This is a genomic window from Parapusillimonas sp. JC17 (assembly GCF_052180245.1).
Classification (GTDB): domain Bacteria; phylum Pseudomonadota; class Gammaproteobacteria; order Burkholderiales; family Burkholderiaceae_B; genus Parapusillimonas.
Genome location: NZ_CP197474.1, coordinates 3,729,005 through 3,785,422 on the forward strand (window position 1 = coordinate 3,729,005; position 56,418 = coordinate 3,785,422).

Consider the following 56,418-nt stretch of genomic DNA (forward strand, 5'->3'; position numbering starts at 1 on the left):
CCCGCAAGGCGCATGGTTTCGAGCAAATTCGCATAGCCGGGAAATTCGGCGAGCACCACGTCGCCCGGCCGAAACAGCGTGCGAATGACGATATCCAGCCCTTGCGTGGCGCCCTGCGTCAACAGTACCTGGTCGCTGCCCACCTGCAGACCATGGTGCTCGAGCGACTGCTGGATATGTTCGCGCAATGGGAAATACCCATAAGGATGGCCATAGCCGGCAAGCTGCTTGGGGCTGGTCCGGGACACCTGGCGCAGCGCCTGCGACAAACCGGCTTCGTTCAGCCATTCTCCGGGCAGCCAGCCGCAGCCGGATTTGATCGGAATGGAGTGATCGGCAAAGATATCCGCCAGGAGCCAGGATGCCCCGATCTTGGGCGGCGCCCACGCCGACACGGGCGATGCGCCCACCGGTTCCCTTCGCCCGGCGGCAGCCACCCGGTAGCCCGAACCCGGCCGCGCGATCAGCCAGTTTTGCGCAACCAGCCTGCTGTAGGCCGCCGACACCGTAAACGTGCTCAGATCGTGCGTCTTGGCGAACTTGCGGACCGATGGCATCGGCATGCCGGGCCTTAACAGTTGCTGCCGGATCGCCTCTGCCAGCGCCTCGACGACCTGCTCCACCAAGGACAGCCCGTATTTGCGATCACGTATCGGCTCGAAGAACCGCATTGGCCCACCTCACAGTCAGCACAGTTGCCATTTTTTAAACAATACAGTTATATCGATTTTGGTCGACTGTATATTTATTTGCAAGCCAGGGCGAACGAGAATAGGCGGACATCAAGGAAAGCTCTGAATCATTCTCGAGCCCTTCCAACGCTCCCAAGCATACCCCCCTTTGTTTTTGCCTGTCGAGGTAAACCATGACCAGTAACGCGAACCTCCCGGATATGTCGAATCTGTGGATGCCTTTCACCGCAAACCGTCAGTTTAAAGAGCATCCACGCCTGCTGACCAAGGCCAAGGGCATGTACTATACGGCCGCAGACGGCCATCCGGTGCTGGATGGCACGGCAGGGCTGTGGTGTGTCAATGCCGGCCACGGCCGGCAGGAAATCATCGACGCCGTCTCCCGGCAAACCACTGAGCTCGATTATGCGCCCAGCTTCCAGCTTGGCCACACCGATTCCTTTCGGGCCGCCTCGGCGGTGGCTCGTCTCATGCCCGAAGGCATGGACCGCATCTTCTTCACCAACTCGGGTTCCGAATCCGTCGATACATCGCTGAAAATCGCCCTGGCCTATCATCGCGCGCGGGGCGAAGGCCAGCGTACCCGTCTGATCGGCCGCGAGCGCGGCTACCACGGGGTCGGGTTCGGCGGCATTTCGGTAGGCGGGATCTCACCCAACCGTAAAACGTTCTCGGGCGCCCTGCTGCCCAATGTGGATCACCTGCCGCATACCCACGACCTGTCCAAGAATGCGCATACACGCGGGCAGCCCGCTTGGGGCGAACACTTCGCCGATCAGCTGGAAAGCATCATCGCCTTGCATGATGCGTCCACCATTGCCGCCGTCATCGTCGAGCCCCTCGCCGGTTCCACCGGCGTGCTGATCCCCCCCAAGGGCTATCTGGAAAAATTGCGCGCCATCACTGAAAAGCACGGCATCCTGCTGATTTTCGACGAAGTCATCACCGGCTTTGGCCGCCTGGGCGCCAACACGGCCAGCGAATTCTTCGGCGTGAAGCCAGACCTGATCACCATGGCGAAAGGCATCAGCAACGCCGCCGTTCCCGCCGGCGCGGTCGCGGTCCGCCGCGAAATCCACGACACCATCGTCAGCGCCGCGGCCAGCGGTATCGAATTCTTCCACGGCTACACCTATTCGGCGCATCCTCTTGCCACGGCGGCCATCCTGGCCACTCTTAGCATCTACGAGAAAGACCAGCTGTTCAAGCGCGCCGCGGGCCTGTCGCAAAAATTCGAAGACGCCGCCCACAATCTGCAGAATGCGCGCCACGTCATCGACGTCCGCAACCTGGGATTGGTCGCCGGCATCGAGCTAAAACCCCGCGACGGCGCACCCGGCGCACGCGCCGCCGAGGTGTTCTCAAAATGCTTCGACGCCGGCGTCATGGTGCGCTACACCGGCGACATCATCGCCGTTTCGCCGCCGCTCATCGTCGAAGAACAGCAAATCACCGAAATCTTCGAAACGATAGACAAGGTCTTGAAGACGGTCGCGTAAAGCGCAGGGGTCAGACCCCGCATGGGGTCTGACCCCAGACCTTCTTTACATGGGGTCGGACCCGAACAGGGTCCGACCCCGATCTTTTTTCGTGGGGTCAGCGTGGGGTCAGACCCCGTACGGGGTCTGACCCCTTACATCAAACCATGCTTTCGCTAGGCGCCTCGTTCTCGACATAGTCGCTGAGCGGGGGGCAGGAGCACATGAGGTTGCGGTCCCCGTAGGCGTTGTCCACGCGCGCGACCGGCGGCCAGTACTTGCTGTCGCGCAGGCCGGCGACCGGATAGGCCGCCTCTTCGCGGGTGTAGTCGTGATGCCACTGATTCACCAGCAGCATTTGCGCGGTGTGCGGCGCGTTCTTGAGCACGTTGTCTTCCGTATCCTTCTCGCCACGCTCGATACCGGCGATTTCCTGGCGGATGGCGATCATCGCATCGATGAAGCGATCCAGTTCGGCCAGGCCTTCGGATTCCGTCGGCTCCACCATCAGCGTACCGGCCACGGGGAAGCTCATGGTAGGCGCATGGAAGCCATAATCCATCAAGCGCTTGGCAATGTCTTCCGCCGTGATGCCGCATGCGTCCTTGATGGGGCGCACATCGAGTATGCACTCGTGCGCGACACGGCCGTTGGGACCCGCATACAGAATGGGGTAATGTTCCCGCAGGCGCGCGGCGATATAGTTGGCATTGAGTATGGCCGTCTCGGTGGCGGCGAGCAGGCCTTCGGCGCCCATCAGCGTGATGTACATATAGGAAATGGGCAGCACGCTGGCCGACCCGTAGGGCGCCGCGGACACCGGCCCGACTTCGGCGCCTTCGGGCAGGCTGCCGGATTCGTCCAGCACGGCCGGAAGATAAGGCGCCAGATGCGAGCGCACGGCAACCGGACCTACACCGGGACCGCCGCCGCCGTGGGGGATGCAGAAGGTCTTGTGCAAGTTCAGGTGCGAGACGTCCGAACCGAACTTGCCGGGCTGCGCCAAACCCACCATGGCGTTCATATTGGCGCCGTCCAGATAGACCTGGCCGCCCGCGTCATGGACGAGCGCGCAGATTTCCGTCACCGCCGTCTCGAAGACGCCATGCGTAGAAGGATAGGTAATCATCAAGGCCGCGAGCCGGTCGCCCACCTTGGCGATCTTCGCCTTCAAGTCTTCGACGTCCACATTGCCTTCATCGTCGGACGCCACGACAACGACTTCCATGCCAGCCAGTTGGGCGGACGCAGGGTTGGTGCCATGCGCGGAGGACGGAATCAGGCAGACGTCGCGCTGATGCTGGCCGTTGGCGCGATGGTAGCCGCGGATGGCCAGCAGGCCGGCATACTCGCCCTGCGCGCCGGAATTCGGCTGCAGGCTGATGGAGTCGTACCCCGTGATTTCGCACAAAGAGGCGGACAGGCGGTCGATCAATTCCTTGTAGCCCTTGGCCTGTTCGACAGGCGCGAAGGGATGCATATTGCCGAACTCGGGCCAGGTGACGGGAATCATCTCGGCCGTGGCATTCAGCTTCATGGTGCACGAGCCCAGAGGGATCATCGTGCGATCGAGCGCCAAGTCCTTGTCGGCCAGACCGCGCAAATAGCGCAGCATGTCGGTTTCCGAACGGATGCGCGAGAAGATCGGGTGCGAGAGTATCGGCGACTGGCGCAGCAGGCCCTGAGGGATGCCATGCGCCGCCGGCAGACTGCGATCGGCAGGCGGAGTCCAGTTGCCGCCCATCCCGGCGGCGAACACGTGCAGCAAGGCGTCCAAGTCGGCGACCGTCACGGTTTCGTCCAGGGATACCGCCAGTTGGGCGTCGCTCACCACGCGCAGATTGATGGACGCCGCCCTTGCCGCCTTGACGATGGCGGCGGTGTGCGCGCCGGTATTCAGCAGCAAGGTATCGAAAAACTGTTCATTGACGCTGGCAACACCCAGGCCGGCCAGCGCATCGCGCAGATAGGCGGTCAGGTAGGCGACACGCTCCGCGATGCGCTTGATGCCCGCGGGACCATGCCAGACGGCATACATGCCAGCCATGACGGCAAGCAGGACCTGGGCGGTGCAGATATTGGAGGTGGCCTTTTCACGGCGTATGTGCTGCTCGCGTGTCTGCAATGCCAAGCGCAGCGCCGGCGCGCCCTGGCTGTCTTTGGAAACGCCTACCAGGCGGCCGGGCATGTTGCGCTTGAAGGCATCCTTGCAGGCCATGAAGCCGGCGTGAGGGCCGCCATATCCGAGCGGCACGCCGAAGCGCTGTGCTGAACCGACGGCGATGTCGGCGCCCCATTCGCCGGGGGGCACCAGCAAGGCCAAGGCGAGGAGATCAGTGGCAACAGCCACGACGGCGCCCTGGTCGTGCGCGGCCTGAGCGAGGGCGCGGTAGTCTGCCACGCCGCCCAGGCTGTGCGGATACTGCAGCAACACGCCGAAGCAGTCGGGCAGCCCCTGGGATTCATCGCCGACCACGATTTCGATGTCCAGGCCGCTGGCTCGAGTCCGGACCACTTCGATCGTCTGCGGATGGCAATGCTGCGATACGAAAAACACCTTGCTCTTGGAACGCGAGCCGCGCCGCGCCAAGGTCATGGCTTCGGACGCGGCGGTGCCCTCGTCCAGCAGCGAAGCGTTGGCGATGTCCAGCCCGGTGAGGTCGGCCACCATGGTCTGGTAGTTCAGCAGGGCCTCGAGCCTGCCCTGGGAAATCTCGGGCTGGTATGGCGTATATGCCGTATACCAGGCGGGATTTTCCAGGATGTTGCGCAGGATGACGTTGGGTACGTGGTTACCGTAGTAACCCTGGCCGATGTAGTTGCGGAACATCTGATTCCGTCCCGCGATTTCCTTGAGTTCCGCCAGCGCATCCGCTTCGCTGCGCGCCGCCGGAAGCTTCAGCGCACCCCTTTTGAGGATGCTGTCCGGCACGACCTCGGCGATCAGCGAATGAAGGTCGGGCGCGCCGATGGCCTGCAGCATTCTTGCCTGATCGGCTGGAGACGGGCCCAGGTGCCTGGGGATGAAATCGGAATGGGGATCAAGTTCACGCAACATAGTCGACCTAAACAAAAACGGGTTCGCGGCGGGTAAATGCCATCAATCGTTGGAAATAGCCTGGTAGCCGGCGGCATCGAGCAAGCCGTCGATATCGGACATGTTCTCGGGCTTGAGCTTGTAGATCCAGGTATCGAAAGCCGCTTCGTTGATGAGGTTGGGCTGATCGTTCAGCGCCTCGTTGAATTCCACGATTTCGCCGTTCACCGGCGCGTAGATGTCGGAGGCGGCCTTGACCGACTCCACGACGCCGGCGGTTTCACCGGCCGTAAGCTGCGCGCCCGTGTTGACGTCGCCGACGAACACCAGGTCGCCCAGCTGATCCTGCGCGGTATCGGTGATGCCCACCAGCAGCAGGTCGCCTTCGGGCTTGACCCATTCGTGGGAGGATGTGTATTTGCGATCGGTGGGAAGAGTCATGTGTTACCCCGTTTGTATTGATATTAGTGTTTAGGAACTTGAATCAGGCAATCACTTTGCCGTTGCGTACGAAAGGCATTTTTACCACTTGGGCGGGCAGCCATTTGCCCCGGATCTCGACCTGGACCGCATCGCCGGGCTGCACGCCCACGGGGACCCGCGCCATGCCGATGGAAATCCCCATGGTCGGCGACATCGAACCGCTGGTGAGCTCGCCGTCTCCTTTGTCGCTGCGGATTTTCATGTGCCCGCGCATCACCCCGCGCTCCAGCAGCTTCACGCCGACCAGGCCGCGGTCGACTTCGGCGGCCTCGAGCGCATCGCGTCCGATGAAACCGCGGTCCGCATCCTTGAAAGATACCGTCCATGCCAGGCCCGAGACCAGCGGATTCACTTGCTCGTCCATTTCCTGGCCATACAGGTTCATGCCGGCTTCCAGGCGCAAGGTGTCGCGTGCGCCCAGACCGCAGGGGCGGACGCCGAGCGCGGCAAGGTCGCGCCACAGGGCTTCTGCCTGAGCGGCCGGAAGCACGATTTCGAAACCGTCTTCACCGGTGTAGCCCGTTCGGGCCACTAGCGCGCCGTCTGGCACCGCCACGCCGGTGAAGGGCTGGAGCTCGGCCGTTGCGGCCTTCCAGCCCGGACGAGCAGCCCATACCCGTTCGCGGGCATTGGGGCCTTGCACCGCCAGCATGGCGAGGTCGCGCCGGGGCAGCACCTGCACATCGAATCCTCCCGACCGGGCCACGTTCTGCATCCAGGCCACGTCCTTGTCGGCCGTGCCGGCGTTGACGACCACGCGCCAATCGTCAGGCCCAAAGAAATAGACGATCAGGTCGTCGATGACGCCGCCCTCGGGGTTCAGCATGCAGGAATACAGCGCCTTGCCCGGCACCGTCAGCTTTGCGACGTCGTTCGCAAGCAGGCGCTGCAGGTAGCCCTTGGCGCCTGCGCCTTTCACGTCGACATTCAGCATGTGCGAGACGTCGAACATGCCGGCATCCTGGCGCACGGCGTGGTGCTCCTCGAGCTGCGACCCATAGGACACGGGCATGTCCCAGCCACCGAAATCGACCATCTTGGCGCCGGATTCGATATGCACCGCATACAGGGGGGTTTGCTTTAGGGTAGAAGACATGGGGGCTCCGGTGACGGGAAAACGACTGATGGAAATACGACGTAAGCCAGCTAACACGCTGGCCGCATCGCCCTTCTGTCCTTTTGCCTGAGAGTTGGCCCCTGGTCAAGGGGTATTCACCTTCGGCGCCCGGCCGGCCAATATGCGGCGGCCTGAGTCTCTCCAGAATGCTGTCTTGCTTGGCCCGGGGTCAGACCCCGTACGGGGTCTGACCCCTGACGCAAAGGGGTCTGACCCCAGGCAAAGCAATACACGAGCGGTACGGGGTGCCTGAGCGATTCTGGGCGAATTGCGCCTTCGGCGGCCGGGGAAAAGCCGGCGCTCTCCCACTCGATGTGAACAGCAGCCCGTAAGAATAACTCGAAAGCGCCCTGAATTCAAAGCGGTTTCCGCTCTTCGTCAGCCGGCTGTTCGCCGTCCAGCAGCTTCATGTTATCCAGCAGCTTCAGCAGGTAATGCAGGGTATGGCTCATGTCGCTCAGGGAAAAGTCCGCCCCGGCGCTGCAGGACGTCCTGTCGGGCCAGGCGGACTTCGTCTGCGATCCGGGCATCGCCTTTCCCCATATCCGTACGAACAAGGTCAAGCTGCTGGGCATCGTCAGTGCCACGCGCTCACCCTTCTTCCCGGACGCTCCCACCGTGGGCGAATTGGGCTTCAAGGAAGCAGACCTGGATATCTGGTTCGGCATGTGGGCGCCCAAGGGCACACCGCCCGAAATCCTCGAGCGCTTGAACAAGGAATTGGCCAAGGCGCTGTCTGACAAGGATGTGGAAGAGCGCTATAACGGCCTGGGCGCGGAAACGAAAACGCTGGACTCCCGGCAGTTCCGCCAACTGCTGCTCGACGAGCGCAAGCTGCTTGCCGCCTTGATCGAAGAACAGAAAATCAACGTCGAATAGGCGATGACGCGCGGGCGTTCCGGACAGGAACCGAAGTCGCCCGCATCAACGGCACCGCCGCGGTCAGCCTGCCAGCGCCCGCCCGCAGGCCACCCCGGAGGCCCATGCCCACTGGAAGTTGTAGCCGCCCAGCCAGCCGGTGACGTCCACCGCTTCGCCGATGAAGTACAGACCCGGCACGCTGCGTGCCTCCATGGTTTTCTGGTTCAGGCCGCGCGTGTCCACGCCGCCGCGCATGACCTCGGCCTTCTTGTATCCGACCGTGCCGCTGGGCATGAGCGCCCAGTCATGGATGCGCGACGCGAGCCGGCGCAGCGTCTTGTCCGGCACATCGGCCAGTCTGCGCGTGGCCAGGTCCGGCGCGGCGGAATCCAGCGTCGCAAGCAGTTGTTCGGCCAGCCGCTTGGGCCACAGCCCGGCCAGCACCGTGCCAAGTTGCTGGCGGCTGCCGGGCTTCGCGTCCAGCAGCTCGCGCTCCAGATCCTGTGCATGAGCAAGATCGATATGTATGGTCTCGCCGGGGTTCCAGTAGCTGGAGATCTGCAGGATCGCCGGGCCGGACAGGCCGCGATGCGTAAAAAGCAGATCTTCGAGGAACACGGCCGGTGCCACGCCGCGCGCCCTGCCGGACGTTGCCTTGCCACCCTCCGGCTTGCTGCGCACGCATACTTCCAGCGCCACGCCGCTGAGCTCGGAAAACGGCGCCCATGATGCCGGATCGAAGGTCAGCGGAACCAGCGCGGGACGCGGCTCCACGACTTTCAGGCCGAACTGGCGGGCGATGCCCAGCGCGAAATCCGTGGCGCCCAGTTGCGGGATCGCCATGCCGCCCGTCGCCAGGACGAGCTGGCGAGCCTCGATGGGGCCCTGATCTGTAGCGAGGCGGAACCCGTCCGCCTCACGCTGGATTTCGCTCACTGCGCACGGCATGCGCCACGACACCTTGCCGGCCTCGCACTCGCGCCGCAGCATGTCGATGATGTCTTCGCTGGATTCATCGCAGAACAATTGGCCGCGATGCTTTTCATGCCAGGAAATGCCGTGCTTGCGGATCAGGTCGAGAAAGTCCCTGGGCGTGTAGGCAGACAATGCCGACCGGCAGAAATCGGGGTTTTGCGAAATGAAGTTGGCGGGCGTGGTGCCGATGTTGGTGAAATTGCAGCGCCCGCCACCCGAAATCCGGATTTTTTCAGCCAGCCGCCGCGCATGGTCGATCAGCACCACGCGCAGGCCGCGCTGGCCCGCGACGGCGGCGGCCATCATGCCTGCCGCCCCGGCGCCGATCACAGCGACGTCGAACATTGCGTTACGGCCCCCTAGCCTCGACAGACCCTAGTCTTCCTTGATGCAGTCGACGTAATAACGGCCCATGCCGTCCGGTCCCATATCCTGCGCCAGACCATGCACGTAGGTTTCGAAACCCGGGAACTTGGCATTGAATTCGCGGGCGAATTGCAGATAGTGGACGATGCGCTTGTTGAAACGCTCGCCCGGAATCAGCAAGGGGATGCCCGGCGGGTAAGGGGTAAGCAGCACGCCTGTTACGCGCCCTTCCAGTTCGTCGATGCTCACGCGTTCCGCTTCGCGGTGCGCCATCTTGGCGTAGGCGTCCGAAGGCTTCATGGCGGGGACCATGTCGCTCAGGTAGACCTCGGTCGTCAGCCGCGCCAGGTCGTACTTGCGATAGGCCTCGTGGATCTGCTGGCACAGGTCGCGCAGCCCCATTTTCTCGTAGCGAGGATGCTCCTTGCAGAAATCGGGCAGGATGCGCCACATGGGCTGGTTGCGATCGTAGTCGTCCTTGAACTGCTGCAAGGCCGTCAAGAGGGTGTTCCAGCGCCCCTTGGTGATGCCTATGGTGAACAGGATGAAAAACGAGTACAGGCCGGTCTTCTCAATCACGACGCCATGCTCGGCCAGATACTTGGACACCAGCGCGGCGGGTATCCCGGTTTCCGCGAAGGTTCCGGAAATATCCAGACCCGGCGTCACCACGGTGGCCTTGATCGGATCCAGCATGTTGAAGTCTTCGGCCAGGTCGCCAAAGCCGTGCCATTCGTCGCCCGACTGCAGCAACCAATCGTCGCGGTTCCCGATGCCGTCGGAGACCAGCCGGTTCGGACCCCATACCTTGAACCACCAGTCGTTCTTGCCGAACTCGGATTCCACCTTGCGCATTGCCCGGCGGAAATCCATGGCTTCGCTGATGCTTTCCTCGACCAGCGCCGTTCCGCCGGGAGGCTCCATCATTGCCGCCGCCACGTCACAGGACGCGATGATCGCGTACTGCGGCGATGTCGAGGTGTGCATGAGGTAGGCTTCATTGAACACATTGCGGTCCAGCCGGCGCGTCTCGGAATCCTGCACCGTGATCTGGGATGCCTGAGACAGCCCCGCCAGCAGCTTGTGCGTGGAGTGCGTCGCGAAGATCATGGCATCCGGGCTGCGCGGCCGGTTTTCGCCGATGGCGTGCATGTCTTTATAGAAGTCATGGAAAGCCGCGTGCGGCAGCCATGCCTCGTCGAAGTGCAGGGTGTCGATCTCCGAGCCCAGCTTTTCCTTGATCATCTCGACGTTGTAGATCACGCCGTCGTAAGTGCTTTGAGTGAGCGTCAGGATGCGGGGACGCTTGTCCTTTGCATTGCGGGCAAACGGATTGGCCTCGATCTTCTTGCGGATGTTCTCGGGATCGAATTCGTCCAGCGGGATGGGGCCGATGATGCCCAGGTGATTGCGGGTAGGCCGCAGGAACACCGGGATCGCGCCCGTCATGGTGATGGCGTGCAGAATGGATTTGTGGCAGTTGCGGTCCACCACGACGACGTCGTCCGATGCCACGTTGGCATGCCACACGATCTTGTTCGATGTGGACGTGCCGTTGGTCACAAAAAAGCAGTGGTCGGCGTGAAAAATGCGCGCGGCGTTGAGCTCGGATTCGGCGACGGGGCCGGTGTGGTCCAGCAACTGGCCCAGTTCGTCGACGGCATTGCAGACGTCGGCGCGCAGCATGTTCTCGCCGAAGAACTGGTGGAACATCTGCCCCACCGGGCTCTTCAGGAAAGCGACGCCGCCCGAATGCCCCGGGCAGTGCCAGGAATAGGAGCCATCGGACGCGTACTTCACGAGTTCACGGAAGAAGGGCGGTGCCAGGCCGTCCAGGTAGGCGCGCGCTTCGCGGATGATGTGCCGCGCCACGAACTCGGGCGTATCCTCGAACATATGGATGAAGCCGTGCAATTCCCGCAGGATATCGTTGGGAATGTGCTGCGACGTACGCGTTTCGCCGTACAGATAGATGGGAATTTCTTCGTTGCGGAAGCGCAGTTCGCCGATGAAGGAACGCAGGTTCTTGATGGCGTTGGCCACGTCTTCGGGCGAGTCGACGTCGAATTCCTCATCGTCGATGGACAGAATGAACGCACTGGCGCGGCTTTGCTGCTGCGCAAATGAGCTCAGGTCGCCATAGCTGGTAACACCCAGCACTTCGACGCCTTCGGCCTCGATCGCCGCCGCCAGTGCCCGGATGCCGAATCCGGACGCATTTTCGGAGCGATAGTCTTCATCGATGATTACGATGGGAAAACGAAATTTCATGGGGTAGTGCTCCCTGGAGCGTGATCATTCAAAACGGACGGACGGGAACCGCCAGCAAGCCCGGGGCCTGTCGGCGTCTTAGGTTCGGGGCAGGGTAACGCCCTGCTGCCCCTGGTATTTGCCGCCTCGGTCACGATACGAAGTCTCGCAGACCTCGTCGCTTTCAAAGAACAACATCTGTGCGCAGCCCTCGCCGGCATAGATCTTGGCCGGCAGCGGCGTGGTGTTGGAAAACTCCAGCGTGACGTGGCCTTCCCATTCGGGTTCGAGCGGCGTGACATTGACGATGATGCCGCAGCGCGCATACGTGCTCTTGCCCAGGCAGACGGTCAGGACGCTGCGTGGAATGCGGAAGTACTCGACCGTGCGGGCCAGTGCAAAGGAATTGGGCGGAATGATGCAGACGTCGCCCTTGAAATCCACGAACGACTTCTCGTCGAAAGCCTTCGGGTCGACGATGGTGGAATTGATGTTGGTGAATATCTTGAACTCGTCGGCGCAGCGCACATCGTAGCCATAGCTGCTTGTGCCATAGCTGACGATGCGCTTGCCATCGACCGTGCGTACCTGGCCGGGCTCGAACGGTTCTATCATGCCACTACCGGCGGTACGCCGGATCCAGCGATCACTCTTTATGCTCATAGCCTTTACCTTATAACATTGGCGCGTATTTTATCCCCACCAGGTGACAGTGCATCGGCTGTTACGCAAAAACCGCTCAATTCCTTGAAAACCATCGATACACCAGGGCGAGGCCGTTCACCGTGCCCGCCGTCAACTCGGCCGTCAAGCCCCGCGCCAGCTGGTAGCTGACCCGCCCCACCGTGCCTGTGTCGGACAAGGCCTGCTGGATGCTGACCGTGAAGCCCCGAGACAACTGCTTGCTGACCTGCACGAACTTGCGCTCGATATCGCTGGTGCCGCTGTCCAGGCCGCTGACCACGCTCTCGACTGGAAGAATGCTGCCGGCCGCGCCGAGTTCGCCTGAGCGCATGCTGACCTCGTCGATGCCGAACTTTCGATAGAACGGCTCGCCGTCGCCCAGGAAAGAGCTTCCGACCGAGAACAACAGCGCCACGTCGCCTCCGCCGCTGTCGGGTCCATGGCCGAACAGCAGCCAGGACAGCTTCTCGATCTCGCTGACGGCAGGATAGGACACGAGGTCAATGCGCGGCCGCTTCGCCGTCCCGGCCACCCGCACGCCCGCCTCGACCGCCAGGCCGGTGCGCAAGGCCTCGATGTCGAGCACCGGGCTGGTGATGTCTCCCTGGAAGGTGATCGTGCCGCGGCGCAGCTGCAAGCGCTGCCCATAGGCCTCGATGGCCCCGCCACGCGTCCGCAAGGCACCAATGCCGCTTAGCCGGCCGTCGGCCATGATGATGCGCATCTGTCCCACCAGGCCGGAGTTGACGCCATAGCCGGTAAGGTAGAAGCGCGGTCCCAGGTCCACCTCGATATCCATGGAAACATCCATGGGCGCGCTGGGTTCCTTCTGCTTCTGGCCAGGCCGGATGACCACCACGTCGCCGTCCACGGTGGGAATGCCGCCCAGCATGTCCAGGTCGAACCATCCCGCATCGGCGGTCAGCTTGCCGGTGATCGAGATCTTGGGCAGCTCCGCTTCCAGAACCAGCTTGCCGCTCATCATGGCGTAGCGGTCGGAACGCTGCAAAATGGGGTAGCGATGCAGCTCCGCATTGATCGTCCCGCGCGACTGGAGCACGTTCCAATCTCCGCTGATGACCAGGCTTCCTCCTTTGGCCTCGGGATTGGTTCCGACCCATTCGGCCGTACGCCATTCTTTGGGCGTCACGCGCAGGAGCGCCGGAAAGCTGAGCTTGTCCAGCACCACGCGCTCGCCGTCCAGGCGAGCCGCCAGGGTTCCATCCAGCAACCGGACACCGTCATCGATCCGGATCACGCGCAGTTTCTGTCCCGTGATGTCGCCTTTGCTGTTCCAACTGCCGTCTGGGCGGCTTTCCAGATCGACACGCGCCTGGACCGCCCCGCCCAGCTCCATCGCATCGCCCAGGAAGAGGCTGGTCCAGCCCAGGTCGTCCACGTCGGCATCGATGTGCACCCGCTTGATGTCCTTCGGCTCTATCCGCATGCCGCCGCCGGGCGTCGCATGCAGCAAAGTCGTCGCAGTGGCCGCGATGCGCCCCATTTTTTCGGTGCGCACCTTCAAGTCGGCGTTGATGCGGCTCACGGCCGCCCCTTCGCGCTTGGCCGTGAGGTCCAGCGTCAGGTCCTCCAAGCCCAGGGGAAACGAGGGCTCGGCCGGCACCATGATGTCGCCCGACACGCGACGGACCTGCGCGCTGCCCTGCAATGCGCCGTCGAATTTCATGTCCCATCCCAGCGCCAATACGATTTCGGAGGCTTTACGGGCCTCGTCCCGCCGCAGCGAAACCCCGCCCCTGTCGTTCTCTTCTTTTTTCTCGAGATCGAATTTTTCGGTGATCTGCGTGATGAGGGCGGGCGTCAGCGCCAGGCGGTTGATGTCGCCGCGCGTTTCCCAGTGCGCGCCACGGCCGCGCGAAGCCCCATGAGCCATCGTGAACACCGTGGATCCGGACAGCAGGAAGTCGATCCGGGTCTCGCCCACCTGCCATTGCCAATCGGGCTCGTGTGCACCGGGCGCGAAAGACACTTTTGCGGGCACCCGCGTCTGGATGCCGAAGTCTGCGTGATCCACCTGCAACGCCTGAACCGTGCCGCTCCAGCCCTTCGACTCGTCCCAAGCGCCTTCGACGGCAACATGGGCGTCCACGGGCGCCGAACCCAGCTCCCCCCGTTTGCTGTCCGCCGGCGTGTACTGGGCTCGGACATCGGCTTTGTGCGCCGCCATGGCGCCATGCACCTCGCCCTTCAACTGTGCCCCGCCTGGAAGGTCCGGCCAGAAGGCCGACAAGGCGGGCGCCTGCACGTCCAGCTCGAGGTGCGACTCGCTGAGGCCCAACGTTCCGTGGCCCGCCACGTGATTCTTCCCGAGCCGCAGATCAACATCCAGCTCGGGCAGCAGGAAGGCGCGCCAATCGAGGCCGGCGACGCTTGGAGCATCGTCGTCCGTTTGCGCCGCGTCCGCAATCGAGACCGGGGCGGCGGTGTTCTGCAACCGGGTCTTGACATGGCCGGACAAGGGCTGCCGGTTCCAGGCGGAACCTTCGCCGATATCCAGCGAAAGCGCCGCTGCGCGTAAATCACTGTGATCACGAAGTTCGACGTCGAAGCGCGCCGCCAGCGTCAGGACGGCGTCCGGAATGGCCGGCCCCACCAACTGCCCGATGTTCAATTTATCGGTGTCCAGGCTGCCCTCGACCCGGTCCTGGACGACACCGTCGACCACGCTGGTTCGCCAGTCCAGGCGCCCTTTCAATGAGGATCCGTCCGCAAGCGTGACATTTGCCAGCGCGTCCTTGAGCGGAAAGGGTCCCTTGGGCGCAAGATTCAGATCCGCATCCAGGCTCATGTCCTGGCCGGAGCCCTTCAGCACGACATGCAGCGCATCCAGGCTGCCTTTGGCCGTCGTTTCGATCTCCAGCGAACAATCCTCCGGGGACGCGGTCTCTGTTGCGTCCTTGGTTGCGTCCTTTGCTGCGGTCGGCAGCGTGGGAACGAAGCGGCGTGCGCAAAGCGGCGAGTCCGCGACCAGGCCGCGCGCCTTGGTCACCAGACGCGCTTCGAGCGGCCAGGGATCCTGCAACGCCAGCGCGCGGGCTTCGCCCTCGAAGCTGGCGTCCAGCTGCTCGTGTCCGATATGCAGGCTCTCCAAAAACAGGCGCGCATCGTCGTTTTCCACATAAACCGATGCGGCAAGATCGCCAATGCTCACCGGCAACGGATTGCCATCCTGGCGGAAGTCCAGGCTGCCCAACGCAAGCCGGTCTACCGCCACACGCACGGGCAGCGCCGGCATCTGGAAGGGCTCGGTGGATGGTTCTTCTTCACCGGTCGTCATCGCGACCCTGACCGTGTCGGCGGACAGCTCCTGTACGTGCAGCCGGCGGTCAAACAGTTCCGGCCAGCTTGCCCGCAGCGTCAGGCCGTCCAGGGAAACGCTCAGGTCCGGCAAGGACAGGGAAAAATGATCGACTTCGAGGCCGTGCCAAATGGAGCCGCGGACGCCCCGCACTTCTCCATCGAACTGCTGGGCCGCCGTGACCAGCGCCCAGCGCGTTCCCGCCGAGGACGCCAGCACCCAATACAGAAAACCGCCGATCACCATCAGCAGCACGATGATCGCGGGTCCTATCCAGATGCCCAGTGTTCGCAACCATTTCATCGTTGTGCTCAAAATGCAATGCCCAGCGAAAAGTGCAGCCGCAGGCGCTTATCGCGCTGGCCATATGCCAGATCGACAAAGAAGGGCCCCGCCGGCGTGCGCACGGCCAGGCCGGCGCCATAGCCTACGTGCATCTTCATGCTTCCGAACGATTCCGCTGCGTCGCCTGCATCGACGAAGATGTTCATGCCGAACATGTCGGTAAAGTAATGCGTGTATTCAATGCTCGCGACGGCCAGCGACGAGGCGCCGACCACGGCGTCCCCACGCTGCAAGCCAATGCTTTGATAGCGATATCCCCGGATGGAACGTCCGCCGCCGGTCCGATATCCGAAATCCTGGGGCAGCCGTTCGGTCTGGGACCAGACCTTGCCGACCTCGCCGCGCAGCGTAAGCACGTCGCGCGGGCCGATCGGCCACCACTGCTGCAGCCGCAGGCTGGAACGATAGAAGGGCTCGGCCTTGTCCAGCGTAACCCCCGCACCGAGCCCGAAATCCACGAGATTGCCTTCCCGCGGGTCGTATTTCTTATCGACGTCGCGCCGCAGCCACTGCCAGGTGCCCACGAGCGTCGGCACCTCGAAGCCGGGCGCGCCGCTGATGCGGGTACGGTCGTGGGCGGCGACGAGGCCCCATTGTGTTTCGTATTCGACGCGACTGTCGCCCGCCGCCTTGCGCTCCTGCCGCCGCTTCCAGCCCAGGCCTACGCGCCGGTTGTCCAGCCCTTCGATGTCGGAATGCTCGAACAGTACGCCGACGCTGTCCCTGTATCCTTTGTACGTGGGCGGCAAATGCAGATCGAAAAATGCGCGCTGCCGGTCTTTGTCGACGCCTGCCCCGGTCTCTATCGACACCGCGCGGCCAAACACCACGTTCTGCCGGAAGAGGCCCTCCACACGCAGCCCGTGATCACTGTCCACCCCGATGGACGTGGTGACCCGCCGCGCCGGCGCTTCGGACACCTGCACTCGCAACGGAAGCTCCACCTCTTCATCGGGCAGCTCCTTGCGGGTCTCGGCATTCGGGTCCAGGGTGACGAACGCGCCGCGAAAGAACTCGGTCGTCTGCAGGGCCTGCTGCCATTCGTCCAGCCTATCCTGGTCGTAAGGATCGCCCGGCTCATATCGGACATAGCGCTCGATGAGATCCTGCGGCACGCGCTTGAGGCCGATCACCTTCAGCGGGCCCATGCGTACCCGCGGTCCGCTTTCCACCTCCACGGACAAATCGGCCTTGGCCGCCTCGGCATCGACGGTCGCCTGGGTCTTGGCCAGGCGCGCGAAATAGAAATCCTTGCGGCTGACGTCGTCCAGCAAGCTCGTCTTGGCGCTGCTCCACGCCGAATTGATGAAGGGCTGGCCTTCTTTGAGCGGCCATTGTTCGCGCAGGTGCTCGATGCGGCCGTTGAACTCGGGGCGCGTGATCTGTCCTTTGAAGTCCAGTGCGACCCCGCTGACGTGCGTGACGGGCCCGGGCTCGATGGTGATGTCCCAGGTTTCCCCGGCGAAGTCCTCGCCGACCTCGAGCGTGACCCGCGGCGAAAAATACCCCTGGGTTTCAAGCGCCGACAAGGTGGCTTCGTGGGCGCGGCGGCGCAGGCGTGAAACCTCGCCGCCGTCCTGGTCTTCCGCCAGGCGAGTGATGGCCTCGACCGCGCCGTTGATGGCCGACAAGGCCGCCGGCGGCACGCCGCCCGGGTCGATGGTCACTTCCGGGCGGTCTGCCCGGGCCTGGAAGGCAACACCCCAAAATACCAACAGACAAGCCGCGCCTACCCTCGTCATTCAGTCACATCTTCCTGGCAACGACCGTGGGGATCTTTCCGGACATATCGCGCGGCAGCGACGCCACGTTGACCGCCATGCGCTGCGCGATCTCGTGGTAGGCGCGGGCGGCCTCGCCTTCCGGCTCGGCCACCACCGTGGGTTTTCCGGAGTCGGTCTGCGTGCGGATGCTAAGCTGCAGGGGCAGGGATCCCAGCCAGGGCAGGTTTTCCTTGGCGGCCAGGTCGCGCCCGCCGTGCTCTCCGAAAATCGGCTCGGCATGCCCACAGTTCGTGCAGATGTGGACAGACATGTTCTCGATGATGCCTAGAACGGGCACATTCACCTTCTGGAACATTTTCAAACCTTTTACCGCGTCCGCCAGCGCCAGGTCTTGCGGCGTAGTGACAATGACCGCGCCGGTGAGAGGCACTTTTTGCGCCAGGGTCAGTGCGATGTCGCCCGTGCCCGGAGGCATGTCAACGATCAGATAGTCCAGATCGGACCAAGCGGTTTGTGTCAGCAGTTGCAACAGCGCCTGGGTGGCCATCGGGCCGCGCCAGATGGCCGGGGCGTCGCCGTCGATGAGGAAGCCGATGGAATTGGCCTGCAGGCCATGGCCCGACAAAGGCTCCATGCGTTTGTCGTCCAGGATGCGGGGACGGCCCGAAAGCCCCAGCATGATGGGGACGCTGGGCCCATAGATGTCGGCGTCTACCAAGCCTACGCGCGCGCCCTGAGCCGACAGCGCCAGCGCCACGTTCACCGCCGTGGTGCTCTTGCCCACGCCGCCCTTGCCGGACGCGACCGCAATAATGTTGCGCACGCCAGGCAAAGGCCGCAGGCCCGCCTGAACCGCATGGGTTTCCACTTTGCTCGCGACTTTCAACACACCAAGCTTGGCGCCGAAGCTGGCCAGGGCCGTTTCAATACGTTTCCTCAATTCCTCTTCCCCATTGTGCAATGGATAACCGAGGGGTACAGTGATACTTGCGGTATCCCCCTCGATCTCGATTTCGGTATTCTTGCTGGTTACCGGCAACTTTTTCTTCGTACCGGGGTCAGTAACTTCAGACAGCGCAGAAAGTACCTGTTCAGGATTTAAGCTCATATCAATAGGCCTTGCGTCAAAATTGCAATCAAGCCTTAAGAATAGCGGATTGAGGGAATTATTTTCCCCAAAAGGGGTCTACGTAAACAAGATGAATACATTTAATCAGATTATCCGTGGTGTCCTGTTTTTCGTGCTGGCGATTTTCGGCATGATCATGGCATTCATTTTCATGGTTTCCACCGCCATCGCCGTGGCCATCCTGTATGTCGTCGCCCGCATCAAGGGCAGGCCGTTCGGCGTACGAGCCTACTGGGAAGAACGCCGCCACCCCACGGGCGCCAAGGCCGCGTTCAACACCAAAGACGTCACCGACGTCGAAATGCGGGAAATCCCCTGAAACCGGGCGGAACGCCCGCTTATCATACCCAGCGCGCCACGCATTAGACAGCGCGTAAACGAAACTTAACAATTGCACACCGCTGGAAGCAGCGTGGGGTCGGACCCGGTATCGGGTCCGACCCCAAACCGTTGGCCAGGGGTCAGACCCCGAATGGGGTCTGACCCCCATAGCAACCCATATCCGCCCTGTTGCCCGGGGTCAGACCCCGTACGGGGTCTGACCCCACAAGCCCCCCAGGGCCTCACCCCAAGCAAGGTCTCCGGGAAAGCCCTAAAATCGCCTTTCACCCTCCCGCTCACTTTCTTAAATACTCTTTCACATGTCGCGCACGATTTTTGTCACCACGGCACTGCCATACGCCAACGGCTCCTTTCATATTGGCCACATCATGGAATACATCCAGGCCGATATCTGGGTACGGTCGATGCGAATGTCGGGCCACACCGTGCATTTCGTGGGCGCGGACGACGCCCATGGCGCGCCCATCATGCTGAAAGCCGAAAGCGAGGGCATCACCCCCCAGGCGCTGGTTGCGCGCTATGCCAGCGAGCGCCCGCAGTACCTGAACGGTTTCCACATCAAGTTTGACCACTGGCACTCCACCGACACGCCGGAAAATGTCGAGCTCTCGCAGGACATCTATCGCCGTCTCAAGGCGGCGGGCTTCATCGAAACCCGGACCATCGAACAGTTCTACGACCCGGTCAAAGGCATGTTCCTGCCCGACCGCTACATCAAGGGCGAATGCCCGCGCTGCCATGCCAAGGACCAGTACGGCGACTCCTGCGAAGTCTGCAGCGCCGTCTACGCCCCCACGGAACTGATCAGCCCGTATTCCACTCTGACCAAGGCAACGCCCGTCCTCAAGTCGTCGGAGCACTTTTTCTTCAAGCTGTCGGACCCGCGCTGCGTTGAATTCCTGCAAAGCTGGACCACCGGCACCAACCGCAGCGGCAGCAAGCGCCTGCAGGCCGAAGTGCTGGCCAAGACCCGCGAATGGCTGGGCACAGGCGACGCCGACGGCGAAGCGAACCTGGCCGACTGGGACATCTCGCGCGACGAACCCTATTTCGGCATCCCCATCCCCGATGCGCCGGGCAAATATTTCTACGTCTGGCTGGATGCGCCGGTGGGCTACCTGGCATCGCTCAAAGCGTATTGCAATAAGGAAGGCCTGGATTTCGATGCGCTGCTGGATCCGCAAGGCGACACCGAGCAATTCCACTTCATCGGCAAGGACATCGTCTACTTTCACGCGCTGTTCTGGCCGGCAATGCTGCAGTTTTCCAACCTGAAGACGCCCGACGGCCTGCACGTCCATGGCTTCATCACCGTCAGCGGCGAAAAAATGTCCAAAAGCCGCGGTACCGGCATTTCGCCGCTGCGCTACCTGGAAATCGGCATGAATCCCGAATGGCTGCGCTACTACATCGCCGCCAAGCTCAACTCGCATGTCGAAGACCTGGACTTCAACCCCGACGATTTCATCGCGCGGGTCAATAGCGATCTCATCGGCAAGTACGTGAACATCGCCAGCCGCGCGGCCAACTTCATCAGCAAGCATTTCGACGGCAAGCTGGCCTATCTGGGCGACACGCAGGCGCTCGCCCAGGAATTGACGCAGGTCGCCGACAAAGTCCGCCAGGATTTCGAGAATCGCGAATACGGCCGCGCCATCCGCCAGATCATGGCCCATGCCGACGCCATCAACCAGGCCTTCGACGCGGCCCAGCCCTGGATCATGGCCAAAGGCATCGGGGCAGCCTCCGAAGACCAGAAAGCCGCGCTGCAGGACGTCTGTTCACGGGCCTTGGCTGGCTTCAAGGCGCTTTCCGTCATGCTGACTCCGGTGCTGCCCGTCCTGACAACCCGGGTGGCGCAAGACCTGTTCGGCGCCGACGCCGGCTTCCAATGGCCCGACGCCGCGGCCTTGCCCGAGCGCATCGCGCCGTTCAAACACCTGATGCAGCGCGTGGAACCGAAAATGCTGGACGATCTTTTCGAACCGCCCGCCGAACCCGTCCCGACACCGGGCGGCGAAGCACTGGCCGAAACCATAGACATCAAGGATTTCGCCAAGGTGGACCTGCGCATTGCGCGCATCGTCGACTGCCAGGAAGTCGACGGCTCGGACAAATTGCTGCGCCTGACGCTGGATGTCGGCGAGGGGCGCCATCGCCAGGTGTTCTCGGGCATCAAGTCCGCCTATTCGCCCGCCGACCTGAAAGACAAGCTGACCGTGCTCGTGGCCAATCTGGCGCCCAGGAAAATGCGGTTCGGCGTCTCCGAAGGCATGGTCCTGGCGGCCAGCCACAACGACGAAAAGGTCGATGCCGGCATCTACATCCTGGAACCCTGGCCCGGGGCCCGGCCCGGCATGCGGATCAACTAAGGTCCATCAACACTGAAGGTGGGGGCAATGCGCTTCGATGCCGATCGCCAGGTGGCCGGATACCGCAGCACCATGGTCAGCGTCCTGGTCAATCTATCGCTGACCGCCCTCCAACTGGCCGTCGGCCTGTTCGCCCATTCGCAGGCCCTGGTGGCGGATGCCTTGCATTCGCTGTCAGACCTGCTGTCGGACGGCATCGTCCTGTTTGCCAACAAACATAGCCAAAAGGCGCCCGACGCCGAGCATCCCTACGGCCACCATCGCTTCGAGACTGCGGCCGCCCTGGCCGTGGGCGCCCTGCTGCTGGCCGTCGGAGCGGGCATGCTGTGGTCGAGCTTCGGAGCGCTCCAGACGCCCGCCACCGTCCCCGAAGTGCATGGCATCGCGCTGGCCATCGCCCTGCTTACGCTGCTGTGCAAGGAGCTCCTGTTCCGCTACTTGCTGCGAGTCGCCCGGCGCGTCCGCTCGTCCATGCTGGCCGCCAACGCATGGCATGCCCGGTCGGATGCCGCCTCTTCCCTGGTGGTCGCAGTCGGCATCCTGGCCAATCTGGCCGGCTTTCATCTTGCGGATCCGCTGGCGGCACTCATCGTCGGACTGATGATCATGCGCATGGGCTGGAAGTTCTTCTACAGCGCCTTCAACGACTTGACCGATGCGGCGGTGGACGAACAGACCGAGGCCAGGATACGGCAGCATCTGGTTTCCACACCAGGCGTACACAATGTGCATGGCCTGAAGACCCGCAAGATGGGCGACATGATATGGGTCGAGGTCGACCTGGAGATGGACGGCCGGCTGACCATAGAGCAAGGCCATGCCATCGCCGTGGAGGCGCGCCGCCGGGTCATGCAGCACGAGCCCGTGCTGGATGTCACCACGCATTTCGATCCGGTCAGGATAGAAACCATGGCGGATTCCCGGGACATCCTCGGCTAGGGCTGTCAACAGCGGAGGCGGGGGTCAGACCCCGTATGGGGTCTGACCCCTCCCCGTATGGGGTCTGGCCCCTGCGTTAACAGGCCCTAATTCAAGCGACGTACGCGAGCACCGTGAAGTAGTGGCAGGCGCTGCCCGCCAGCACGAACAGATGCCACACACCGTGCCCGTAGGCCCATTTCTCGTCGGTGGCGTAGAAGACGATGCCGCCCGTGTAGACCAGGCCGCCCAAGGCCAGCCAGCGAAAGCCTTCCCACGTCAGCGCATCGACCAGCGGCGCCACCGCAATGAGGGCAAGCCAGCCCATGGCCACATACAGTATCAATGAGAACACGCGCAAGCCCCGGGCCAGCCAGATCTCCTGCACGATGCCCACCAGCGCCAGGCCCCACACGGTGCCGAACAGCGACCAGCCCCATGGGCCCCGCAGGCTGACCAGCGCAAAAGGCGTATAGCTGCCGGCTATCAACAGATAGATGGCGCAATGATCGAACTTGCACCAGATGCGCTTGGCGCGTCCGCGCAGGCTGTGATACAGGGTCGAGGCCAGGTACAGCCACAGCAGCATTGCCCCGTAGATGCTGAAACTCACGACCTTCCATGGGTCTCCCGCCAGCGCGCCCTGAACGATCAGGAAGATGCCTCCGGCCAGCGCGACGATCGCGCCTGCAAGATGGGTAAAACTGTTGAAGCGCTCGCCTTCAGGCCACATGCCTTCCGCTCCGAATGAATTCGATGATGGAAAAACGCCACTATGACGGGTTCCGGCCAGTCATAAGCTCATGACCACACGGGAAATATGCTTATTCGCTTTTGTTCGTTCTGCTCATCGACGCTTTTCAATAGACTCCAGGGAACGCCCTCTTATTCGAAACAGGTATATTGATGAGCCGCCTTACAATCCACACCGTAGATTCCGCCCCCGAAGCCGCCCGCGAGCGCGTCGAGGCCGCCCAGAAAGCGAACGGCTTCCTGCCGAACCTCATCGGCGTGCTGGCCAATGCTCCCGCCGCCCTTGAAACCTACCAGGTCGTTGGCGCCATCAATGGCCGCAGCAGTCTCAGCCCGGTGGAGCGCGAAGTCGTCCAGATCACGGCCGCTACGCTGAATGACTGCGGCTTCTGCGTTGCCGGACACACCAAGCTGTCCCTGAAGAAGCTCCAGATGCCCGAAGCGGTGGTCGATGCGCTGCGCAAGGTCGAAGCCATCGATGACCCCAAGCTCGATGCCCTGGCGCGCTTCAGCGTCGCCGTCATCGAAAAGAAAGGCCAGGTATCCGATGAGGACCTGGCCGCCTTCCGCGCCGCCGGCTATGGCGATCAGCAGGCGCTGGAAGTCGTGCTCGGCGTAAGCCTGGCCACCTTGTGCAACTATGCCAACAGCCTGGCCCGAACTCCCATCAATCCCGAGCTGCAGCCTTACGCCAACCCCGAGCTCACCGCATTCGCCTGATCGGCGAACGAATACCAGCCATGACTACGACAACCCAGGCGGATGCCCTGATCGACTCGGTCGCGGCGCTGATCAAGACGGATCTCGCCCCCATCAGCGCCGCGGTGGACCAGGAAGGACGCTATCCCATCGAATTCCTTCGCAAACTGGCCGACGCCGGCGGCTTCGCGGCAGCCGTGCCAAAAGCCTACGGCGGGCTCGCGCTGGGGCTCGCCCCGCAGATCCATGTCATCAGCGAAGTGGGCCGCGAGTGCGGCTCCACCGCCTTCCTGGTGTGGTGCCAGAGCACCTGCGCCCTCTATTTGCTGCGTTCGCCGAACGAAGCCGTGCGCGAGCGCTATCTGCGGGCAGTGGCCTCAGGCGAAATCCTGGCGGGTACCGGCATGTCCAATACCGTCAAGCACCTGGCGGGCATCGAGAACATACACCTCAAGGCGCGGCGAAATGCCGATGGCTACATGGTATCCGGTTCTTTGCCATGGGTGTCGAATGTCGGTGAAGCGCATCTTGCCATCGTCGCGGCATCGGTGGAGGACGGCGGCTACGTGATGTTCGCCGTGCACGGCGACGCCGAAGGCGTGAGCCTGCATCCCTGCCCCGAGTTCTCCGGCCTGGAGGGCACGCAAACGCTCAACATCCGCATGAAGGAAGTTTTCATCCCCAATGGCGACGTGCTCGCGCACCCTGACCAGTTCGGGGCCTACATGGCAAGCATAAAGCCCGCCTTCGTGCTGGGCCAGCTCGGCATGGGGTTCGGCGTGACCGACGGCTCGCTGCGCACCATTCGTGAAAGCAACGTCGCCGGCGCTCACGTCAACCAGTTCCTGGATGATCAGGGCGATGCGCTGGCCAATGAAGCGGCCGCATTGAAAGCCAACGCAGTGCGCTTGTCCCAACAGGCAGACGCCGACGCCGCCGCGCTCATCGATGTGTTGCGTTTGCGCCTTGCCACATCGGAACTCACTCTGCGGGCAGCGAACTCGGCCGTGCTGCATGCCGGCGCGAAGGGATACCTGATGCGCCATCCGGCGCAGCGCCGCCTGCGCGAAGCCGTTTTCGTGGCCATCGTCACGCCGGCGCTCAAGCATTTGCGCAAGGAAATCCATGCGCTGGAGCAAGCCGCGGAGGCCTACGCAGCATGAGCCGCCAATGGATGTGCGGCCCTTGCGGCCTGATCTACGACGAATCGGCCGGCATGCCCGAGCACGGCATCGCCGCCGGCACCCGTTTCGAAGACATTCCCGACGATTGGATATGCCCCGATTGCGGCGTCACCAAGGCCGATTTTTACCTGTTGCCGGACTAAGGGGTCAGACCCCGTACGGGGTCTGACCCCAACCGATCCAAGCCAGGGGTCGGACCCCGCATGAGGTCTGACCCCAGCCAATCCAAGCCAGGGGTCGGACCCCGCATGAGGTCTGACCCCAGCCAATCCAAGCCAGGGGTCGGACCCCGTACGGGGTCCGACCCCACATAACGCAGCTAACGACATGAACACAACACGCAGCGCGGCGGCCATTCTGGAAGCAGACGATATCCACCTGGGCTACCATCGCCCTGGCACCGCTCCACATACGGTGCTGCGCAATTTCTCGCTGCGTCTCATGCCCGGTGAAGTCATTGCCGTCCTGGGCCCAAGCGGCGTGGGCAAGTCCTCGCTGCTGCGCGTGCTAGCCGGCCTGCAGCAGGCCGACCGCGGCAGCGTACGGATCAACGGCGAACCCCTGAAAGGGCCGCATCCCCGATCCAGCTTCGTCTTCCAGGACCCCAGCCTGCTGCCGTGGCTGACCCTGGAAGAAAACGTGGCGTTCGGCCTGGACTTCAAGCATCAACCGGATATCGCCAAGGATGAAAAGCGGGCAAGGGTGCGCGCAGCCATCGACGAAACAGGCTTGCAGGGCGCCGATGCCCGCTATCCGTCGGAGCTTTCCGGCGGCATGGCACAACGCGCCGCGCTTGCGCGGAGCCTGGCCCGACAGCCCGAAATCCTGCTGCTGGACGAACCTTTCAGCGCACTGGACGAAATCACGCGCGGCGACATGCAGGCCCTGCTGCAAAAGATCACCGCTCATCATGGCACAGCCGCCGTCCTGGTCACGCACGATATCGACGAAGCCCTGATCCTGGCGGACCGCATCGTCCTGATCGGCGACAGCCCCGGCCGCAAGATCGGCGAATGGACGCTCACCGCCGAACACCCTCGCGACCCGCTCGAACCCGGGCTGAGCGGGATACGCCTGGAAATCATGAAGCTGCTGCGTGAAACCCGCCGGGCGACAAGCCCTATCGAAACCGCGGCATAGCGCCGTAACGTCTCCCCAAGGAGCATTGCATGACTGACTTCGGCGACTTCAAAGCCACACTCCAGACTCGGCGGCAGTTCTTGAAACTGTCGACCCTGTTCTCCGCCGCCGGCGCCCTTCCCCTGCTGCAAATGGCCAGTGCCGCCCGCGCTGCCCAACCCGACGCGCCGCTGCGCATCGGCTATCTGCCCATCACCGATGCAACACCGTTGCTCGTCGCTCACCACAACGGTCTATTCGAGCAGCAAGGCCTGCAGGTGGAAAAGCCGCGGCTGTTTCGCAGCTGGGCGCAAATCGTCGAAGCCTTCCTCGCCGGCCAGGTCAATGCCGTGCACCTGCTGTCGCCGATGACCGTGTGGGCACGCTACGGCAGCCAATCACGCGCCAAGGTCGTCGCCTGGAACCATATGTCGGGCTCCGGCCTGACGGTACAGCACCACATCGACCGCGTGGCCGACCTGGGCGGCACCACCGTCGCCATCCCGTTCTGGTATTCGCTGCACAACATCGTGCTGCAGCATCTGCTCAAGAGCCAGGGCCTGGAACCCATCAGCGACGGCAATCCCGGCCCGACGCAGGTCAAGCTGGTGGTCATGGCGCCTTCCGACATGGTGCCCGCGCTGGCCAATAAGCAGATTGCCGGCTATACGGTGGCGGAGCCCTTCAATGCCAATGCGGAGGTGCTCAAAGTCGGGAAAATCCTTCGTTTCACGGGCGATGTCTGGAAGGACCACGCCTGTTGCGTCGTTCTGATGCACGAGCAGGATCTCGAACAGCGGCCGGAATGGTCGCAGAAGGTCGTGAACGGCATCGTGCGCGCGCAAGCCTGGATACAGGACAACCGACAGGAAACGGCCCGTATCCTGTCACGCGACAATCCTCAGAAGTACACGCCGCATACCTACGAGGCGCTTGCCAATGTGCTGGAGCCCGAACGCATGGACAATGCGCATTACGAAGGCACAGGCGCCATCGTCAACAAGGACTGGAAAGAAAAACGCATCGACTTCCAGCCGTATCCCTACCCCAGCTATACCGAAGAACTCATCCGCAAGCTGAAGACCACGCTGGTTTCCGGCCAGAATGCCTTCCTTCAAGAGCTTGATCCGGCCTTCGTCGCACGCGACCTCGTGGACGACCGGTATGTGAAGCAGGCGATCCTGGCCAATGGCGGGCCCGCCGCTTTTGGTCTGCCGGATTCGTTCTCACGCGTAGAAACCATTACCACCTGACGCTGACAGGACACGCCCATGCCCTCAACCCCTGCCCAAGACGCCCACGTTTCCCGTCCCGTAGCCGGAATTTCCTTCCAGCCGTTGCGCTGGCCGGGCTTGAACCCACAATTGGTCTATGGCCTGGCCGGCATGGCGGTGCTGGTCGGGCTCTGGGCTTTGGGCACCCACTTGCTGGCCGGCGGCCTGCCCTTGGCGGCCTCGCTGGCGCCGGGTGCCACCTTTCGGAGCCTGTACGAGCTGCTGAGCACCGGACAACTGACCACCCACACGGCGATGAGCTTGCAGCGCGTGCTGGTCGGGCTCGCACTGGCGTTGCTGATCGGCGTGCCGGTGGGGCTGGCCGTGGGCGGATCCAGAACGCTGGAGAACGCCAGCAGCACGGCCTTCCAGTTCCTGCGCATGATCTCGCCCCTGTCCTGGATGCCCATCGCAGTGATGGTTTTCGGCATCGGCGATGCCCCCATCTATTTCCTGCTGACCTTTGCCGCCGTCTGGCCCATCATGCTCAACACGGCCGCCGGCGTGCGCCAACTGGACCCGAAATGGCTGATGCTGGCGAAAAGCCTCAGCGCCACGCGCAGCGAAGTCTTGTTCCGCATCGTCGTGCCAGGCATCCTGGGCAACGTACTGACCGGGGTGCGGCTGGCCATCGGTGTCATCTGGATCGTTCTCGTCCCCTGCGAGATGCTGGGCGTGAGTTCGGGACTAGGCTATTACATACTGGACACCCGCGACCGCCTCGCCTACTCCGAACTCATGGCCGTCATCGTGCTGATCGGTGCCCTGGGCTTTCTGCTGGACGGCCTGGCGCAGCGCGCCTACCGCTACTGGTCGCGCAAGCCATAAAGGGTCAGACCCCATGCGGGGTCTGACCCCGACCGGCCATCTAGAAAGGGTCAGACCCCGTACGAAACGGCGAAAGGGGTCAGACCCCGCATGGGGTCTGACCCCTGATGCATTGAGAGTATCACGGCCATGTCGCCGCCACGCACATCAGCAGGAGAAGCCGTCATGAACAGATCTTCTGAGGTTTCCACCGTCGGTCGGATCTGGCTCTACGTGCTTGCTTTGGGCTTGCTCGCAATCGGCCTGTTCCTGGCAATCGGCGGCGCAATACTCATCTCGCGCGGCGGCAGCTGGTACTTCCTCATTGCGGGCGCGGCCATCGTCACGTCCGCCATACAAGTGGCGCGCGGGCGCAGCACAGGGGCATGGATCTTCCTGGCCACCTTGACCGGCACCGCGCTATGGGCTCTTTTCGACGTTGGCCTGGATTACTGGGGACTCGTCTAGCGCCTGCTGGCACTGACGTTCCTGTCCGCGGTCGTGGCCTTCAGCCTGCCGCTGCTTCGCGGCGCCGACGGGTTCACCGCTCATCGCAAGCCCGGCCTCATCCTCGGCTCCCTGCTGCTCTTGTCCGGGCTGCTGGGCTTCGGCTCCATGTTCCGCATCCATCCAGAACAGGTCGCGAACGCGCCCGCAACGCAGCGAGTGCCTGTCGCGCAGGACCAGGACCAAAAAGACTGGGCGCATTATGGCAACGACACCGGCACCGGCCGCTTTGCCGCGCTGGACCAGATCAATGTCGACAATGTCGGGCGGCTCCAGCAAGCCTGGGTATTCCAGACAGGCGACATCCCGGAATCCACCGGCGCGGGCGCCGAAGACCAGCTCACGCCCATGCAGATCGGCGACAAGCTGTTTCTATGCACGGCCAAGAATAATGTGATTGCGCTGGACGTCGATAGCGGCAAGCAATTGTGGCGGCGCGACTTCAACGCCAACGTGGGCGGCGTCTGGGAACGCTGCCGCGGCCTGGCGTATTTTGACGCCAATGCCCCGCTGGTGCAGCCCACCGTACCCGGATCCACGCCCGTGATCCCGCCCGAGCTGCCCGACGCGGCCTGCGAACGGCGCGTCCTGATGAACACCATCGACGCGCGCTTGGTCGCCATCAACGCCGACAATGGCGAAATGTGCGAAGAATTCGGCGACCAGGGCATGGTCGACTTGAAGGCCGACATGGGCCCCATCGCCAACAAGGCCTACTACACCATGACCGCCGCACCCACTGTGGCGGGCACCACCGTCGTGGTGGGCGGACGTGTCGCCGACAATGTTCAGGTGGACATGCCCGGTGGCGTGGTGCGTGGCTTTGACGTCATCACCGGGCAGATGCGCTGGCACTTCGATCCCGGCACGGACGACCCGACCGCCCCGCTGCCCGAAGGAAAGAATTACCAGCGCTCCACACCGAACGTCTGGGCGGGCATTTCCTATGACCCGGCCATGAACGCCGTGTTCCTGCCAGTGGGTTCGGCATCGGTCGACCTGTACGGGGTGACGCGTACGGCGCTGGACGAAAAGTATGGCGCCTCGGTCGTGGCGGTGGACGCCAGCACCGGCGCGGAAAAATGGCTCTACCAGACGGTGCGGCACGACTTGTGGGACTTCGACGTGCCGATGCCCCCCGCCCTCATCGACTTTCCCGGCGCGGACGGCAATCGGGTGCCCGCCGTGGTGGTGGCCACCAAAGCCGGACAGATATTCGTGCTCGATCGCCATACCGGCAAGCCGCTGACCCGCGTGGAAGAGCGCGAAGTGCGTCCCGCCCACATCCCCAACGAGCGCTACGCCAAAACCCAGCCTGTCTCCGTCGGCATGCCGCAAATCGGCACACAAACCCTGACGGAGTCCGATATGTGGGGCGCCACTCCGATGGACCAGTTGCTATGCCGCATCACGTTCAAGAGCATGCGCAACGACGGGTTGTTCACCGCACCGGACACCGACCTGTCCCTGTCCTTTCCCGGTTCTCTGGGCGGCATGAACTGGGGCGGCATTTCGCACGATCCCAATAACCATATCATCTTCGTGAACGACATGCGCCTGGGCTTGTGGGTGCAGATGGTGCCCCAGCAGGCGGGCGGCGGGCGCCTTTCAGAGTGAGGCGAAGCGCCCAATGCCGGCATGGGCCAGGTACCACTGGGCGGCACACCTTACGCCGTGATGAAGGACCGCTTCTTGTCGCCCTTGGGCATCCCCTGCCAGAAGCCGCCGTTCGGCACCATGACCGCCGTGGACCTGAAGACGCAACAGATCGCCTGGCAGGTACCGGTCGGCACCGTCGAAGATACAGGGCCCATGGGCATCAAAATGAGGTTGCCCTTCGAGGTCGGCATGCCCACGCTAGGCCCGTCGCTGGCCACGCAAGGCGGCTTGCTGTTCTTCGCGGGTACCCAGGATTACTATCTGCGCGCCTTCGATACGGCCACCGGCAAGGAAGTCTGGAAACAGCGCCTGCCCGTAGGCAGCCAGGGCGGGCCCATCACCTACAAGTCGCCCAAGACCGGCAAGCAGTATGTGGTGATCTCGGCGGGCGGCGCCCGGCAATCCCCTGATCGCGGCGACTACGTCATTGCCTATGCCCTGCCCGATTGAGTCTGACGTTGGATGGGGTCAGACCCCATGCGGGGTCTGACCCCGCGAATCGGCGGGCAGTATGGGCTAGGGTCAGACCCCGTACGGGGTCTGACCCCGGCCGAGTCACGATGGGGCCTGACCTTGCGGGTCGGCGGGCAGCAGCAAAACGATCGCCGCCGTGCAGACCGCGATGCCCGCCATGCCCAGGAACAGCGATGCGAAGCTTGACGCTTTGACGACGGGGCCCAGCAGCCAGACTGCAAGAGAGCTCACCCCGAAAGACACGGCCAGGCGCATGCCGGCCACGCGCGAGCGCATGCTGTCGTCTACGTACTTGACGATCATGGCGTCGGTGAACGGAATGCTGCCGAAGATGCAGACCATGGCGCCAAGCAGTGCGAAGAACAGCCACCAGCCGTTGGCCATGGCGGCCAGCACCAGCCACGGAATCTGCGCCAGCACCATGCACAGATACAGGCGCTTGAGCGGAATCTTGTCGATCAGATGGCCGACAACCACCTGAGTCAGCGACGCCAGGGTATAGATGATGGCCAGCAACAGCCCGATCAGCGCCGGGTCGTGGATCAAGCCGCTGAAGCGTTCCGTCAGCAACTGGGTATTGCCGTTGGTGGTGAAGTTGAACAGCAGGCTGCCCGTAATGGCGGCTGCGGTCATCACGAGCAAGGCCTTGGCCAACTGGCCGGGGGGCAACACGACTTGCGGCGGCTTGCGGCTGCGTCCGGGCGCCGGGCCTTGCGGCTCGCACAACAGCGCAAATGCAAGACCGCAAGCCAGTGCGATCACGCCCGGAACGGCGAATGCGGCGCGCCAGCCCCACCACTGCACCAGAAACCCCGTAAGCAAAGCCGCGCCCGCCACGCCCAGGTTGCCGGCCAGACCGTTGATGCCGATTACCGCACCGGGCCGGCTGGCGCGCTGGACCAGCATCGGAATGCCCACCGGGTGATAAATGGATGCGAAGATGCCGATCAGTGCCAGCCCACCCGCAAGCTGCCATGGACCTTGTGCCAATGAGGTAAGCAGTGCCGCCACGCCCAAGCCGAAGAAGAAAACGAGCATCATCTGCCGGCGCCCCCAAAGGTCGCCCAGCCGGCCGGCGGGCACCGACCCGATGCCGAATAGAAAGAAGGCACCCACGCTGTAAGGCATCAGGTCTTCCCAATGCGCGAAACCGAACTCGGTGGCGATGGCCCCCACGGCCGTCGCGAAGATGAGCAGGAACAGGTGATCGAGCGCGTGCCCCACATTGAGCAGCAGCGCCACTTGGCGAGGGTGGTCCTTGACCACGGCGGACTCGAGTTCCGCCGACAATGAGCTTTTCGTATTCATAACGATAGTCTGACTGATATAAAATCAGTCGTCTTTCGAGGTTTTTCCATAGACTATCGCGAAATGGACACCTTAACTCTCCAAGCTGGCCCCCATGCAATTTCCCCGGTCGTTCTGCCCGACGCGGCCGAAGGGCCCATGCTGGTTGCCCGCCATCGCTCGTTTCCCGCCGGCGCGCATATCCCGGCCCATCAGCACATACGCGGCCAGTTCCTGTTTGCCGCGGCCGGCACGATGTTCGTACGCACCCCCGGCCATGCCTGGCTGGTGCCTCCAAGCCGAGCCCTATGGATTCCCTCCGGCATCGAACATGCGATCGACGCCCATGGCGAGCTGGACATGCGTACCCTCTATCTGGATGCGGCCAGCGCCGCTCGGCTGCCGCAAGCATGCGCGGTGCTGGATGTCACAGCCCTGCTGCGCGAACTCATCATGCGCATGACCTCGTCCATATCGCTCGACGGCAAAGAAACCATTGCATTGATCGGACAATTGGCGGTCCTGGAAATCAGCCGGCTGCAAAGCTGCGCGCTGGAGCTGCCGCTGCCGGCCAGCGCCGACCTGCTCGATCTGTGCGAACGAGTGCTGCAAAACCCCACACGCGCCGATGACGAGCCGGTTCCCGGAAGCAATCGCCGCCTTTATCGGCGGTTCCGGACCGAGACCGGGCTCAGCTATGTGCAATGGCGCAAGCAGGCATGCCTGCTCCATGCGGTACGCCTGCTCGGTGCAGGCCGGCCGGTCACCCAGGTTGCCCTGGACCTGGGATACGAAAGCCCGAGCGCGTTCTCGACGATGTTCCGCCGCAGCCTGGGCGTCACGCCGCGCGCATTCTCGCCACGGCACACCAAGACATAGCGAAGGCCCTCATGGACGACACGACAAACACCTTCAATCGGCTTCGTCCGCGATTGCTGAAGATCGCTTACCGGATGCTGGGCGCGGTCGCCGAAGCGGAAGACGTCGTGCAGGATGCCTGGCTGCGCTGGCATGCGGCGCAGCCAGATGTCGACAATGCCGAAGCATGGCTCGTCTCGGTGACGACCCGCCTGTCCATTGACCGGCTGCGCGCCGCCAAGATCCAGCGGGAATACTATTCAGGAATCTGGCTGCCGGAGCCCCAGATGACCGAGCCGCCGGCAACGCCCGAACAGATCAACGAACGTGCCGACGATGTATCGATGGCCTTCCTGATACTGCTCGAAAGGCTTACACCCGAAGCCCGCGCCGCCTTCCTTCTGCATGAAGTCTTCGATGTCGACTATGGTCCGATCGCCGATACGCTGGGCAAGACCCAGGCGGCATGCCGGCAGCTCGTAAGCCGCGCAAAAGCGCAACTGCGCGACGATCGCCCGCGATTTACCGTGCCCCGCGCGACGCATCATCGTCTGATGCAGACCTTTGCCCAGGTCCTTGAACGCGGCGACCTTGCCGGAATCCATGCGCTGCTTGCCGAAGACGCCATGCTGATGGGCGACGGCGGAGGCCGGGTCAGCAGCTTTCCCAAGCCCATGGTGGGCGGCAGGCGCATCGCGCAACTCTTCTTTGCAGCAACGCGGCGCTACAAAGACGAACTGCACATCGAACTGGCCGCCCTCAATGGACAGTGGGCCCTGCTGCGCTTCATCCAGGGCCGGCTGGAATCCGCGCAGCTTTTCGAACTGGACGGCGAGCGCATTGCCCGCATCTACGTTCAGCGCAACCCCGACAAGCTGGCCCGCATCGCAGCGGCATATTCGGACCGCCAGGCCTATTGAAGCCCTGGCATGCTGCGCTTTCCTCCTTTGGTGCGCATCGGGCAACAGTCTGTACCCATCTGCATGCCTACCCCCGTGCCGCATTCGTCCCTACCATGGCGACATAGGGCTTTCCGCCGCTATCGTCACCCGGACAAGAGTGCCGTCTTACCATCGACAGGAGCAACCATGACCCAACGCATCAACTATATTCATCAATCGCCGGAATTATTCAAGAAGTTCCTCGAATTCAGCAATGCCCTGAAGAACAGCGCCATAGAGGAAGCCATCCGCGACCTGGTTTCGATCCGCGCCTCGCAGCTCAATGGCTGCGGCTTCTGCCTCGACATGCACGTAAAAGAAGCGCATATTCACGGCGAACGTCCCTTGCGCCTGTATCATGTGGCGACCTGGCGCGAATCGACGCTTTTCTCTCCGCGCGAACGCGCAGCCCTGGCGTGGACCGAGGTCCTGACCAAGCTTCCCGACCACGGGGTGCCCGACGAAATCTATGAACGGGTGCTTACCCAATTCAATGAAAAAGAGCTGTCCGACCTGACCTTCGCGGTGATGGCCATCAATGGATGGAACCGCGCAAACGTCGCATTCAAGACGGTGCCAGGATCCGCCGACAAGGCCTTCGGCCTGGATAAGGCGAATCTCGCTTGAACGCTCCGGCCAGGCGGCCTGGACCGCCATGACAGGAAAATTAATTAGCAGTGTCACAAACCGTGGTCCCCATACGTCTAATCGAGTATGGATACCACGACACACTTCCCGGCGCCGACAGATCATGCACGCCCCTCCAATGCCGGCGTCGCTGACCCGCTCGCCGGCAGCTTCATCACCAGCTACGCAGGCGTCATCGCCTTTCTGGCCGTCGCCGACGAAGGCAGTTTTTCACGGGCGAGCGATCGGCTGGGCATCGGCCGCTCCGCGGTCAGCCGTAGCGTCCAGAAGCTCGAGGCGCAGCTGGATGCCCGCCTGTTCCATCGGACGACCCGAAGCACGGCACTGACACGCGAAGGCGAGCTGTTCTACCGGAACTGCCAGCCCGGAGTGGCGCGCATCGTCCAAGCGCTGGAAGACTTGCGCGAACTGCGCGACGGCCCGCCACACGGCCACCTACGCATCCATTCGAACCCGGGCTTCGGCCGCAAGGTGATCGCTCCGCTGCTGCATGGCTTTCATGCACAGTACCCCGACATCACTCTTGAACTCCTGCTGGACGATCGTCCCGCAGACTTCATCGTGGACCGCATCGATGTGTCATTCCGGGACGGCCGCATGGAAGACTCCGATATCGTGGCGCGGCAATTGATACCGATGCAGATGATCACCTGCGCCTCGCCTGCCTACGCGGAAGCCAAGGGCTTGCCGCGCCGTGTCGATGAACTGGCCGGCCATCGCTGCATCAACTATCGCACTGCAACGGGCCGGATCCGGGAATGGGAATTCAAAATCGACGGTTACGCCAAGCGGCATCTGCCGCCCGCCCAGCATACGTTCAACGACCTGGATCTGATCCTGCAGGCGGTGTTGCATGGTCAAGGCATTGCCCAGCTTCCCGCATACCTGGTGTGCGAACTGGTCAACAACCGCAAGCTGACCGTATGCCTGGCCCAGCATGCGCCCGACGACGGCGGCCACTATCTTTGCTACTTGAGCCGCAAGCAGCTTCCCGCGCGGATCCGCGTGTTCATCGATCATGTGACCGAACAGGCCCGTTCATTGGACCTGCAGTGCCTAACCACCCTGGCGAACGCGCCCTCGACCTGAGGTTCGCCTGATTGGTGCGCTTGATGCAACACCATGGGTCCGCCGCCGATCCTACCGGTAGGCAAGGCGCAGCCCTAAAATTTTTTCACGCAGCTCAATTCAGGAGAACCTCATGAAAATCGTCGTCATCGGAGGCACCGGCCTCATCGGCAGCAAAGTAGTCGGCAAACTGGAAGCGCTGGGCCATCGCGTCGTTGCCGCGGCGCCTGCAACAGGAATCAACACCATCACGGGAGAAGGGCTGGCCGAAGCCATGTCGGGCGCCCACACCGTTGTCGACCTTGCCAACTCTCCTTCGTTCGCTGACCAGGAAGTCCTTGAGTTCTTCGAGACCTCCGGCCGCAATCTGCTCGCCGCCGAGATCGCCGCAGGCGTACGGCATCATGTCGCGCTATCTGTCGTCGGCGCCGAACTCGGTAACGACACCCTGATTCCTGGCTCGGCACCGTGAACTTCGATACCTGGCTTGCTCTGTCGCAGCCATCCAGATAAGCACACCCGGCAACACAACATGGCCACCCTGAAACCGCCTTCCTTATCCTTGCTGGACAAGTATCGCGGGCGCGACACGCAAACGCTGTACTCGGCCACCGTCGTCGTGACGGGCGGCGATGCCGGCCACGGAAGGGCATCGGGCATCGCACGGTCGGATGACGGCAATCTGTGCGTCCACCTGCGATTGCCCGAAGCGCTTGGCGGACCGGGTGGAGGCACCAACCCGGAACAGCTCTTCGCCGCCGGATACGCCGCCTGCTTTCATGGAGCGCTCAGCCTGCTCGCGGCGCGGATGGGCATTCCGATTCCAGGGAGCTCGGTGCAAGTGAAGATCGAATTCAGCCGTGACCCGATGGACGGCCTTTTCGCGCTGGCCGCATACACGAGCATCCGCTTGCCCGGCGTTGAACGGGCCATTGCCGAAGAGCTGGTCCGCAATACCGAGCGCTTCTGCCCCTACGCCAAGATGGCGCGGCAAGGTATCACGAACATCGTCGCGCTCGCCCCCTTGGAGGATACGAACACCCGGTAGCCGGCATCGCAGCAATCCAAATACCATCAACCTTATTCCGAAGAGCACAATGATCCGATTCAAGAACGAAGTCGTATTGGTGACCGGCGGCGGCGCCGGCATCGGCTTATCGACCGCAATGAAATTTGCCGGCCAGGGCGCCCACGTAGTCATTACCGGGCGCAAGCAGGAAGCGCTGAAACAGGCCTCGCGCTCCGCATCAGGAATTGACTACATCGTGGCGGACGCAGGCAAGCCCTCAGATGCCGCGCACACCATCGAAGAGACCATCCGCCGATACGGGCGTCTGGACGTGCTGGTCAACAATGCGGGCGCCGGCGCGATCCTGCCCTTGTCCCAGGCCGGCGTTGCTCAAATCAGCGAAATATTCGCCGTGAACGTGTTCGGACCATCATTGCTTGCAACCGCCGCTCTTCCCCATCTGAAGCAGTCCGCAGGCAGCATCATCAACGTATCGAGCACCTTTGGACACAAGGCGGCCGAAGCCCTGTCGCATTACGCAGCCAGCAAAGCCGCGCTGGAGCACATGACTCGATGCTGGGCCCTTGAATTGGCACGCGACGGCATACGCGTGAACGCCGTCGCTGCCGGTCCGACGGACACCGAGTTCCTGTCCCAAAGAATGAAGCTATCGACGGAACAGGTGGAGAGCGTCAAGGCAAGCGAGCGCGCACGAATTCCGCTCGGCAGGCGCGGCCTGCCCGCCGACGTGGCCGGCTGGATCGTTACGCTGGCGTCGCCGGAGGCGGCATGGGTCACGGGACAGGTTTTTACGGTGGACGGCGGGCTGAGCGTAAGCTGACCGGACAACGATTTCTTGATGCATCTTAAGAAAAGGTTAAGCAGAACGCAAAAATTTTCAGCTTGTCACGCCCTGGCGCTTCCCACATCATCTGATCACTTACTTGGAGGATCTGATGGTGAAAATAATATCCAATACGGGCGGATTCGGCGCCGACGTCATGGACTGCCCGCCGGGACTGGCGGTGTCGGAAGATGAACTCGAACAGATAACGCGTGCCTGGACCAGGCACTCCGTGCTGTGCTTCCGGACAGTGGACATGACGCCGGAAGAACATGTGAACTTCAGCCGTCGGCTCGGTGATCTGCACATCATGAGGCCGCTCAAGTTCAACCTCGATGGCTATCCCGAAGTTTTCGTCGTATCCAACGCGAGCAAGGCCGATCCGTCCAAACCTGTGGCGGGCAATGCCGAAGGCGATGCGGGGCTTCGTCGGGCCGGTGAAGGGTTTCATACCGACGGCGAAGACAAGGCCATTCCGAACGGCGGCTCCTTCCTCTATGCCAGACAAGTGCCTCCCGAACGCGGCGACACGCTCTTTGTGGATATGTACAGCGTCTATGAGGCATTGCCCAGCGGGATCAAGGAGCTCATTGCAGGCCGTCGTGCTCGTTACAGCCGTATCGATTTGCATGCGACCCATTACCCGCTGATGGCGCCGCTTACAGAGGAAGAAAAACGCGAGCGTCCCGACGTCTACCATCCCTTGACGCGACAGCACCCGCTCAGCGGCCGCACATCGCTCTACATCGGGCGCTGGGCATGCGATATCGAAGGCTTGCCCGTCGATGAGAGCAAGGAACTGATTACCTTTCTCCAGGACTTCGCCAAGCAGCCGCAGTTCATTTACACCCACAAATGGGCGCCTGGCGACGCAGTGCTATGGGACAACCGCTGCACACAACACTGCGCCACCGGCTTTGATGACGCAAAGTACGTCAGGACGATGCACAGAACCACACTGGAAGGCGAGCTGCCGATCATGGCCCGCTCCAGCGCCGGCATACACGCAGCGGTGTTCAATGAATATTCGGTTTCTTGAAACGGCACTGTGGCTGGCCAAGCTTAAAAGCATCAAGGCCACAGCCGAAAAGCTTTGCCTGACGCAGGCCGCCGTATCAAGCCGGATTTCCAACCTTGAGCAGGACCTGGGCGTCTGCCTGTTTGTGCGTGGAGGCGATGGCTTTGAGCCCACCTCCGCCGGCGTGACGTTCCTCGAGCATGCGCAGCGCATCGTGGATGCCCACCAGTCTTTACGCGCCTCCATGCTTGACCCGAGCAAACTGGTAGGGTCTTTGAGAATCGGCATGACCAGCACGCTGATTCCGACGATCCTGCCCGAACTTGTCGACACGCTGCGACGGGACTATCCGAGCATCTCAATCAGTCTGAAGACGGAGCTGACCGAGAAGCTGCTCAAGGAGCTTGAGATCGGCCGAGTCGATCTCGTCCTGGGTGCCGACAGCGAAGCCGTACACGAACGGTTCGAAATCGTGCCGCTGTGTGCTTTTTCGATGACGTTCGTGGCGAGCCCCAGGCTGAAGCTGGAATTCACTGATGCGGCGCTTCCCGAAGAGCTCGCCCGGCACCCCATCATCGGCTATCCGCCGGGAACCCGTTCGCAGCTTCGCATAGACCACTATTTCGAGAACTGCGGCGTGCGCCCGCAGATCATCCATGTGTCGAATGCCGTCCCCACGAATCTGCAACTTGCCACGTCCGGCATCGGGATCGCAGTCGTCCCCGAAGCCATCGTGCAGCGGGAGATCGCATCCGGCGAACTCCTTCCCATCAAGTTGAAACGACCCTTCGTATCGGTGAACTACCAGGCTGTATTCCTGCGCGACCAAGGCCAGGGCCTGGCAAGGGCGGTTGCCGCCTTGGCTCGCGACGTCGCGAGCGACTACTGCGAATCGGTCGACAAAAGAATTGCCTGGCAATAAAGGAGAAAAAGCTAGTGAAAATTTCCGTCATTCAAATGAATTCCGTCTCGGATAAAGCGGCGAATCTCGCAAAAGCCGAGAGGCTGACGCGCAGCGCCGTGACGCAGGATTCCCCCGACATGATCGTGTTTCCCGAACACTTCGATTGGGCGGGTGGCAGTACGCAAGAGAAGGTCGCCGCCGGCGAGCCCGAGGCCGACGGCCCCGCATACAGGTTTTGCGCGCGCATGGCAGCCGAATACGGCATCTACGTCCATTCGGGCAGCTTCTACGAGAAGGTCCCCCATCAGGAGCGCGTATTCAACACGACAGTCGTGTTCGATCCCCACGGCAAAGAGCTTGCGCGGTATCGGAAGATGCACATGTTCGACATATTCACGCCTGATGGACTGCGCTACGGCGAATCCGATGCAGTGGCAGCGGGCTCCGAGGTCAGCACCGCCGACGTGGGCGACTTCCGCCTTGGCTTGGCCATATGCTATGACCTCCGATTTCCCGAGCTTTTCCAACAGCTCGTTGGCCGGGGCGCCAACGTCATCATGCTGCCCGCGGCATTCACCCTGCAGACCGGCAAAGATCACTGGGAAGTGCTATGCCGGGCTCGCGCCATCGAGACGCAAAGCTACGTCGTGGCCTGCGGCTCGCACGGACCGTTCAGGCAGAACGGCGAGACGCGATACACCTACGGGCATTCGCTGATCGTGGACCCATGGGGCCATGTCATCGCCAAGTGTTCCGACGGCGACGGCTTTGCCACCGCTCGCCTGGATATCCAGCTGATCGATAAAGTCCGCAAGGAAATTCCCATCGCCAAACAAAAGGTGCTTCAGTGAAAAAATTCATCCTGGAACCCATGCCGGCCGCCCTGGAGACAAAGTATGTCGACATGCTGTCGGCGGTGCAGACGGCCACCGTCGGCCACTTTCGCCACTGGGGGTTCATGGCTCCCGACATCAAGCCGATCAATCATACGCGCAAGATCATCGGCACCGCAGTGACCTTGTCGCTACCCGGCCAGGACTCCACCCTGCTGCATCACGCCCTGACGCTGCTGCGACCAGGCGATGTATTGGTCATCGACCGCCTGGGCGATCAAAAGCATGCCTGCCTGGGCGGCGGTGTGGCGCTTGGCGCTGTGCTGGCAGGCGCTGTGGGCGCCATTGTGGATGGCATGTGCACAGACCCCTCGGAGCTTGAGGAACTGGACTTCCCCGTCTGGGCGCGGGGCGTATCGCCCATTACCACCCGAATCTACAACATCGGCGGGCAACTGAACAAACCTGTGGCATGCGGCGGCGCCGTCGTCTGCCCGGGCGACATCATCCTGGCTGACGAAAACGGCGTGCTTGCCATTCCCCGAGCCGAAGTCGCCGAAGTGTCCGAAATGGCCATGGAAAAACAGGCCCGGGGCGACAAGAACGGCGAGCGGATGCGGGGCGGCGAACGGCTCGGCAATCTGTCCGGGGCGAGCAAGCATGTCCTTGAAGCAGCATAACAAATAGAACGATTATGGAGAATCCATTATGAAACTACGCAAAGCCCTCGTCGCTGGACTGGCTCTCAGCTGTCTGGCGTTAACCACAACGTTCGCCCACGCGGCATGGCCCGAGCGCCCGATCAAGATCGTAGTGCCATTTCCGCCTGGCAACTCTTCCGACGTTTCAATGCGCTTGTTGGCGGAACTGCTCTCGCCGCGTCTGGGCCAGCCCGTCGTGGTCGAAAACAAAGTCGGTGCCGGCGGCACCATCGGCACGGGCTTTGCAGCCAAACAGCCGCCCGATGGCTATACCTTGGCCATGGGCTCGACGGGTCCGCTGTCAATCGGGCCAACATTGCGCCCGGAGACGATGACCTATGATCCCCTGAACGATCTGGAACCCATAGCCGCGATTGCCTGGGCTCCGCAAGTGATGGTGGTCCGTCCCGATGAGCCCTTCGATACGGTGGCGGGTCTTATCAAACACACCAAAGAACAAGGGCAGGGTCTTCGTTATGGCTCTTCCGGAGTGGGAACGACGCCGCACCTGGTCATCTCCAAGTTTCTGCACGATGCGGGCATTTCGGGAATGCATATCCCATACAAAGGCGGGATGCAAAGCCTTACGGACCTGATCGGCGGACAGGTGGACTTCATGTCCGATAACGTCCCGGTGTTCGCCTCCGCCCTACAGGGCAAACGTGTCAAGCCCATCGGCGTCACATCCGCCGAGCGTATTCCGAGCCTGCCCGAAGTACCGACCCTTGCCGAACAAGGCATCAAGGACTTCAGCATGCAGGGCTGGATTCTTTTAGTGGCACCCGCCGGCGTGCCCGACGAAGCCAAGCACCGCCTTGAAAAAGAAGTTGCGGCAGTGATGCGGGAAAAGGAAATGCGCGAGCGCTTACTCGGCTTCGGCCTGGTGCCAATGAACATGCCGCAGGCGCAGATCCCCGCGTTCTTGAAAGACGAGGCACGCAAGTGGAAGGAAGTTGTCGAGCTTTCCGGGGCGAAGAAGAACTGACGATATATCAGCCTGGAAATCAAGCTCAACACCGCTACGTTCCGGATTGAATAGGGATATCATCTGCAAACATCAGATGGCCATACTGACGGAAAACATGCATGCTGAGCTTTATCACTGATCTGGTACTTCATCTCGACACACACTTGGCGACGCTGGCCGCAAACCACGCCGTACTCGTCTACCTAGTCATATTCTGCGTGATCTTCGTGGAAACCGGCGTGGTGGTGGCGCCTTTTCTTCCCGGCGACTCCCTGCTGTTCATCGCGGGCACCCTGGCCGCCCAGCAAATCCTTGATGCGGCGATTCTGGTCCCCATACTGCTCGTTGCTGCAATTGCCGGCGACACCTTGAATTACGCGGTGGGCAGCGTAATGCGCAGACGCACCATCGACACGAAGCGGCTACGCATATTGAAACCCGAGCATCTCGCCCGGACCACGCTTTTCTTTGAGCGGCACGGCAGCAAGACCATTGTGCTCGCCCGCTTCGTTCCCATCGTGCGGACGCTGGCGCCTTTCGTTGCGGCGCTCGGACGAATGGAGTACGGCACCTTCCTGAAGTACAACATCATCGGCGCTTTCATCTGGGTATTTTCGCTGGTGGGCGCGGGCTACATGCTCGGCAACCTGCCGCTCGTCAGTGAAAATCTCAATGCCGTCGTGCTGGGCATCGTGCTGCTGTCGCTGCTGCCGACGCTCATAGGCAAGTTCGGGCGAACGGCCGGGCCGGCCCGCAAAGAAAGATGATCCAATGATGCTACGCCCGCCCGATCGTCGATAGGACGGCCGTCAATTGCTTGATTGCCGCCTCCACGCGAGGCCGATCAAAGTCGCCCAGGCCCAGAATCAAACCCGGACGCCCCTTTCCGTCCGAAAACATAGGGGACACCGGCCGCACTGCAACGCCCGCCGCAAGCAAGGCCGCCACGATGGCGCGATCGTCAACACGCCGGGCCAGCCAGAGAACCACGTGCATGCCCTGGTCGCTGGGCTGAAGCCAAGCGAGATCGCGCGGAACAAGGCGGTCGATCATTTCGATCAATTGCTCCCGCCGCTCTGCGTAGACGCCCCGGATGCGGCGCACATGCCGATCCAGGTACCCTTCATTGATGAAGGCGGCAAGCACATGCTGGTCGAAACTGGGAGGATGGCGATCCATCAATACCCGCGCTCCGCAAAATGCGGCTTCCAGCCCTTCGGGGACCACCGCATAACCGAGCCGCAGCGAAGGGAACAGGATCTTGCTGAACGTCCCCAGATAGACGACGCGGCCAGCGTCCATACCCTGCAAGGATGGAAAGGGATGGCCGGCATAACGCAGTTCGCTGTCATAGTCGTCCTCCACGATCCATGCGTCATGCTTTCCCGCCCAATCCAGCAATGCATTGCGCCGCGCCATGCTCATCGGCATACCAAGCGGATATTGATGGGAAGGAGTGACGAATGCCGCACGGGCCTGCCCGGCGGCCGCAATGCCCGACTCGACCATGATGCCTTCGGCATCAACCGGCACTCGAATTACACGGGCTCCCCGGGCTACATGTTCCAGAATGGCCGTAATGCCGCGGTAGGCGGGATCCTCGACCCAGACCTCATCGCCGTCCTCGAACAGGATTTGGCAGCATAGATACAGCGCCTGCTGAATACCGCTGGTAATGATGATTTGGTCAGGGCTGCAACGCACCGATCGCGAACGGCGCACGTAATCCGCCACGGCTTCCCGCAGCACTCGTACACCTTGCGGCTCGCCATAGCCCGCCGGCGCGCCCTTCCCGCGTGCGCGGATCCGGTTTCCAAGCTTGCGCCACGCCTCGCCAGGCTGCGCGGATCCAACAGGGACGGATACGGCGAACGGCACATGCGGCAACGGGTTGAATTCCTGCGCGACTTTCGCAAGCGCAACCGCGCGAGCCGACAAAGACAGCGGCTGCGCAATGGCGGCGTGCCTTCCCCGGCCGCCCTCCCCTTGAGGCGGAGCAGCCAGCGAATTCGCGACCCGGGTTCCGACCCTCTGCTGCGTTTCCAGGACGCCCTCTGCCAGCAGCTGTTCGAACGCTTCGATGACCGTACCCCGCGCAATGTCCAGCGATTGCGCCAGAGCCCGCGAAGAGGGCAAGGAATCACCCGGCAGCAGGTCGCCCTTGCGCACGGCCTCGCGCAGTGCTTGGGCAAGCTGGCGGCCAAGCCGGCCGCCGGCCCTGTCCAGCATGCCAATCGACGGAATGTCCACTACCCTGGGCTTGCGTGCCATTCTGGTTTAAGTAAATTGCTCGATTCTGGCTCTACATGATAAGCCAGATAACAAGGATAATTGCACGAACCCATTTACCCGAGCCCATCGCCACGGAGCCTTTCCCATGTACGTGCCCCAACACTTCGATGAATCACGCACCGATGTGCTTCACGATCTGATCTCCAAACATCCCTTTGGAATGCTCGTCACGCATGGCAAAGCCGGCCTGGATGCCAACCACTTGCCGTTCGAGCTCGATCCCGCCGGTGGCAAGCACGGAATACTCCACTGCCACGTAGCCCGGAACAATCCGATATGGCAGGACCTTGGCAATGGCGATGAGGTATTGGCGGTGTTTCGCGCGGGCGATGCCTACGTTTCTCCGCAGTGGTACCCCAGCAAACATGAACTTCATAAGCAAGTCCCCACCTGGAACTACATCGTGGCGCATGCCCACGGCCGGGCAACGATTCGCGACGACGAACGCTACGTCCGCGGCGTCGTCGCGCGCCTGACCCGTGTGCACGAAGCGTCCCAGCCCACCCCCTGGAAAATGACGGACGCGCCGAAGGACTATATCGACACGATGCTCAAAGCCATTGTCGGCATCGAGATAGAAATCACCAGGTTGGTGGGCAAGGCCAAGCTCAGCCAGAACAAGGAAGTCCGCGACATCCAGGGCGCGGGCAACGCACTGCTCGCCAACGGCGAACGCTTGATCGGCGGGGCGATGATCGCCGCAGCCGCCGCAAAAACCGAATGAGCCGCCTGGATGGGGTCAGACCCCGTACGGGGTCTGACCCCGGGGATCACCGCGCATCAGAACTGGTAGCGTGCCGACAGCATCATACTGCGCGGCTTACCATAGACGTTGCTCGGAAAGCTCACATAGCCTGACAACGCGTTGTAGTATTTCTTGTCAAAGACGTTGTTGATATTGAGCTGCACATCCAGTTTCGGCGTCGCCTGCCAGCCCACCACCAAGTCGGCCAGGGTGTATGCGTTTTGGCTGATGCGGAACGGCACGCCGCTCGTGGTGCCCTCATTGTAAATGGAGCCCTGGCGGTAGACCGAGCCGCCGATGCGCCAGCCCTGAAGAGCGCCAGATAGCCGGTACATCGTCGACAGCTTGAACAGGTGTCGGGGCGTGTCGGTGTCGAACAGCTCGCCCACATTAGCGGGATTCGCATCCTTGCGATAGCGCGCGATGGCCACCGTGTAGCCCAGGCTCACCTGCCAGTTGGGGGTGATGGCGCCTTGCAACTCCAACTCCACGCCCTGGCTGCGCACCTCTCCCGCGGCCGAATAGCAGGTGACGGTCGGGTAGCCGGCGCATTGGGTCTGATCGGTGCTGCGGAAGGCACGGTTTATCTGGTCCATGCGAAACAGTGCCGCCGAGGCATTCAGCGCGCCATCGAAGTATTCGCCTTTGATACCGATTTCATAGTTTTGTCCGATCACCGGATCCAGCAGCGTGTTGCTGGCATCCATGTAGTTTTGAGGCTTGAAGATGTCGGTGTAGCTGGCGTAGACCGAGTGCTGCTCGTTCAGGTCGTAGACGATGCCGGCGTACTTCGTCACTTGGTTATTGATGCGGTAGCGGTTCTGCGCACTGACGGAGGGCGTATTGGCGGTAAAGGCCGGATACGTGTTGACGGTGTCGTTGTAGTCGAACCAGTCCAACCGTCCGCCCAATATCAGTTTCAGCCGATCGGCCAGATTCAGGCGTGTCGTGGCGTATACACTTTGCTGGGTGATGTTGGCGTTCATCCAGTCCCGCAGCGGGATGTTGGGATTGGCGACGGCGCTCGGGTTGAAATCGTAGAGATCGAGGTCATCGTACAGAACCACGCCTTGACGGCTGTCGCCGTCGAAATCGATGTTACGGTAGCTGGCGCCCAGTACCAGTTCATGCGTGCGGCCCAGCAATTCGAAAGGGCCGTTGGCATACAGGTCCACGCTGCTCTGCCTTTCCTTATGGGCGTTGCGAGCGCCTAATTGGCGGTATTTGTCGGTGGTGACGTTGTAATTGATGTAATGGCCCAGCATGTCGACCTCGGCCTGCGCGTAATAGGCCGAGAGTTGGGTACGCCAGCCATTATCGAATCGATGGTCGAGCCCCAGGAATGCCGAAGTGGTGTTCTTGTTCCAGTGCTCCCAGTCATTGGCATACGAGGTGGACCGAGGCAGATCCAGATCACTGCCGTCACGGGCCACGGGCAAACCGGTGAAGCCATTGCCATGCAGCCTGCTCTCTTGATGCAGCGCACTGAGCGTGAGCGTTGTGGAGGCAGCCAGGTCCTTTTCCAGGATCCCGTAGAACGTCTGGCCACTGCTGTCTTCGCCGCGCTTGTAGCTTCCGTAGTCCTGAGCGGCGATCACGGCGCGGCCGCGCAGGCTGCCGTCCTCGGATAGCGGACCGGAGGCGTCCAACTCGGCTCTATAGTGGTCCCAACTGCCGGCGCTCACGTCGGCGGACACCTGCGGCACATCGGTCGGCCGCTTGCGCACCAGGTTGATGGCGGCCGACGGGTTCCCAGCGCCCTGCGCCAGTCCGGTGGCGCCACGCACGATCTCCACGCGGTCATAGATCGCCATATCGGTGGACAACAGGTCCTGCGACAGGTTGGAGCTATCCAGACTCACGGGCAGACCGTCGAACATGATGTTGTCCACATACATGCCGCGCGCATAAAAGGAAGCGCGCTCCGGCCCGAAACGCCGGTAGGTCAGACCCGGGGCGGCCTGTACCACGTCGTTGATCGTCTGCAGGTTCTGATCCTTGATGAGCTCGCTGGTAATGACCGTGACCGACTGCGGCGTCTCGCGCATGGACAGGTTGAGCCGGGTGGCCGTGCCCATGCTGCTGGTGGTGTACGAGTCCGTGCCCTCGGTAGTGCCGCCGGCCACCGCCGTGCCGGTTACCGTGACCATGGGCAGCATGGCGGCGTCGGACGCGGGTGCACGCGTCTCGTCGACTCGCAGCACGAACGCGCCATTGTCCAGTGGCACGGCCCGCAGGCCGCTACCGGCGAGCAAAAGGCTCAGCGCGCCGGCGGCGGGATGGCGGCCATTCACACCGGCCGTGCGCTTGCCCTCGGTTTGCTCGGCGGTAAAGGTCAACATGATGTTGGCCGTGCTGGCCAACTGACGCAAAGCTGGTGCCAGCGGCCCGGCGGCAATCCTGAAGTCGGCCACGGCGGTCCCTGCAGCAGCAGGCATGGTGCCTTGCGCAAGCGCGGCGGCCGGGGCGCCGGCCGCGAGGGCGACGGTCAGCGTCAGGGCGGCAAGCGCAGTAGACGATGGATATGGGCGCTCCGAATCGTGGGCGCAGTGCAGGTTCGGCATGTTCTTCCTCTGGATTGGACCTCCGAAAATTTCGGTCCCTCATAGGTAGGTGCCGCGAACACGCCAATCGGGCAGTCAATCCGAAAAAATTTTTTGCCAGGCCTCAATCGGCCGGTACGATCGTCACCCAGAAACGGGTGCGCCATTGCACGCGTACCGGCAGCACGCTGGGCAGCGTAGCCAGGATCCGGTCGGTGTCGGCCAATGGAAAGACACCCGAGAAGCGCAGACTCGCGATTTGCGGATCTACGCGCAGCACGCCCGTCCGATAGCGATTCAGTTCGGCGGCGAACTCGTCCAGCCTCTGCTCGTCAGCCACCAACTGACCCCGCGCCCATGCATCCGCCGGCTCATTGATCGAGCGCGGCGCCTCGACGGCATCGCGGCTGAACCGGGTCTGCTGTCCGGCGTGCAGCACATGCGCACTGCCGGACCCGGCTCGCGGAGAGATTTCCACTGCGTTTTCCAGAACCGCCACACGGGTCCGTCCCGCGTACTGTCGTACAGTGAATCGCGTGCCCAATGAACGGATGCTGCCTTCGGCCGTCGCCACCCGCAGTGGCCGAGGATCGGCCTGCCCCGGCTCATGGCGAGTGGCGATCATGATCTCGCCCGCTACCAGCAAGATACGGCGCTGGTTCGCATCGAAGCGCACATTGACTGCGCTATCCGTATTGAGCGTCAGCCGGGTACCGTCCTCCAGGGTGAAGTCGTGTTGCTGACCGGTGTTGCTGCGGTAGTCGGCCGTGCGTACCTGCCAGGTGTCCGTGCGCGAAGCGAGCAACCCGGCGCTGGTGGCGACTCCTCCCCACACGAGCATACGCATGACCCGTCGGCGGGCGGCGGAAGACGGCTGATCGTTCGTGCCGTAGGACGACAAGGCCGCGTATGCCGGCGCACGCTCCAATGATTTCATGCGGCCCATGACGGATTCGACGTGTTGCCAAGCGGCCTCGTGATCGGCATGTGCCTGGCGCCATTGGCGCCACTGATGTTGCTGCTCATCGCCAGCCTCTCCGGACATCAGCAGCGTGAGCCAGTCCGCCGCGGCATCCGCAGCAGCCCGGCTGATGACCCGACCGTTGGGCAATGTCAGCGTGTTTCTGCGAGAGGCCATGAGTTCAGGCCGCCACCGCGAACATGCATTCGCGGTTGGCCCTGGTCAGATATTGCTTTACTGAACTGGTCGAAGTCCCCAAGCGCTCGGCAATTTCGGCATAGCTCATTTCGACCAAGTGCGCCAACAGAAAGGCTTCTCGGACCTTGGGAGGCAGACTATCGAGCACGCGGTCGATCTGCTGCAGGCTTTCCACGGCCATCAGCTGTGCTTCCGGCGAGGGAGCCACTTCTTCCGGCAGGCAGGCGAGGGCCTCGAGATAAGCGGTTTCGATCAACTGCCGGCGGTGGCGGTGCGCGAGGAGCCGCCGGGCAACCGTCGCCAGAAACGGACGCGGCTCCCGGATCTCCGCAGACGCGGTCTTGCGGTCCAGCAGACTTAGAAAAGTGTCCTGCGCCAGGTCGGCTGCCGCGAAAGTGTCGCCGACGCGCCTGCGCAGCCAACCCTCAAGCCACTTGCCGTGCTCGACATACAGTCCTGCCAAATCATCGGTAATAGGTGGATCCTGGGCTGGCATGAGGACAGAATACGGAAACTAGAAGCCAAATGAGAATTGGTCGCATTACACATAATGAAACTGAATGATTTGGGCGGCATGGCATCAAAATCATAGAGCCGCACCCGCCGCTTGCGGCACCCGCTGGGCGGAACTATGATCAAAACACTGGCACCGACACGCTCGGCAACAACTCTTGAACGGGCAGGCCAGCGGCCTGCCTCGCTGCCGGTGCGATCAAAGGAGAACACTATGGCAAAAAAGATTCTGATGATTTGCGGCGACTATTGCGAGGACTATGAAACCATGGTTCCGTTCCAGACCTTGCTGGCCGTCGGGCACCACGTGGATGCAGTCTGCCCCGGAAAGAAAGCGGGGGAAACAATCGCAACGGCGATTCACGATTTCGAGGGCGACCAGACCTACTCGGAAAAGCGCGGCCATAACTTTACGCTGAACGCCACGTTCGACGACATCAAGGCGGAAAATTACGACGCGCTGGTGATCCCTGGCGGGCGCGGCCCCGAATACCTGCGCCTGAACGACAAAGTCATTGAAATGGTGCGCCACTTTTTCAGCGCAAACAAACCCGTGGCGGCGGTGTGCCACGGCGCCCAACTGCTGGCGGCCGCTGGCGTACTGAAGGACCGGCATTGTTCTGCCTATCCGGCCTGCGCGCCAGACGTCAAACTGGCGGGCGGCCGCTATGCGGATATCGGAATTGACGAAGCCGTTACGGACGGCAACCTGGTGAGCGCCCCGGCATGGCCGGCGCACCCGGCGTGGATGTCCCAGTTTCTGAAAGTACTGGGCACGCGGATTACGCTATAGTTCATTCCCGGAGCGGGCCGCCTTGAGGCAGTCATTTCGGCCGATAGTAACTGTTGATCAAGTATCGCCGATGACTGAAGCAGCATCGCCAATGTTCAGCACAATGCCCGAAAGCCGGCCGTGATGCGCGAGTTCGCGCAGAAGCACGATATCCGAGACGCTATTTTTGTTGTTTTCCCGTCCATGCACTACTTCATAATGGACATTCGTGAAGACTTGCTCCACCTGCTCTAGCGAGCAATATTCATGATCGGCAAAATAGCTACGCAAACCGCCGTTTCTGTCGAGAACCTGTAGCTGAAGCCCTTCGAACAACTTGCTGAATGGCATCAGCCAATCCTCGGCATGCTCGATTGCGGTTTCGATGTCGATCTCTCGCAGCTGCGGGCCCGCTCCGGCAAGCAGCGACGCCGCACCGCCAGGCAAGCGCGTCAGCAACTTTTCGTCGAGCCAGAGTTCGTAGGCTTCCTGCTCAATGATCAGGCACTGTTGGCTCATTGCGGTCACTCCAGACATGTATCCTAATCTTAAAGGTACGGAAGTTCGGTCCCGCAAGTCGGGCGGATCATCGGCGGCATGTACGCCGACAGTCGCTATTTTCCGGAATCGACACACGCCAAGTTGTGGGAGCTGAAATGAATCGACAATGGGCCACCCCGGGGCCTGATGGCCGCTTACAACGCCAAGAGCGGCGAGTCGCTGTTCGTTATGCAATGCCTGGATCAGCGTCCAACCATGCTACCGCACCTCCTATCGCAGTTCTCGGAATAAGGGAGTGGCAATGCGACGCATGCGGTTGTGGCTTAAGAATCCCTGTCCTTACCGCGCAAGCGGCAGCCATAGGCTGATGCCGGGGAGGACGTCAACTATTTGGCTTTTGCGGCCTAGGACGGATCGTCTAGCTCATCTGTTGAGATTCCTGAGATTCCAGGAATCGACTTCAACACGTGACGGCCCCGGTATGAAGGGGTAGGAGATGCTGGACGCCGCCGAGCTTACAAGCGCGAAGACACAGGGTCAGCGTCGCCACTCGGCGGACAGAAGGATGCTGGTGGCGAACTGCGCCCAGAAATCAACCCGAGTGCGCGCGCTTGCCGGGATTTTTCTTGTGGTGGGTATGTGCACCACGCTCCTTGCTCACACGTTGGCCGCGGCCTTGTGTGGTAAAGGTCACGCCCTTGGGAGCGGCGGGAGGGGGAGTGCGCTTGCGGTCGGCTTCAGTAACGATTTTGTTGCCCATGGAATTCTCTCGAGTTTGGTTAATCTAGTTTGGTTAAGCTTGCTATTGTTCCACATTCGCTCGGTTTATTCGTGGCGGCAGGAAACAGGCAGAAGATATACCCGGCAATGCCTTAACACGACGGTAGTTCTTCAATTCTCAAAGAGGAGATACGAAGCGCAACTGGAGCGGGTGAAGGGAATCGAACCCTCGTATGCAGCTTGGGAAGCTGCCGTTCTACCATTGAACTACACCCGCATACGTGACCGGCTTGCGCCCGTCGTGAAGGGCTTGCATTATAGCGCCGCCCACGGCTTCCTGGGTAAAACCATGCGCTTTTTGTCCGCAACCCATGAAATAAACTCCGGCAATCACTACAATTCAGCCTATGAATACAAGCACCGAAACTCCCGAATCGAAATTCGGCCATATACGCAGCTTCGTACATCGGCGCTCGCACATTACGCCGGGGCAGAAAACCGCCCTGGACCGCCTGATGCCGCAGTGGGCCATTCCCTACCGCCCCGCCGTCCTGGATCTGGACAAGGCGTTCGGGCGCAACGCGCCCACCATCCTGGAAATCGGTTTCGGCATGGGCGAGACCACCCAGAAGATCGCTGAAAGCCGCCCTGGCGACAACTTCCTGGGCGTAGAAGTCTTCAACGCCGGCGTCGGGGCCTTGCTCAAGCGCATCGACGAATCCGGCGTCGGCAACATACGCATCATTCAGCACGATGCCGTGGAAGTCGCGCGCGACATGGTCGCGCCCGACACGCTGGCCGGCGTCCACATCTACTTTCCCGATCCCTGGCCTAAAAAGCGGCATCATAAGCGCCGCCTGATCCAGCCCGCTTTCATCGCGCTGCTGGCCAGCCGCATCCGGCCAGGCGGCTACATCCACTGCGCGACCGACTGGGAAAACTATGCCGAGCAGATGCTGGAAGTGCTTGGCGGGGAACCCCTGCTGGAAAATACCTGCGACAGCTACGCGCCCCGCCCGGACTTCCGCCCACAGACCAAGTTCGAAACCCGCGGTCTGCGCCTCGGCCATGGCGTGTGGGACCTCATTTTCAAGCGCAAATAAGCGGCAAGCCGCCGGACGCTCCACCACAACATTTACCCAGGAGGGAAGGCTCTCGTGTACCCGGAAATACAGCCCTACGCCCACGGCTTCCTGAATACGGAAGACGGCCACAGCGTTTATTGGGAGCTTTGCGGCAACCCCCGGGGCAAGCCCGCCATATTCCTGCACGGCGGCCCCGGCAGCGGCTGTTCGCCGGTACACCGCCGGCTGTTCGATCCCCAGCGCTACAAGATCTTGCTGTTCGATCAGCGCGGCTGCGGCCGTTCGGCGCCGCACGCCAGCCTGGACAACAACACCACCTGGCATCTGGTGGCGGACATGGAACGGCTGCGCAGCGAAATTCTCGAGGCGCAGCGCATGCTGGTCTTCGGCGGCTCCTGGGGTTCGACGCTGGCGTTGGCCTATGCGCAGGCGCATCCAGAACGCGTTAGCGAGCTGATCGTACGCGGCATCTTCACCGTTCGCAGGCAGGAGCTACAATGGTTCTATCAGGAAGGGGCGTCCTGGCTGTTCCCCGACCATTGGGCACGCTATGTGGCGCCTATCCCGCCGGCCGAGCGGCACGACCTGATCGGGGCCTACCATAAGCGGCTCACGGGCACCGACCGCCGCAGCCAGATGGAAGCCGCGCACGCCTGGACGCAATGGGAAAGCAATACCATCACCCTGTTGCCCAACCTCATGCATCAGCAAGCCCATGCCGCCGACGAGGCCGCCCTGGCCTTCGCCCGCATCGAGAACCATTACTTCGTGAATCGGGGCTTTCTGGAAGAAGGGCAGCTGCTGAAGGAAGCGCACCGCCTGCGGGACATCCCCGGCGTCATCGTCCAGGGCCGTTACGACGCATGCACGCCGGCCCGCACCGCCTGGGACTTGCATCAGGCATGGCCACAGGCAGAGTTCCATCTGGTGGAGGACGCGGGCCATGCTTTCGACGAACCCGGCATTTTGCCGCGCCTGATCGCCGCAACCGACAAATTCAGCCAACAACCTTGATAATGCAGGATTTCAGACCATGAACGTCACCCTCAATGGCAAACCATTGCAGCTTGACCAGATCAACACCGTCGCGGGTCTTGTGCAGCACCTGGGTTACCAGGACAAGCGCATCGCGGTGGAGCGCAACGGCGATATCGTCCCCAAAAGCCAGCATGCCTCCACGCCGATTGCCGACAACGACGAGATCGAGATCGTCGTGGCGGTGGGCGGGGGCTGAATAAGCCTCATGAACAATTGTTGACGATTCGAACGCCCTCGATACCGTCTTTTTGTTGATAATCGCTCAAAGGCGGTGTGATGCGGGCATGGCCGGCATCGCCGCTACGCATGAATCAACATGAACAAGGACGAAACACCATGGGCGTACTCAGTTTTTTGAAAGATGTGGGCGAGAAGCTTTTCGGGGCAAGCGAGGCCAAGGCGGCCACTGCCGACGAACTCCGCAAGGAACTCGAAAAGCATAATCTTTCAGCCGAAGGCTTGGACATCACCGTTGACAACGACAAGGTAACCGTCACCGGGCAGGCCAAGTCGACCGAAGAAGCGGAAAAGATCTCGCTGGCGCTGGGCAATACGGTGGGCGTCGCGGCTGTCGACAACCAGTTGTCGGTCGAACAGGCGGCTCCGGAAGCCACCATGTACACCGTCGTCAAGGGCGATACGCTCTGGAAGATTGCGGAAACCCATTACGGCAAGGGCCAGGGCGCCAAGTACAACCAGATCTTCGAAGCCAACAAGCCCATGTTGTCGCATCCCGATAAAATCTATCCGGGCCAGGTCTTGCGCATTCCGCCGCAGGCCTGATCGCGGCAAAACCATGAAAAAGCGCCCGCAATGGGCGCTTTTTCATTCGGGAACCAGAAGCGCGTCAGCGCCGGCCAAAGCCGGGGAAACCGCCCTTGCCCATCCCTTTCAGGCCGCCCATGGCGCGCATCATCTTGGCCATGCCGCCCTTCTTCATCTGCTTCATCATGCCCTGCATTTGGTCGAACTGGGACAGCAGGCGATTGACTTCCTGCACCGGCACGCCCGCGCCGGCCGCGATGCGCCGCTTGCGCGAGGCCTTCAGGAGTTCGGGCTTGGCGCGCTCGGCAGGCGTCATGGAATTGAGTATGCCTTCGCTGCGGCGCAGCTGTTTCTCGGCCTGGCCGCCTTGCAGCTGATTGGCGGCCTGCGCAAACTGGGCGGGCAGTTTTTCCAGCAGCGACCCCATGTCGCCCATCTTCTTGACCTGCAGAAGCTGCTCGCGGAAATCATTGAGGTCGAAACGATCGCCCGATTTGATCTTGGCCGCCAGCTTTTCGGCCTCGGCCACATCGATGTTGCGCTGCGCCTGCTCGACCAGCGACACGATGTCGCCCATGCCCAGCACGCGCTGGGCCATGCGCTCGGGGTGGAAGGGCTCGAGCCCGTCGAGCTTTTCCGACAGGCCCACGAACTTGAGCGGCTTGCCGGTGACATGGCGCACCGACAGCGCGGCGCCCCCGCGTGCATCGCCATCGAGCTTGGTCAGTACCACGCCGGTCAGCGGTAGGGCGTCCGCGAAAGCGCGCGCCACGTTGACCGCGTCCTGGCCTTGCATGGCATCGACGACGAACAGCGTTTCGATGGGCTTGAGCAGGTCGTGCAAGGCCCGGATCTCGCGCATCATGGCCTCGTCGATGCCAAGCCGGCCGGCCGTATCGACGATGAGGACGTCGTAGTGATGGCGCCTGGCGTGATCGAGTGCGGCCTGTGCGATGTGTTCCGGCTTTTGCGTGGCGTCGGACGGCAAGAAATCCACGTTTACCTGCGCAGCGACGGTTTTCAACTGCTCGATGGCGGCGGGACGATAGACGTCGGCGCTGACCACCAGGACTTTCTTCTTGCCCGTCTTGCGGCCATTCTGGATATGGCTGCCTTCGGACAGCCACTTGGCCAGCTTGCCAGTGGTCGTGGTCTTGCCCGCGCCCTGCAGGCCGGCCATTAGGATAACGGCAGGCGGCTGCGTGGCAAGCGACAGTTCGCTGGCGGCGTCGCCCAGGTCGCCACCCATGAGCGCGGTAAGCTCTTTATGGACGATACCCACCAGGGCTTGGCCTGGATTCAGGCTGCCGACGACGTCCTGGCCAAGAGCGCTTTCCTTTACCCGCGCGACGAAGTCGCGCACCACGGGAAGCGCCACGTCGGCCTCGAGCAAGGCCATGCGGACCTCGCGCAGCATATCTTGCGTATTGGCTTCCGTAAGCCGCGCCTCGCCGCGCATGGTCTTGACGACGCGCGAGAGCCGTTGGGTCAGATTGTCGAGCATAACTGTGGTTTCGCTTAAACTTGCTAAATGATCTTTCGGTATCCAGACTAAAATAGTCTGCCAACCAGAACGTTAAGGGACTATGTCTTCAGGCATTGTATTTCACTTGCTGGCCGCCGCGGCGTACGCCATTTTGGCGGGGTCGCTATGGAAGCCATTATGGTCGAACCGGGCCAACCACGAAGGCGGGGCCGTGTCGGCCGGAAAGGTCCGGCGCGTCTGCCTGGCGGGCGCCATCGCCCTGCACGGCGCGGGCCTGGCACAAACGATATTGCCGGGCAGCCATGGCATCTACCTGGGCTGGGCGCTGGCCCTGTCCGCCGCCATCTGGCTGGGCATGGTCGTGTTCTGGCTGGAAAGCTTCGTCATGCGCATCGACGGCCTGCTGCTCATTTTACTGCCGGCGTCCGCGGTCGCGACATTGCTTGCGGGCCTTTTTCCCGGCGGGCACCAGGTCGCCCAGGCCGGCGAATGGTTGCGCCTGCACCTGCTTATCGCCCTCACCGCCTACGGCCTCATCACCGTTGCGGCGCTGCAGGCCATCCTCATGGCCGCGCTCGACCGCCAGCTCCACCGGCCGGTGGAGCCCGAAGCCAGCCGCAGCATCATGGGGCGCGCCCTGGACTCCATGCCGCCGCTGCTGGTGCAGGAAGTCCTGCTGTTCAGGCTGATCTGGTTCGGCTTCGCCATTCTCACGCTCACCGTCATCACCGGCGCCATCGTATCCATACGGCTTACCACCAACCTGGTTCCCATGGACCACAAGACCCTGTTCACGCTGCTGTCCTGGTTCACCTTCGGCGGCCTGCTGCTGGGCCGCTACACACGCGGGTGGCGCGGCCGCATCGCACTGCGCTGGACCCTGGTCGGGTTCGCCTTCTTATTGCTGTCGTACAGCGGCAGCCGTTTTGTCATCGACGTGATTCTGCAGCGGGGCTGAAGTGGGAAAAGTATTATTCTGGATCGTTCTCATCCTCGCCGCCTTGATGGTCGCCCGCGTATTGGCCCGCCATAACGAAAGAAGCCGGGTGGATGGAAACCGCTCCGACACGCCGCGTCCCAACGCCAAACCCGAATCCATGGTCCGCTGCGAACACTGCGGCATACACCTGCCCCGCTCCGAGGCCACGCTGAT

50 protein-coding genes, 1 tRNA gene, 2 pseudogenes and 2 riboswitches (2 of these 55 only partly in view) are annotated in these 56,418 nt (G+C 62.2%); of the genes and pseudogenes, 33 read left to right on the forward strand and 20 right to left on the reverse strand.

The window, feature by feature from the left end; translation table 11 throughout:
• Positions 1-671, reverse strand: partial view of an aminotransferase-like domain-containing protein gene (locus tag ACSBPU_RS18060; RefSeq protein ID WP_442593198.1) — the beginning only. 757 nt of this gene lie to the left of the window's left edge; the window shows 671 of its 1,428 coding nt (coding positions 1-671); the start codon lies at positions 669-671; the stop codon falls past the left edge of the window.
• Positions 672-865: 194 nt separating this feature from the next.
• Here ACSBPU_RS18060 and ACSBPU_RS18065 point away from each other — a divergent pair, with 194 nt between their 5' ends.
• Complete coding sequence (locus ACSBPU_RS18065; RefSeq protein ID WP_442593199.1) at positions 866-2,191, forward strand: aspartate aminotransferase family protein; 1,326 nt, start codon at positions 866-868, stop codon at positions 2,189-2,191.
• A 139-nt stretch (positions 2,192-2,330) separates the two neighbouring features.
• Here the strand turns inward: ACSBPU_RS18065 and gcvP are convergent, their stop codons facing one another.
• From gcvP to gcvT, 3 genes are read right to left on the reverse strand one after another with little or no spacing between them, the layout of a single operon-like run.
• Positions 2,331-5,228: an aminomethyl-transferring glycine dehydrogenase gene (gene gcvP / locus ACSBPU_RS18070; RefSeq protein ID WP_442593200.1), complete on the reverse strand. Its 2,898-nt coding sequence runs from the start codon at positions 5,226-5,228 to the stop codon at positions 2,331-2,333.
• A gap of 42 nt (positions 5,229-5,270) precedes the next feature.
• Positions 5,271-5,648 (reverse strand): glycine cleavage system protein GcvH, encoded by a 378-nt coding sequence (gcvH, locus tag ACSBPU_RS18075; RefSeq protein ID WP_180066770.1) that lies wholly within the window; start codon positions 5,646-5,648, stop codon positions 5,271-5,273.
• Positions 5,649-5,691: 43 nt separating this feature from the next.
• A complete protein-coding gene (gcvT, locus tag ACSBPU_RS18080) occupies positions 5,692-6,786 on the reverse strand; it encodes a glycine cleavage system aminomethyltransferase GcvT (protein ID WP_442593201.1) in 1,095 nt (364 codons plus the stop codon).
• 65 nt (positions 6,787-6,851) lie between these two features.
• A riboswitch (glycine riboswitch) is annotated at positions 6,852-6,962 on the reverse strand.
• A 71-nt stretch (positions 6,963-7,033) separates the two neighbouring features.
• A riboswitch (glycine riboswitch) is annotated at positions 7,034-7,125 on the reverse strand.
• A 132-nt stretch (positions 7,126-7,257) separates the two neighbouring features.
• Between gcvT and ACSBPU_RS18085 the strand changes: the two genes are divergently transcribed.
• The gene (locus ACSBPU_RS18085; RefSeq protein WP_442593202.1) at positions 7,258-7,686 is read left to right on the forward strand and encodes a Bug family tripartite tricarboxylate transporter substrate binding protein; all 429 of its coding nucleotides are present in this window, start codon (positions 7,258-7,260) and stop codon (positions 7,684-7,686) included.
• Positions 7,687-7,749: 63 nt separating this feature from the next.
• Here ACSBPU_RS18085 and ACSBPU_RS18090 read toward each other — a convergent pair whose 3' ends face one another.
• The 6 genes from ACSBPU_RS18090 to apbC form a co-directional block, all read right to left on the reverse strand.
• Positions 7,750-8,988 (reverse strand): NAD(P)/FAD-dependent oxidoreductase, encoded by a 1,239-nt coding sequence (locus tag ACSBPU_RS18090; protein ID WP_442593203.1) that lies wholly within the window; start codon positions 8,986-8,988, stop codon positions 7,750-7,752.
• A gap of 30 nt (positions 8,989-9,018) precedes the next feature.
• Complete coding sequence (locus tag ACSBPU_RS18095) at positions 9,019-11,280, reverse strand: arginine/lysine/ornithine decarboxylase (protein ID WP_180066778.1); 2,262 nt, start codon at positions 11,278-11,280, stop codon at positions 9,019-9,021.
• A gap of 78 nt (positions 11,281-11,358) precedes the next feature.
• The gene (dcd, locus tag ACSBPU_RS18100; protein WP_180066780.1) at positions 11,359-11,922 is read right to left on the reverse strand and encodes a dCTP deaminase; all 564 of its coding nucleotides are present in this window, start codon (positions 11,920-11,922) and stop codon (positions 11,359-11,361) included.
• A 76-nt stretch (positions 11,923-11,998) separates the two neighbouring features.
• Positions 11,999-15,565, reverse strand: a complete 3,567-nt coding sequence (locus ACSBPU_RS18105) for a translocation/assembly module TamB domain-containing protein (protein WP_442593204.1) — start codon at positions 15,563-15,565, stop codon at positions 11,999-12,001.
• An 8-nt stretch (positions 15,566-15,573) separates the two neighbouring features.
• On the reverse strand, positions 15,574-17,349 hold the full coding sequence (locus ACSBPU_RS18110; RefSeq protein WP_442593205.1) for an autotransporter assembly complex protein TamA: 1,776 nt from the start codon (positions 17,347-17,349) through the stop codon (positions 15,574-15,576).
• 4 nt (positions 17,350-17,353) lie between these two features.
• Positions 17,354-18,439, reverse strand: coding sequence for an iron-sulfur cluster carrier protein ApbC (apbC, locus tag ACSBPU_RS18115; protein ID WP_442593206.1), 1,086 nt, complete (start codon positions 18,437-18,439; stop codon positions 17,354-17,356).
• Positions 18,440-18,530: 91 nt separating this feature from the next.
• Here apbC and ACSBPU_RS18120 point away from each other — a divergent pair, with 91 nt between their 5' ends.
• The 3 genes from ACSBPU_RS18120 (at position 18,531) to ACSBPU_RS18130 (ending at position 22,113) form a co-directional block, all read left to right on the forward strand.
• On the forward strand, positions 18,531-18,779 hold the full coding sequence (locus tag ACSBPU_RS18120) for a hypothetical protein (RefSeq protein WP_442593207.1): 249 nt from the start codon (positions 18,531-18,533) through the stop codon (positions 18,777-18,779).
• Between the two features lie 322 nt (positions 18,780-19,101).
• The gene (metG, locus tag ACSBPU_RS18125) at positions 19,102-21,174 is read left to right on the forward strand and encodes a methionine--tRNA ligase (protein ID WP_442593208.1); all 2,073 of its coding nucleotides are present in this window, start codon (positions 19,102-19,104) and stop codon (positions 21,172-21,174) included.
• Between the two features lie 27 nt (positions 21,175-21,201).
• A complete protein-coding gene (locus ACSBPU_RS18130; RefSeq protein ID WP_442593209.1) occupies positions 21,202-22,113 on the forward strand; it encodes a cation diffusion facilitator family transporter in 912 nt (303 codons plus the stop codon).
• 91 nt (positions 22,114-22,204) lie between these two features.
• Here the strand turns inward: ACSBPU_RS18130 and trhA are convergent, their stop codons facing one another.
• Positions 22,205-22,825 carry a PAQR family membrane homeostasis protein TrhA gene (trhA, locus tag ACSBPU_RS18135; protein ID WP_442593210.1) on the reverse strand — a complete coding sequence of 207 codons (621 nt, stop codon included), beginning with the start codon at positions 22,823-22,825 and terminating at the stop codon, positions 22,205-22,207.
• Between the two features lie 173 nt (positions 22,826-22,998).
• Here trhA and ACSBPU_RS18140 point away from each other — a divergent pair, with 173 nt between their 5' ends.
• From ACSBPU_RS18140 to ACSBPU_RS18170, 7 genes and pseudogenes are all read left to right on the forward strand, one after another.
• Positions 22,999-23,565: a carboxymuconolactone decarboxylase family protein gene (locus ACSBPU_RS18140; protein WP_442593211.1), complete on the forward strand. Its 567-nt coding sequence runs from the start codon at positions 22,999-23,001 to the stop codon at positions 23,563-23,565.
• Positions 23,566-23,585: 20 nt separating this feature from the next.
• Positions 23,586-24,707: an acyl-CoA dehydrogenase family protein gene (locus tag ACSBPU_RS18145; protein ID WP_442593212.1), complete on the forward strand. Its 1,122-nt coding sequence runs from the start codon at positions 23,586-23,588 to the stop codon at positions 24,705-24,707.
• The gene (locus tag ACSBPU_RS18150) at positions 24,704-24,871 is read left to right on the forward strand and encodes a rubredoxin (protein ID WP_442593213.1); all 168 of its coding nucleotides are present in this window, start codon (positions 24,704-24,706) and stop codon (positions 24,869-24,871) included. Before ACSBPU_RS18145 ends, ACSBPU_RS18150 begins: the two co-directional genes overlap by 4 nt.
• Before the next feature lie 184 nt (positions 24,872-25,055).
• Complete coding sequence (locus ACSBPU_RS18155; RefSeq protein WP_442593214.1) at positions 25,056-25,868, forward strand: ABC transporter ATP-binding protein; 813 nt, start codon at positions 25,056-25,058, stop codon at positions 25,866-25,868.
• Positions 25,869-25,897: 29 nt separating this feature from the next.
• The gene (locus tag ACSBPU_RS18160; RefSeq protein ID WP_442593215.1) at positions 25,898-27,100 is read left to right on the forward strand and encodes an ABC transporter substrate-binding protein; all 1,203 of its coding nucleotides are present in this window, start codon (positions 25,898-25,900) and stop codon (positions 27,098-27,100) included.
• An 18-nt stretch (positions 27,101-27,118) separates the two neighbouring features.
• The gene (locus tag ACSBPU_RS18165) at positions 27,119-27,949 is read left to right on the forward strand and encodes an ABC transporter permease (RefSeq protein WP_442593216.1); all 831 of its coding nucleotides are present in this window, start codon (positions 27,119-27,121) and stop codon (positions 27,947-27,949) included.
• Positions 27,950-28,114: 165 nt separating this feature from the next.
• Positions 28,115-30,544: pseudogene (locus ACSBPU_RS18170) on the forward strand (membrane-bound PQQ-dependent dehydrogenase, glucose/quinate/shikimate family).
• 105 nt (positions 30,545-30,649) lie between these two features.
• Here ACSBPU_RS18170 and ACSBPU_RS18175 read toward each other — a convergent pair.
• Positions 30,650-31,876, reverse strand: a complete 1,227-nt coding sequence (locus ACSBPU_RS18175; protein WP_442593217.1) for an MFS transporter — start codon at positions 31,874-31,876, stop codon at positions 30,650-30,652.
• A 63-nt stretch (positions 31,877-31,939) separates the two neighbouring features.
• Between ACSBPU_RS18175 and ACSBPU_RS18180 the strand changes: the two genes are divergently transcribed.
• From ACSBPU_RS18180 to ACSBPU_RS18240, 13 genes and pseudogenes are all read left to right on the forward strand, one after another.
• Positions 31,940-32,734: an AraC family transcriptional regulator gene (locus tag ACSBPU_RS18180; RefSeq protein ID WP_442593218.1), complete on the forward strand. Its 795-nt coding sequence runs from the start codon at positions 31,940-31,942 to the stop codon at positions 32,732-32,734.
• An 11-nt stretch (positions 32,735-32,745) separates the two neighbouring features.
• Positions 32,746-33,633, forward strand: a complete 888-nt coding sequence (locus tag ACSBPU_RS18185; protein WP_442593219.1) for an RNA polymerase sigma-70 factor — start codon at positions 32,746-32,748, stop codon at positions 33,631-33,633.
• Positions 33,634-33,801: 168 nt separating this feature from the next.
• Complete coding sequence (locus ACSBPU_RS18190) at positions 33,802-34,281, forward strand: carboxymuconolactone decarboxylase family protein (RefSeq protein WP_442593220.1); 480 nt, start codon at positions 33,802-33,804, stop codon at positions 34,279-34,281.
• Between the two features lie 87 nt (positions 34,282-34,368).
• Positions 34,369-35,391 (forward strand): LysR family transcriptional regulator, encoded by a 1,023-nt coding sequence (locus ACSBPU_RS18195; RefSeq protein ID WP_442593221.1) that lies wholly within the window; start codon positions 34,369-34,371, stop codon positions 35,389-35,391.
• Positions 35,392-35,503: 112 nt separating this feature from the next.
• Positions 35,504-35,803: pseudogene (locus ACSBPU_RS18200) on the forward strand (SDR family oxidoreductase); the annotation flags it as partial.
• 99 nt (positions 35,804-35,902) lie between these two features.
• Positions 35,903-36,418, forward strand: coding sequence for an Ohr family peroxiredoxin (locus ACSBPU_RS18205; protein ID WP_442593222.1), 516 nt, complete (start codon positions 35,903-35,905; stop codon positions 36,416-36,418).
• Positions 36,419-36,467: 49 nt separating this feature from the next.
• Positions 36,468-37,220, forward strand: coding sequence for an SDR family NAD(P)-dependent oxidoreductase (locus tag ACSBPU_RS18210; protein ID WP_442593223.1), 753 nt, complete (start codon positions 36,468-36,470; stop codon positions 37,218-37,220).
• 115 nt (positions 37,221-37,335) lie between these two features.
• A complete protein-coding gene (locus ACSBPU_RS18215; protein ID WP_442593224.1) occupies positions 37,336-38,262 on the forward strand; it encodes a TauD/TfdA dioxygenase family protein in 927 nt (308 codons plus the stop codon).
• Positions 38,243-39,163 carry a LysR family transcriptional regulator gene (locus ACSBPU_RS18220; protein WP_442593225.1) on the forward strand — a complete coding sequence of 307 codons (921 nt, stop codon included), beginning with the start codon at positions 38,243-38,245 and terminating at the stop codon, positions 39,161-39,163. The genes ACSBPU_RS18215 and ACSBPU_RS18220 overlap by 20 nt, the downstream gene beginning before the upstream one ends.
• Positions 39,164-39,177: 14 nt before the next feature.
• On the forward strand, positions 39,178-39,996 hold the full coding sequence (locus ACSBPU_RS18225; RefSeq protein ID WP_180066826.1) for a carbon-nitrogen hydrolase family protein: 819 nt from the start codon (positions 39,178-39,180) through the stop codon (positions 39,994-39,996).
• Positions 39,993-40,658, forward strand: coding sequence for an RraA family protein (locus ACSBPU_RS18230; protein WP_442593226.1), 666 nt, complete (start codon positions 39,993-39,995; stop codon positions 40,656-40,658). The genes ACSBPU_RS18225 and ACSBPU_RS18230 overlap by 4 nt, the downstream gene beginning before the upstream one ends.
• A 28-nt stretch (positions 40,659-40,686) precedes the next feature.
• Complete coding sequence (locus ACSBPU_RS18235) at positions 40,687-41,664, forward strand: Bug family tripartite tricarboxylate transporter substrate binding protein (RefSeq protein WP_442593227.1); 978 nt, start codon at positions 40,687-40,689, stop codon at positions 41,662-41,664.
• Positions 41,665-41,765: 101 nt separating this feature from the next.
• On the forward strand, positions 41,766-42,413 hold the full coding sequence (locus ACSBPU_RS18240; protein ID WP_442593228.1) for a VTT domain-containing protein: 648 nt from the start codon (positions 41,766-41,768) through the stop codon (positions 42,411-42,413).
• 10 nt (positions 42,414-42,423) lie between these two features.
• Here ACSBPU_RS18240 and pdxR read toward each other — a convergent pair whose 3' ends face one another.
• Entirely contained in the window at positions 42,424-43,917 is a 1,494-nt protein-coding gene (pdxR, locus tag ACSBPU_RS18245) for a MocR-like pyridoxine biosynthesis transcription factor PdxR (protein WP_442593229.1), read from the reverse strand.
• Between the two features lie 106 nt (positions 43,918-44,023).
• Here pdxR and ACSBPU_RS18250 point away from each other — a divergent pair, with 106 nt between their 5' ends.
• On the forward strand, positions 44,024-44,662 hold the full coding sequence (locus tag ACSBPU_RS18250) for an FMN-binding negative transcriptional regulator (protein ID WP_442593230.1): 639 nt from the start codon (positions 44,024-44,026) through the stop codon (positions 44,660-44,662).
• A 56-nt stretch (positions 44,663-44,718) separates the two neighbouring features.
• Here the strand turns inward: ACSBPU_RS18250 and ACSBPU_RS18255 are convergent, their stop codons facing one another.
• The 3 genes from ACSBPU_RS18255 to ACSBPU_RS18265 form a co-directional block, all read right to left on the reverse strand.
• Entirely contained in the window at positions 44,719-47,247 is a 2,529-nt protein-coding gene (locus ACSBPU_RS18255) for a TonB-dependent siderophore receptor (protein WP_442593231.1), read from the reverse strand.
• Between the two features lie 103 nt (positions 47,248-47,350).
• Positions 47,351-48,364 carry a FecR domain-containing protein gene (locus tag ACSBPU_RS18260; RefSeq protein WP_442593232.1) on the reverse strand — a complete coding sequence of 338 codons (1,014 nt, stop codon included), beginning with the start codon at positions 48,362-48,364 and terminating at the stop codon, positions 47,351-47,353.
• 4 nt (positions 48,365-48,368) lie between these two features.
• Complete coding sequence (locus tag ACSBPU_RS18265; RefSeq protein WP_442593233.1) at positions 48,369-48,881, reverse strand: sigma-70 family RNA polymerase sigma factor; 513 nt, start codon at positions 48,879-48,881, stop codon at positions 48,369-48,371.
• 231 nt (positions 48,882-49,112) lie between these two features.
• Here ACSBPU_RS18265 and ACSBPU_RS18270 point away from each other — a divergent pair, with 231 nt between their 5' ends.
• Positions 49,113-49,691, forward strand: a complete 579-nt coding sequence (locus ACSBPU_RS18270) for a DJ-1/PfpI family protein (protein ID WP_442593234.1) — start codon at positions 49,113-49,115, stop codon at positions 49,689-49,691.
• A 57-nt stretch (positions 49,692-49,748) separates the two neighbouring features.
• Here the strand turns inward: ACSBPU_RS18270 and ACSBPU_RS18275 are convergent, their stop codons facing one another.
• From ACSBPU_RS18275 to ACSBPU_RS18285, 3 genes are all read right to left on the reverse strand, one after another.
• The gene (locus ACSBPU_RS18275; protein ID WP_442593235.1) at positions 49,749-50,189 is read right to left on the reverse strand and encodes a hypothetical protein; all 441 of its coding nucleotides are present in this window, start codon (positions 50,187-50,189) and stop codon (positions 49,749-49,751) included.
• Positions 50,190-50,763: 574 nt separating this feature from the next.
• A complete protein-coding gene (locus ACSBPU_RS18280) occupies positions 50,764-50,931 on the reverse strand; it encodes a hypothetical protein (RefSeq protein ID WP_442593236.1) in 168 nt (55 codons plus the stop codon).
• A gap of 163 nt (positions 50,932-51,094) precedes the next feature.
• Positions 51,095-51,168, reverse strand: a tRNA-Gly gene (locus tag ACSBPU_RS18285).
• 130 nt (positions 51,169-51,298) lie between these two features.
• Between ACSBPU_RS18285 and trmB the strand changes: the two genes are divergently transcribed.
• From trmB to lysM, 4 genes are all read left to right on the forward strand, one after another.
• Positions 51,299-51,994: a tRNA (guanosine(46)-N7)-methyltransferase TrmB gene (gene trmB / locus ACSBPU_RS18290; protein ID WP_442593237.1), complete on the forward strand. Its 696-nt coding sequence runs from the start codon at positions 51,299-51,301 to the stop codon at positions 51,992-51,994.
• A gap of 54 nt (positions 51,995-52,048) precedes the next feature.
• Positions 52,049-52,990, forward strand: coding sequence for a prolyl aminopeptidase (gene pip / locus ACSBPU_RS18295; protein WP_442593238.1), 942 nt, complete (start codon positions 52,049-52,051; stop codon positions 52,988-52,990).
• A 19-nt stretch (positions 52,991-53,009) separates the two neighbouring features.
• Entirely contained in the window at positions 53,010-53,210 is a 201-nt protein-coding gene (thiS, locus tag ACSBPU_RS18300) for a sulfur carrier protein ThiS (protein ID WP_442593239.1), read from the forward strand.
• A gap of 140 nt (positions 53,211-53,350) precedes the next feature.
• Positions 53,351-53,797, forward strand: a complete 447-nt coding sequence (lysM, locus tag ACSBPU_RS18305) for a peptidoglycan-binding protein LysM (protein ID WP_442598413.1) — start codon at positions 53,351-53,353, stop codon at positions 53,795-53,797.
• A gap of 64 nt (positions 53,798-53,861) precedes the next feature.
• Here lysM and ffh read toward each other — a convergent pair whose 3' ends face one another.
• On the reverse strand, positions 53,862-55,283 hold the full coding sequence (gene ffh / locus ACSBPU_RS18310; RefSeq protein WP_442593240.1) for a signal recognition particle protein: 1,422 nt from the start codon (positions 55,281-55,283) through the stop codon (positions 53,862-53,864).
• An 82-nt stretch (positions 55,284-55,365) separates the two neighbouring features.
• Between ffh and ACSBPU_RS18315 the strand changes: the two genes are divergently transcribed.
• Positions 55,366-56,223, forward strand: a complete 858-nt coding sequence (locus ACSBPU_RS18315; protein ID WP_442593241.1) for a cytochrome C assembly family protein — start codon at positions 55,366-55,368, stop codon at positions 56,221-56,223.
• 1 nt (position 56,224) lies between these two features.
• Positions 56,225-56,418, forward strand: partial view of a PP0621 family protein gene (locus ACSBPU_RS18320; RefSeq protein ID WP_442593242.1) — the 5' portion only. It continues 55 nt past the right edge of the window; the window shows 194 of its 249 coding nt (coding positions 1-194); the start codon lies at positions 56,225-56,227; its stop codon lies beyond the right edge, outside the window.

What these genes read in the sequence shown, in the direction of transcription:
- ACSBPU_RS18065 (WP_442593199.1), top strand. Translation starts at nt 866, where the DNA reads ATGACCAGTAACGCGAACCTCCCGGATATGTCGAATCTGTGGATGCCT.
- gcvP (WP_442593200.1), bottom strand. Translation starts at nt 5,228, where the DNA reads ATGTTGCGTGAACTTGATCCCCATTCCGATTTCATCCCCAGGCACCTG.
- gcvH (WP_180066770.1), bottom strand. Translation starts at nt 5,648, where the DNA reads ATGACTCTTCCCACCGATCGCAAATACACATCCTCCCACGAATGGGTC.
- gcvT (WP_442593201.1), bottom strand. Translation starts at nt 6,786, where the DNA reads ATGTCTTCTACCCTAAAGCAAACCCCCCTGTATGCGGTGCATATCGAA.
- ACSBPU_RS18085 (WP_442593202.1), top strand. Translation starts at nt 7,258, where the DNA reads ATGTCGCTCAGGGAAAAGTCCGCCCCGGCGCTGCAGGACGTCCTGTCG.
- ACSBPU_RS18090 (WP_442593203.1), bottom strand. Translation starts at nt 8,988, where the DNA reads ATGTTCGACGTCGCTGTGATCGGCGCCGGGGCGGCAGGCATGATGGCC.
- ACSBPU_RS18095 (WP_180066778.1), bottom strand. Translation starts at nt 11,280, where the DNA reads ATGAAATTTCGTTTTCCCATCGTAATCATCGATGAAGACTATCGCTCC.
- dcd (WP_180066780.1), bottom strand. Translation starts at nt 11,922, where the DNA reads ATGAGCATAAAGAGTGATCGCTGGATCCGGCGTACCGCCGGTAGTGGC.
- ACSBPU_RS18105 (WP_442593204.1), bottom strand. Translation starts at nt 15,565, where the DNA reads ATGAAATGGTTGCGAACACTGGGCATCTGGATAGGACCCGCGATCATC.
- ACSBPU_RS18110 (WP_442593205.1), bottom strand. Translation starts at nt 17,349, where the DNA reads ATGACGAGGGTAGGCGCGGCTTGTCTGTTGGTATTTTGGGGTGTTGCC.
- apbC (WP_442593206.1), bottom strand. Translation starts at nt 18,439, where the DNA reads ATGAGCTTAAATCCTGAACAGGTACTTTCTGCGCTGTCTGAAGTTACT.
- ACSBPU_RS18120 (WP_442593207.1), top strand. Translation starts at nt 18,531, where the DNA reads ATGAATACATTTAATCAGATTATCCGTGGTGTCCTGTTTTTCGTGCTG.
- metG (WP_442593208.1), top strand. Translation starts at nt 19,102, where the DNA reads ATGTCGCGCACGATTTTTGTCACCACGGCACTGCCATACGCCAACGGC.
- ACSBPU_RS18130 (WP_442593209.1), top strand. Translation starts at nt 21,202, where the DNA reads ATGCGCTTCGATGCCGATCGCCAGGTGGCCGGATACCGCAGCACCATG.
- trhA (WP_442593210.1), bottom strand. Translation starts at nt 22,825, where the DNA reads ATGTGGCCTGAAGGCGAGCGCTTCAACAGTTTTACCCATCTTGCAGGC.
- ACSBPU_RS18140 (WP_442593211.1), top strand. Translation starts at nt 22,999, where the DNA reads ATGAGCCGCCTTACAATCCACACCGTAGATTCCGCCCCCGAAGCCGCC.
- ACSBPU_RS18145 (WP_442593212.1), top strand. Translation starts at nt 23,586, where the DNA reads ATGACTACGACAACCCAGGCGGATGCCCTGATCGACTCGGTCGCGGCG.
- ACSBPU_RS18150 (WP_442593213.1), top strand. Translation starts at nt 24,704, where the DNA reads ATGAGCCGCCAATGGATGTGCGGCCCTTGCGGCCTGATCTACGACGAA.
- ACSBPU_RS18155 (WP_442593214.1), top strand. Translation starts at nt 25,056, where the DNA reads ATGAACACAACACGCAGCGCGGCGGCCATTCTGGAAGCAGACGATATC.
- ACSBPU_RS18160 (WP_442593215.1), top strand. Translation starts at nt 25,898, where the DNA reads ATGACTGACTTCGGCGACTTCAAAGCCACACTCCAGACTCGGCGGCAG.
- ACSBPU_RS18165 (WP_442593216.1), top strand. Translation starts at nt 27,119, where the DNA reads ATGCCCTCAACCCCTGCCCAAGACGCCCACGTTTCCCGTCCCGTAGCC.
- ACSBPU_RS18175 (WP_442593217.1), bottom strand. Translation starts at nt 31,876, where the DNA reads ATGAATACGAAAAGCTCATTGTCGGCGGAACTCGAGTCCGCCGTGGTC.
- ACSBPU_RS18180 (WP_442593218.1), top strand. Translation starts at nt 31,940, where the DNA reads ATGGACACCTTAACTCTCCAAGCTGGCCCCCATGCAATTTCCCCGGTC.
- ACSBPU_RS18185 (WP_442593219.1), top strand. Translation starts at nt 32,746, where the DNA reads ATGGACGACACGACAAACACCTTCAATCGGCTTCGTCCGCGATTGCTG.
- ACSBPU_RS18190 (WP_442593220.1), top strand. Translation starts at nt 33,802, where the DNA reads ATGACCCAACGCATCAACTATATTCATCAATCGCCGGAATTATTCAAG.
- ACSBPU_RS18195 (WP_442593221.1), top strand. Translation starts at nt 34,369, where the DNA reads ATGGATACCACGACACACTTCCCGGCGCCGACAGATCATGCACGCCCC.
- ACSBPU_RS18205 (WP_442593222.1), top strand. Translation starts at nt 35,903, where the DNA reads ATGGCCACCCTGAAACCGCCTTCCTTATCCTTGCTGGACAAGTATCGC.
- ACSBPU_RS18210 (WP_442593223.1), top strand. Translation starts at nt 36,468, where the DNA reads ATGATCCGATTCAAGAACGAAGTCGTATTGGTGACCGGCGGCGGCGCC.
- ACSBPU_RS18215 (WP_442593224.1), top strand. Translation starts at nt 37,336, where the DNA reads ATGGTGAAAATAATATCCAATACGGGCGGATTCGGCGCCGACGTCATG.
- ACSBPU_RS18220 (WP_442593225.1), top strand. Translation starts at nt 38,243, where the DNA reads ATGAATATTCGGTTTCTTGAAACGGCACTGTGGCTGGCCAAGCTTAAA.
- ACSBPU_RS18235 (WP_442593227.1), top strand. Translation starts at nt 40,687, where the DNA reads ATGAAACTACGCAAAGCCCTCGTCGCTGGACTGGCTCTCAGCTGTCTG.
- ACSBPU_RS18240 (WP_442593228.1), top strand. Translation starts at nt 41,766, where the DNA reads ATGCTGAGCTTTATCACTGATCTGGTACTTCATCTCGACACACACTTG.
- pdxR (WP_442593229.1), bottom strand. Translation starts at nt 43,917, where the DNA reads ATGGCACGCAAGCCCAGGGTAGTGGACATTCCGTCGATTGGCATGCTG.
- ACSBPU_RS18250 (WP_442593230.1), top strand. Translation starts at nt 44,024, where the DNA reads ATGTACGTGCCCCAACACTTCGATGAATCACGCACCGATGTGCTTCAC.
- ACSBPU_RS18255 (WP_442593231.1), bottom strand. Translation starts at nt 47,247, where the DNA reads ATGCCGAACCTGCACTGCGCCCACGATTCGGAGCGCCCATATCCATCG.
- ACSBPU_RS18260 (WP_442593232.1), bottom strand. Translation starts at nt 48,364, where the DNA reads ATGGCCTCTCGCAGAAACACGCTGACATTGCCCAACGGTCGGGTCATC.
- ACSBPU_RS18265 (WP_442593233.1), bottom strand. Translation starts at nt 48,881, where the DNA reads ATGCCAGCCCAGGATCCACCTATTACCGATGATTTGGCAGGACTGTAT.
- ACSBPU_RS18270 (WP_442593234.1), top strand. Translation starts at nt 49,113, where the DNA reads ATGGCAAAAAAGATTCTGATGATTTGCGGCGACTATTGCGAGGACTAT.
- ACSBPU_RS18275 (WP_442593235.1), bottom strand. Translation starts at nt 50,189, where the DNA reads ATGAGCCAACAGTGCCTGATCATTGAGCAGGAAGCCTACGAACTCTGG.
- ACSBPU_RS18280 (WP_442593236.1), bottom strand. Translation starts at nt 50,931, where the DNA reads ATGGGCAACAAAATCGTTACTGAAGCCGACCGCAAGCGCACTCCCCCT.
- trmB (WP_442593237.1), top strand. Translation starts at nt 51,299, where the DNA reads ATGAATACAAGCACCGAAACTCCCGAATCGAAATTCGGCCATATACGC.
- thiS (WP_442593239.1), top strand. Translation starts at nt 53,010, where the DNA reads ATGAACGTCACCCTCAATGGCAAACCATTGCAGCTTGACCAGATCAAC.
- lysM (WP_442598413.1), top strand. Translation starts at nt 53,351, where the DNA reads ATGGGCGTACTCAGTTTTTTGAAAGATGTGGGCGAGAAGCTTTTCGGG.
- ffh (WP_442593240.1), bottom strand. Translation starts at nt 55,283, where the DNA reads ATGCTCGACAATCTGACCCAACGGCTCTCGCGCGTCGTCAAGACCATG.
- ACSBPU_RS18315 (WP_442593241.1), top strand. Translation starts at nt 55,366, where the DNA reads ATGTCTTCAGGCATTGTATTTCACTTGCTGGCCGCCGCGGCGTACGCC.